The sequence below is a fragment of the Streptomyces chattanoogensis genome (genome assembly GCF_001294335.1).
GTDB classification, from domain to species: domain Bacteria; phylum Actinomycetota; class Actinomycetes; order Streptomycetales; family Streptomycetaceae; genus Streptomyces; species Streptomyces chattanoogensis.
This window is the reverse complement of record NZ_LGKG01000154.1, coordinates 1-55395: the sequence shown is the minus strand read 5'-3', so window position 1 is coordinate 55395 and position 55395 is coordinate 1. Positions and strand designations below refer to the sequence as shown.

57 protein-coding genes and 3 pseudogenes (1 of these 60 only partly in view) are annotated in these 55395 nt (G+C 71.8%); 24 read left to right on the top strand and 36 right to left on the bottom strand.

What is annotated here, in order from left to right; all coding sequences use genetic code 11:
• Both ADL29_RS27340 and ADL29_RS27335 read right to left on the bottom strand, forming a co-directional pair.
• Nucleotides 1-141, bottom strand: the beginning of a protein-coding gene (locus ADL29_RS27340) for a TOBE domain-containing protein (protein ID WP_053926246.1). Its footprint begins 279 nt before the window's first position; the window shows 141 of its 420 coding nt (coding positions 1-141); it begins with the start codon at nt 139-141; its stop codon lies beyond the left edge, outside the window.
• Nucleotides 142-150: 9 nt separating this feature from the next.
• A complete protein-coding gene (locus ADL29_RS27335) occupies nt 151-564 on the bottom strand; it encodes a tautomerase family protein (RefSeq protein ID WP_053926245.1) in 414 nt (137 codons plus the stop codon).
• 190 nt (nt 565-754) lie between these two features.
• Between ADL29_RS27335 and ADL29_RS27330 the strand changes: the two genes are divergently transcribed.
• The 6 genes from ADL29_RS27330 to ADL29_RS27305 all read left to right on the top strand — a co-directional run bounded on the left by ADL29_RS27330 (nt 755) and on the right by ADL29_RS27305 (nt 5884).
• On the top strand, nt 755-1654 hold the full coding sequence (locus ADL29_RS27330; RefSeq protein WP_053926244.1) for a LysR family transcriptional regulator: 900 nt from the start codon (nt 755-757) through the stop codon (nt 1652-1654).
• Nucleotides 1655-2026: 372 nt separating this feature from the next.
• Nucleotides 2027-2212 (top strand): hypothetical protein, encoded by a 186-nt coding sequence (locus tag ADL29_RS27325; RefSeq protein WP_046929452.1) that lies wholly within the window; start codon nt 2027-2029, stop codon nt 2210-2212.
• 114 nt (nt 2213-2326) lie between these two features.
• Complete coding sequence (locus tag ADL29_RS27320) at nt 2327-2923, top strand: hypothetical protein (protein WP_245689649.1); 597 nt, start codon at nt 2327-2329, stop codon at nt 2921-2923.
• On the top strand, nt 2920-3912 hold the full coding sequence (locus tag ADL29_RS27315; RefSeq protein WP_078971324.1) for a DUF6895 family protein: 993 nt from the start codon (nt 2920-2922) through the stop codon (nt 3910-3912). Before ADL29_RS27320 ends, ADL29_RS27315 begins: the two co-directional genes overlap by 4 nt.
• A complete protein-coding gene (locus tag ADL29_RS27310; protein ID WP_053926242.1) occupies nt 3909-4844 on the top strand; it encodes a DUF6895 family protein in 936 nt (311 codons plus the stop codon). Before ADL29_RS27315 ends, ADL29_RS27310 begins: the two co-directional genes overlap by 4 nt.
• Complete coding sequence (locus ADL29_RS27305) at nt 4841-5884, top strand: serine hydrolase domain-containing protein (protein WP_053926241.1); 1044 nt, start codon at nt 4841-4843, stop codon at nt 5882-5884. Before ADL29_RS27310 ends, ADL29_RS27305 begins: the two co-directional genes overlap by 4 nt.
• On the opposite strand, the gene ADL29_RS27300 is transcribed toward ADL29_RS27305, so the two are convergent.
• From ADL29_RS27300 to ADL29_RS27270, 7 genes are all read right to left on the bottom strand, one after another.
• A complete protein-coding gene (locus tag ADL29_RS27300; protein ID WP_053926240.1) occupies nt 5839-6468 on the bottom strand; it encodes a hypothetical protein in 630 nt (209 codons plus the stop codon). The two genes, ADL29_RS27305 and ADL29_RS27300, sit on opposite strands and share 46 nt — an antisense overlap.
• A gap of 89 nt (nt 6469-6557) precedes the next feature.
• Entirely contained in the window at nt 6558-8588 is a 2031-nt protein-coding gene (locus tag ADL29_RS27295) for an ATP-binding protein (protein WP_053926239.1), read from the bottom strand.
• 119 nt (nt 8589-8707) lie between these two features.
• Complete coding sequence (locus ADL29_RS27290; protein ID WP_053926238.1) at nt 8708-9793, bottom strand: enoyl-CoA hydratase/isomerase family protein; 1086 nt, start codon at nt 9791-9793, stop codon at nt 8708-8710.
• 114 nt (nt 9794-9907) lie between these two features.
• The gene (locus ADL29_RS27285; RefSeq protein ID WP_053926237.1) at nt 9908-11233 is read right to left on the bottom strand and encodes a condensation domain-containing protein; all 1326 of its coding nucleotides are present in this window, start codon (nt 11231-11233) and stop codon (nt 9908-9910) included.
• A gap of 63 nt (nt 11234-11296) precedes the next feature.
• A complete protein-coding gene (locus ADL29_RS27280; protein WP_053926236.1) occupies nt 11297-12019 on the bottom strand; it encodes an SDR family NAD(P)-dependent oxidoreductase in 723 nt (240 codons plus the stop codon).
• A gap of 115 nt (nt 12020-12134) precedes the next feature.
• A complete protein-coding gene (locus ADL29_RS27275; protein WP_053926235.1) occupies nt 12135-13961 on the bottom strand; it encodes an alkyl/aryl-sulfatase in 1827 nt (608 codons plus the stop codon).
• 159 nt (nt 13962-14120) lie between these two features.
• Entirely contained in the window at nt 14121-15185 is a 1065-nt protein-coding gene (locus ADL29_RS27270; RefSeq protein WP_053926234.1) for a methyltransferase, read from the bottom strand.
• Nucleotides 15186-15406: 221 nt separating this feature from the next.
• Here ADL29_RS27270 and ADL29_RS27265 point away from each other — a divergent pair, with 221 nt between their 5' ends.
• On the top strand, nt 15407-15616 hold the full coding sequence (locus ADL29_RS27265) for a hypothetical protein (RefSeq protein ID WP_053926233.1): 210 nt from the start codon (nt 15407-15409) through the stop codon (nt 15614-15616).
• Between the two features lie 45 nt (nt 15617-15661).
• Here ADL29_RS27265 and ADL29_RS27260 read toward each other — a convergent pair whose 3' ends face one another.
• Both ADL29_RS27260 and ADL29_RS27255 read right to left on the bottom strand, forming a co-directional pair.
• On the bottom strand, nt 15662-16102 hold the full coding sequence (locus tag ADL29_RS27260) for an SPW repeat protein (protein WP_053926232.1): 441 nt from the start codon (nt 16100-16102) through the stop codon (nt 15662-15664).
• A gap of 187 nt (nt 16103-16289) precedes the next feature.
• Nucleotides 16290-16853: a histidine phosphatase family protein gene (locus tag ADL29_RS27255; RefSeq protein WP_245689648.1), complete on the bottom strand. Its 564-nt coding sequence runs from the start codon at nt 16851-16853 to the stop codon at nt 16290-16292.
• 330 nt (nt 16854-17183) lie between these two features.
• Between ADL29_RS27255 and ADL29_RS27250 the strand changes: the two genes are divergently transcribed.
• Nucleotides 17184-17402 carry a CbtB domain-containing protein gene (locus tag ADL29_RS27250; RefSeq protein WP_046929440.1) on the top strand — a complete coding sequence of 73 codons (219 nt, stop codon included), beginning with the start codon at nt 17184-17186 and terminating at the stop codon, nt 17400-17402.
• A gap of 14 nt (nt 17403-17416) precedes the next feature.
• Nucleotides 17417-18169 (top strand): CbtA family protein, encoded by a 753-nt coding sequence (locus ADL29_RS27245; protein WP_053926230.1) that lies wholly within the window; start codon nt 17417-17419, stop codon nt 18167-18169.
• A gap of 217 nt (nt 18170-18386) precedes the next feature.
• Here the strand turns inward: ADL29_RS27245 and ribA are convergent.
• Nucleotides 18387-19052: pseudogene (gene ribA, locus ADL29_RS27240) on the bottom strand (GTP cyclohydrolase II RibA); the annotation flags it as partial.
• Nucleotides 19053-19328: 276 nt separating this feature from the next.
• On the opposite strand from ribA, the gene ADL29_RS27235 reads away from it, so the two are divergent.
• Nucleotides 19329-20207 (top strand): creatininase family protein, encoded by an 879-nt coding sequence (locus tag ADL29_RS27235; RefSeq protein WP_078971323.1) that lies wholly within the window; start codon nt 19329-19331, stop codon nt 20205-20207.
• On the top strand, nt 20200-21054 hold the full coding sequence (locus ADL29_RS27230) for a RibD family protein (RefSeq protein WP_053926229.1): 855 nt from the start codon (nt 20200-20202) through the stop codon (nt 21052-21054). Before ADL29_RS27235 ends, ADL29_RS27230 begins: the two co-directional genes overlap by 8 nt.
• A gap of 246 nt (nt 21055-21300) precedes the next feature.
• On the opposite strand, the gene ADL29_RS27225 is transcribed toward ADL29_RS27230, so the two are convergent.
• The 5 genes from ADL29_RS27225 to ADL29_RS27205 form a co-directional block, all read right to left on the bottom strand.
• Nucleotides 21301-22395, bottom strand: a complete 1095-nt coding sequence (locus ADL29_RS27225) for a lysylphosphatidylglycerol synthase transmembrane domain-containing protein (protein WP_078971327.1) — start codon at nt 22393-22395, stop codon at nt 21301-21303.
• Between the two features lie 100 nt (nt 22396-22495).
• Nucleotides 22496-23389, bottom strand: coding sequence for a methyltransferase domain-containing protein (locus ADL29_RS27220; protein WP_053926228.1), 894 nt, complete (start codon nt 23387-23389; stop codon nt 22496-22498).
• A complete protein-coding gene (locus ADL29_RS27215) occupies nt 23386-24537 on the bottom strand; it encodes a glycosyltransferase family 4 protein (RefSeq protein ID WP_053926227.1) in 1152 nt (383 codons plus the stop codon). The genes ADL29_RS27220 and ADL29_RS27215 overlap by 4 nt, the downstream gene beginning before the upstream one ends.
• On the bottom strand, nt 24534-24932 hold the full coding sequence (locus tag ADL29_RS27210; RefSeq protein ID WP_053926226.1) for a 6-pyruvoyl trahydropterin synthase family protein: 399 nt from the start codon (nt 24930-24932) through the stop codon (nt 24534-24536). The genes ADL29_RS27215 and ADL29_RS27210 overlap by 4 nt, the downstream gene beginning before the upstream one ends.
• Before the next feature lie 78 nt (nt 24933-25010).
• Nucleotides 25011-26003 carry a zinc-dependent alcohol dehydrogenase gene (locus ADL29_RS27205; RefSeq protein ID WP_053926225.1) on the bottom strand — a complete coding sequence of 331 codons (993 nt, stop codon included), beginning with the start codon at nt 26001-26003 and terminating at the stop codon, nt 25011-25013.
• A gap of 239 nt (nt 26004-26242) precedes the next feature.
• Here ADL29_RS27205 and ADL29_RS27200 point away from each other — a divergent pair, with 239 nt between their 5' ends.
• On the top strand, nt 26243-26920 hold the full coding sequence (locus tag ADL29_RS27200; RefSeq protein ID WP_053926260.1) for a CDP-alcohol phosphatidyltransferase family protein: 678 nt from the start codon (nt 26243-26245) through the stop codon (nt 26918-26920).
• Between the two features lie 39 nt (nt 26921-26959).
• Here ADL29_RS27200 and ADL29_RS27195 read toward each other — a convergent pair whose 3' ends face one another.
• Nucleotides 26960-27352 (bottom strand): hypothetical protein, encoded by a 393-nt coding sequence (locus tag ADL29_RS27195; RefSeq protein ID WP_053926224.1) that lies wholly within the window; start codon nt 27350-27352, stop codon nt 26960-26962.
• Between the two features lie 257 nt (nt 27353-27609).
• Nucleotides 27610-27945, bottom strand: a pseudogene (locus tag ADL29_RS42910) (ArsR/SmtB family transcription factor); the annotation flags it as partial.
• A gap of 551 nt (nt 27946-28496) precedes the next feature.
• Here ADL29_RS42910 and ADL29_RS27185 point away from each other — a divergent pair.
• On the top strand, nt 28497-29639 hold the full coding sequence (locus ADL29_RS27185; RefSeq protein WP_053926223.1) for a PP2C family protein-serine/threonine phosphatase: 1143 nt from the start codon (nt 28497-28499) through the stop codon (nt 29637-29639).
• Between the two features lie 171 nt (nt 29640-29810).
• On the opposite strand, the gene ADL29_RS27180 is transcribed toward ADL29_RS27185, so the two are convergent.
• Nucleotides 29811-30575 carry a prepilin peptidase gene (locus ADL29_RS27180; RefSeq protein WP_053926222.1) on the bottom strand — a complete coding sequence of 255 codons (765 nt, stop codon included), beginning with the start codon at nt 30573-30575 and terminating at the stop codon, nt 29811-29813.
• Nucleotides 30576-30923: 348 nt separating this feature from the next.
• Between ADL29_RS27180 and ADL29_RS27175 the strand changes: the two genes are divergently transcribed.
• Nucleotides 30924-31553, top strand: a complete 630-nt coding sequence (locus tag ADL29_RS27175) for a hypothetical protein (RefSeq protein ID WP_053926221.1) — start codon at nt 30924-30926, stop codon at nt 31551-31553.
• Nucleotides 31554-31611: 58 nt separating this feature from the next.
• Here the strand turns inward: ADL29_RS27175 and ADL29_RS27170 are convergent, their stop codons facing one another.
• The gene (locus ADL29_RS27170; RefSeq protein ID WP_053926220.1) at nt 31612-32160 is read right to left on the bottom strand and encodes a GNAT family N-acetyltransferase; all 549 of its coding nucleotides are present in this window, start codon (nt 32158-32160) and stop codon (nt 31612-31614) included.
• A gap of 303 nt (nt 32161-32463) precedes the next feature.
• On the opposite strand from ADL29_RS27170, the gene ADL29_RS27165 reads away from it, so the two are divergent.
• Nucleotides 32464-32715, top strand: coding sequence for a hypothetical protein (locus ADL29_RS27165; RefSeq protein WP_053926219.1), 252 nt, complete (start codon nt 32464-32466; stop codon nt 32713-32715).
• Nucleotides 32712-33110, top strand: coding sequence for a hypothetical protein (locus ADL29_RS27160; RefSeq protein WP_053926218.1), 399 nt, complete (start codon nt 32712-32714; stop codon nt 33108-33110). Before ADL29_RS27165 ends, ADL29_RS27160 begins: the two co-directional genes overlap by 4 nt.
• A gap of 238 nt (nt 33111-33348) precedes the next feature.
• Here the strand turns inward: ADL29_RS27160 and ADL29_RS27155 are convergent, their stop codons facing one another.
• Together ADL29_RS27155 and ADL29_RS27150 are read right to left on the bottom strand one after the other, a co-directional pair.
• Nucleotides 33349-34245, bottom strand: a complete 897-nt coding sequence (locus tag ADL29_RS27155; protein WP_053926217.1) for a siderophore-interacting protein — start codon at nt 34243-34245, stop codon at nt 33349-33351.
• Nucleotides 34246-34312: 67 nt separating this feature from the next.
• Nucleotides 34313-36682, bottom strand: coding sequence for an ATP-binding cassette domain-containing protein (locus ADL29_RS27150; protein ID WP_169795265.1), 2370 nt, complete (start codon nt 36680-36682; stop codon nt 34313-34315).
• A 74-nt stretch (nt 36683-36756) separates the two neighbouring features.
• Between ADL29_RS27150 and ADL29_RS27145 the strand changes: the two genes are divergently transcribed.
• From ADL29_RS27145 to ADL29_RS27130, 4 genes are all read left to right on the top strand, one after another.
• On the top strand, nt 36757-37554 hold the full coding sequence (locus ADL29_RS27145; protein ID WP_053926216.1) for a TetR/AcrR family transcriptional regulator: 798 nt from the start codon (nt 36757-36759) through the stop codon (nt 37552-37554).
• Nucleotides 37555-37737: 183 nt separating this feature from the next.
• Complete coding sequence (locus ADL29_RS27140; RefSeq protein WP_211274396.1) at nt 37738-39105, top strand: SGNH/GDSL hydrolase family protein; 1368 nt, start codon at nt 37738-37740, stop codon at nt 39103-39105.
• An 8-nt stretch (nt 39106-39113) separates the two neighbouring features.
• A complete protein-coding gene (locus ADL29_RS27135) occupies nt 39114-39401 on the top strand; it encodes a hypothetical protein (RefSeq protein ID WP_053926214.1) in 288 nt (95 codons plus the stop codon).
• Complete coding sequence (locus tag ADL29_RS27130) at nt 39361-39849, top strand: glutathione peroxidase (protein ID WP_046929424.1); 489 nt, start codon at nt 39361-39363, stop codon at nt 39847-39849. The genes ADL29_RS27135 and ADL29_RS27130 overlap by 41 nt, the downstream gene beginning before the upstream one ends.
• Before the next feature lie 55 nt (nt 39850-39904).
• Here the strand turns inward: ADL29_RS27130 and ADL29_RS27125 are convergent, their stop codons facing one another.
• Both ADL29_RS27125 and ADL29_RS27120 read right to left on the bottom strand, forming a co-directional pair.
• On the bottom strand, nt 39905-40285 hold the full coding sequence (locus ADL29_RS27125; RefSeq protein WP_053926213.1) for an STAS domain-containing protein: 381 nt from the start codon (nt 40283-40285) through the stop codon (nt 39905-39907).
• A gap of 330 nt (nt 40286-40615) precedes the next feature.
• The gene (locus ADL29_RS27120; protein WP_053926258.1) at nt 40616-41368 is read right to left on the bottom strand and encodes an ATP-grasp domain-containing protein; all 753 of its coding nucleotides are present in this window, start codon (nt 41366-41368) and stop codon (nt 40616-40618) included.
• Between the two features lie 153 nt (nt 41369-41521).
• Between ADL29_RS27120 and ADL29_RS27115 the strand changes: the two genes are divergently transcribed.
• From ADL29_RS27115 to lnt, 3 genes are all read left to right on the top strand, one after another.
• Nucleotides 41522-43450 carry an ABC transporter ATP-binding protein gene (locus ADL29_RS27115; protein WP_053926257.1) on the top strand — a complete coding sequence of 643 codons (1929 nt, stop codon included), beginning with the start codon at nt 41522-41524 and terminating at the stop codon, nt 43448-43450.
• A 61-nt stretch (nt 43451-43511) separates the two neighbouring features.
• Entirely contained in the window at nt 43512-43994 is a 483-nt protein-coding gene (locus tag ADL29_RS27110; RefSeq protein ID WP_053926212.1) for a nuclear transport factor 2 family protein, read from the top strand.
• Nucleotides 43995-44023: 29 nt separating this feature from the next.
• Nucleotides 44024-45556, top strand: coding sequence for an apolipoprotein N-acyltransferase (lnt, locus tag ADL29_RS27105; RefSeq protein ID WP_053926211.1), 1533 nt, complete (start codon nt 44024-44026; stop codon nt 45554-45556).
• On the opposite strand, the gene ADL29_RS27100 is transcribed toward lnt, so the two are convergent.
• The 4 genes from ADL29_RS27100 to ADL29_RS27085 all read right to left on the bottom strand — a co-directional run bounded on the left by ADL29_RS27100 (nt 45525) and on the right by ADL29_RS27085 (nt 48449).
• Complete coding sequence (locus tag ADL29_RS27100) at nt 45525-46433, bottom strand: Gfo/Idh/MocA family protein (protein WP_053926210.1); 909 nt, start codon at nt 46431-46433, stop codon at nt 45525-45527. The genes lnt and ADL29_RS27100 overlap by 32 nt on opposite strands.
• 88 nt (nt 46434-46521) lie before the next feature.
• Entirely contained in the window at nt 46522-46986 is a 465-nt protein-coding gene (locus tag ADL29_RS27095; RefSeq protein WP_107095099.1) for a hypothetical protein, read from the bottom strand.
• A gap of 190 nt (nt 46987-47176) precedes the next feature.
• A complete protein-coding gene (locus ADL29_RS27090) occupies nt 47177-47851 on the bottom strand; it encodes a uracil-DNA glycosylase (RefSeq protein WP_053926256.1) in 675 nt (224 codons plus the stop codon).
• Nucleotides 47852-47981: 130 nt separating this feature from the next.
• Complete coding sequence (locus tag ADL29_RS27085; RefSeq protein ID WP_053926208.1) at nt 47982-48449, bottom strand: MarR family winged helix-turn-helix transcriptional regulator; 468 nt, start codon at nt 48447-48449, stop codon at nt 47982-47984.
• A 57-nt stretch (nt 48450-48506) separates the two neighbouring features.
• Between ADL29_RS27085 and ADL29_RS27080 the strand changes: the two genes are divergently transcribed.
• Entirely contained in the window at nt 48507-49331 is an 825-nt protein-coding gene (locus ADL29_RS27080; RefSeq protein WP_053926207.1) for an alpha/beta fold hydrolase, read from the top strand.
• 66 nt (nt 49332-49397) lie between these two features.
• Here ADL29_RS27080 and ADL29_RS27075 read toward each other — a convergent pair whose 3' ends face one another.
• The 7 genes and pseudogenes from ADL29_RS27075 to ADL29_RS27050 form a co-directional block, all read right to left on the bottom strand.
• Entirely contained in the window at nt 49398-50168 is a 771-nt protein-coding gene (locus ADL29_RS27075; protein WP_053926206.1) for an SDR family oxidoreductase, read from the bottom strand.
• Between the two features lie 17 nt (nt 50169-50185).
• On the bottom strand, nt 50186-50947 hold the full coding sequence (gene fabG / locus ADL29_RS27070) for a 3-oxoacyl-ACP reductase FabG (RefSeq protein WP_053926205.1): 762 nt from the start codon (nt 50945-50947) through the stop codon (nt 50186-50188).
• 216 nt (nt 50948-51163) lie between these two features.
• Nucleotides 51164-51559: a DUF3037 domain-containing protein gene (locus ADL29_RS27065; RefSeq protein WP_053926255.1), complete on the bottom strand. Its 396-nt coding sequence runs from the start codon at nt 51557-51559 to the stop codon at nt 51164-51166.
• A 73-nt stretch (nt 51560-51632) separates the two neighbouring features.
• Nucleotides 51633-52457 (bottom strand): HipA family kinase, encoded by an 825-nt coding sequence (locus ADL29_RS27060; protein ID WP_053926204.1) that lies wholly within the window; start codon nt 52455-52457, stop codon nt 51633-51635.
• A 106-nt stretch (nt 52458-52563) separates the two neighbouring features.
• Complete coding sequence (locus ADL29_RS27055; protein ID WP_053926203.1) at nt 52564-53658, bottom strand: tyrosine-type recombinase/integrase; 1095 nt, start codon at nt 53656-53658, stop codon at nt 52564-52566.
• A gap of 195 nt (nt 53659-53853) precedes the next feature.
• Nucleotides 53854-54159 (bottom strand): helix-turn-helix transcriptional regulator, encoded by a 306-nt coding sequence (locus ADL29_RS41565; protein ID WP_078971325.1) that lies wholly within the window; start codon nt 54157-54159, stop codon nt 53854-53856.
• 1092 nt (nt 54160-55251) lie between these two features.
• Nucleotides 55252-55395 (bottom strand): annotated as a pseudogene (locus tag ADL29_RS27050) (IS5/IS1182 family transposase); the annotation flags it as partial.

Below are 55395 nucleotides of genomic sequence, written 5' to 3'. Positions count from 1 at the left end.
CGCGAGGCTGACGCCGTCGATCACCCGGTTCCCCGAGCCGTCCCGGTCCATCCGCAGCTGACCGCCGTCGGCCCAGCGGCGGACGGTCTCCGAACTCACTCCCAGCAGCCGGGCTGCCTGGCCAATGCTGTACGACGGCACCCCCGCACTCTAGAGGTGCCGGCCCCCGCCGCGCTCCCCGGCCCGGCGGTAGAAGTCGAACTGGGTCACGCCGTTGTAGCCGTAGCTCTCGGGGTGCAGTTCGTGCAGCGCGACGCCGGACCGGGGCAGCGGGCCGAGGACGTCCGACAGCAGCTCACCGGCCCGTGCGATGAAGGCGGCCTTCTCCGCGGCGCTGTTCGTGCCCAGGGTGATGCTGGCCTCCACGTGCGCATCGCGGGCGCCGGTCAGGGGCTTGCCGTCGATGTAGTAGCTGCCGGCCGGAACCAGGTTGATCTGGACGATGGTCCGCGCACCGGCCTTGCCCAGGACCGACACCGCCAGCCCGGTCAGCCCGTCGGCAAGGGCGCGCTGGACGTCGGTGGGGAGGTCGGGGTCGGTGACGGTGACCCGGAAGTACGGCATGGCTCTCCTCGGTACGTGTCGTGCTGCGAGCTCGGTGTGCGTCCGCCGGATCCGGCGGCACGGAACCAGCGTTCACCGGCCTGGCACCATAGATCCAACGCATAGCCGTCATGGAGCTATGAGGCGGACGCATAAGGGCCGGTGAGGCCACGCATGGGGGCCGGTGAGGCCGACGTTCAGAGGGGGGCGCATGGCCGTGAATCTTCCGCAGCTGAGGGCTTTTCTCGCCGTCGTCGACGCGGGCGGGTTCAGCGCGGCCGCCGCCGAACTGGGCATGAGCCAGTCGGCGGTCTCGCACGCCGTCGCGTCCCTGGAGCGCGAGCTGGCCGCCCCGCTGCTGGTCCGCGCCACACCCGCCCGGACCACGGCGCTCGGCGAACGGGTCCTGCCGCACGCCCGCATCGCGCTGTCGGCGGCCCGGTCCGTGGAGCAGATCGCGGCGGACGCCGCCGGAGCCATGACCGGCACCGTGCGGCTGGCCGCCACCCCGACCGTCTGCCAGGGGCTGGTCCCCGGCCTGCTCCGGCACTGGCGCGGCGACCAGCCGGGGATCACGGTGCGGGTCTTCGAAGGGGACAGCGCCGAGGTTTCGGCCTGGCTGGAGAACGGGACGGCCGACGCCGCCGTCCTGATCGACCCTCCCCCGGCCCCCGCCGGCGGATGCCCCCGCCCCGGCGTCGAGCTCGCCGTGGACGGCTACCGGGCCCTGCTGCCCCGGGACCACCCGCTGGCGGGCGAACCGGCCGTCGACATCCGCGACCTCGAGGACGACCCGTTCCTGATCTCACCCAACGGCTGCGAAGCCCGCATCCGTACGATCCACCGCCTGGCCGGGCTGCGCTTCTCCCCCACGCACCGGGTACGGGACCTGGCGACCCTGATCAGCATGGTGCAGGCCGGTATCGGCGTGACCGTCCTGTCCGAGGTCTCGCGCTCCCTGATCCCCCCGGACCTGGTTCTGCTGCCGCTGGAGCCGGGGACCTCGCGCCGCCTCGTCCTGACCGGGCCTCCTGCCCGCCCCTGGCACCCCGCGGTCCGCACGCTGGCGGAGTCCGCCGCCGGTCATCTGGCCCGGACCGGGGTTTTCTGACGGCACGTCAGACGTACAGGCCGACCGGAGTGGTCGCCCGCCTTCGCGGGGCGGATCCGCCGAGCACCCCCTCGACGACACCGCCCACCTTCCGTACTTGCCGGTAGTACACCCGAACAGAGCACTGCAAAAGGGTGCCGGACGGGGCGGGGCGGGCCACTCCGCACACCGTTCAGCCGCACCTGACCACCCGTCACCATCCCTCTGCCGCCGGTAAGTCGGGACGGGCCGCGACAGGAATTCCCTGCGGTGCACCCGCCCGACCGGACCTGTGACCGGGCAGCAGAACCCACAGTCCGATTCCTCCGGATTGCGGGCGTTTTGGGCCGATGCAAAGGTGGATCACGTCCGCCGCACAAAGGAGGAAAACCCATGGTTACGGATCGCACAGCACCGACCGAAACGACCATCCTGGCCGCGGAAGTCGAAGGCCTGCTGGACTCCGCCGAACCCCACGGTGTGTTCCGCGACACCCGCGAATGCGGAGCAGGCCTGCTGCTTCTGGCGCTCCTGCTGATCTCTCCGCCCACTCCCCGTCCGAAGACGGACGAGCGGTAAAAGGGGTCTGCGTTGGCTGAACAGGCGCAGGGCGCAGTCCCGCTGAGCGCTGTGATTGCCGATGCCGCAACCGGGGTCGCCCTCGCCCTCCGGGGCGAGGGCGACCCTTACGCCGTGTCGCGCATTCTGCGGCAGGGCGATGCGGCATCGCTCGCGGCGCTGCGGGTACTGGGCGCCGATGCGCTCGCACCGTATGCACTGGACCACCGGGTATGCCCCGGTGGCGATGACGAAATGGTGGTACGCCAGGCACTTACCGCGTACCCGCCGGGAACGGATGCCTCGGAGGTGTCGGTGTGGAGTTACCGGGGCCTGGTCGAGGCGTCGCACTCGTATCTGTCCGGCGGCGCGGAGCCCTGGCCACAGCCGCCACAGGCCGCAGCCGGCTGGGTGACGGCCGACCCATGGCCCAAGCTCGCCCACCGGGTGTCGCAGCTGGCCGCGCTCGCCCTCCCCGGGCTCGCGCCGGGCCTCGCCGATGATCTGGCCACCCGTACCGACGACCTGGCGCGCGGCTTCGTGCGCGCGGTCCGCCGCCGGGACTGGCTGCAGGCGGCCGGCGTGGGCCGCTGGCTGTCCCGGCTGCCCAAGGTGCCACAGACCCTGGGGCTGGACGCCGGGCTCGCCTTCGTACGGCAGATGAGCGACGGCGAACCCCGGGTGGCGGTCCATGTGGCGGCGGCCCACCGGTTCTACGGGCGGGGTTGGTGACCGGCGGCCGGGGCGACCCGGGGCTGCTGGACCGGATGGTCGGCAACAGCCTCGGGTGGCTCGACGGGGCGCGGCCGTTCTTCCGGCTGCCCCCGAACGTGACCACGGACGCCGATCCGAACCTGACGCTCAAACCGCTCGGCGAACTGGCCGAGTTGACGCAGGTGATCGCCTCGTTGCACCCGTGTGCCGGAATCCGGGAGACGGCGGGCGGGCTCTTCGCGTTCGCCTGGGGCGAGACCCGCGACGGGGAGCTGTTCGCCGAGCTGGTCCGCGGTGAGCCGTTTGCGACGTACCCGGTGGAGATCTACGGGGCCTTCGCCCGGGCCGGCCGGCGCAACGCGGCCGTCGAGGAGCTGCTGTCGACGACGGCCCGGCTGCGGGGCTGGCGGGTGGCGCGCGACGACCACACCCGTACGCTCGGTGTGCTCAATGCCGAACGGCGGATCGGACTGCCCCAGCACGCCGATTTCGACGCCGTGTTGGGGCACACCGTGCTGGGCCGGCTGCCGGAGCCCTGGGCGCTGGACCGCAGGGCGGCCTACGGCGTGACCCATGACGTTTTCCACCTCACGGACTGGGGGCGCACACCGCGGCGGCTGACTCCGGACCTCGCCGGTTATCTGCGGCTCTGGCTGCCCTCCTGGCTGGAGAGCTGGCTCGAGGAACAACTGTGGGACCTGGCAGGCGAGTTGCTGGCCGTGAGCGCCTGCCTGCCTGATGCACCGTACGACTCCGCCGCCTGGCAGCGGCTGGCCGGTGCACAGGCGGCCGACGGCAGCGTGCCGGAGACCGGCACCGCGCCCTGCCCGGACGATCCCGCCGAGGCCTTCACGGCCTGCTATCACTCCACCCTGGTGACCGCGTTCGCCGGCACCCTCGCCCGGATCGCCGCCGGCCCTTCCGCGGAAGGGTCCGGGGCGGCGGCGACGGACCGGCGGGCTCCTTCCGCACACCCCCTACGCTGCGAAAGCGAGGCAATCCCGTGACGGTGACGGCCGCACCCGCTCCTCCGGCGCTGCTGCACGGCGTCGGCGACCGGGCCCTGACCTGGCTCGACAAGCACCGCGACTTCTTCCGGCTGACCGACGAGGACCGCGCCACCGGTGCCGCCCTGATCGAACGGCTCAAGCCGATCGGCGAGCTGGCGATCAATATGCAGGTGCTGTTCCGGGAGGGCGTGGCCGGTTCCCGGCAGCACGCCCGCGCCGGGCAGCTGCTGGACTTCACCTGGCGGGAGCTGCTGGACGGCGGCAATGTGCTGGCGGCGCTGCAGCACCAGGAGCCGCTCTCCCCCGTTCCCCTGGAGGTCTATGCGACCTTCCACGAACTGGGCCACCGCCATCCCGCGCTGGAGGCGGCCCTGGAGGTCCCCCGGCGCACCGCCACCTGGACGGCGCTGGAGATGGTGCCCAACCGGCGGCTCGGCGTCCTCAACGCCGAGCGGAAGATGCGGCTGCCGCCGAGCGCCGACTTCGACCAGGCACTGGCGGCCACCTGGCTGGGCCGGATGCCGGAGCCGTGGACGGTGCAGCACCACATCGCCTACGACCTCACGCACACCGTCTTCCACATCACCAACTGGGGGGAGGCGCCGGAGCGTATCCCGCCGGCGCTGGCCGACTACCTCGCGCGGTATCTGCCCGCCTGGATGGAGGACTGGGCGGACCTCGAGCACTGGGATCTGCTGGGCGAGCTGCTCGTCGTCGACGCCTGTCTGCCACGGCCCACCCTGGACGGTGCGATGTGGGAGCGGTACGCGGCGGCACAGTCCGACAGCGGGGCGATGCCCATTCAGCGCGGGATGCCGGCCGGGGACCCCGAGGTGGTCTTCGACCTCGTCCATCACCCCACCCTGGTGGCCGCGTTCGCCTCGGCGATGGCCACCTCGCGGTCGCTCTCCGCCGACGCGGCCGGATGAGCCGCGACCGCCCCGGTGGCGCCCTCGGTGACCGTCTCGCGGAGGCGGTCACCCTCATCGACGCCCCGGACATCGTGCTGGCCGTCACCCACCGGAAGCGGCGGACGGTCATCACGGGCGGCAGCGCGCTCGCGCCGCCCACGCCCCGCCATGCGCTGCGCTACGAACTCGGCTCGCTGTCCAAGTCGTTCGCCGTGCTGCTGCTCGCCGAACTGGCCCGGTCCGGCGTGCTGTCCCTCGACGACCGGCTGGCCGACCATCTGCCGGGTCTGCGCCTCCCGCACGCCGCCTCGCGCCGGATCACCCTGCTCCACCTGGCCACCCACACCTCCGGGCTGCCCCGTATCCCCGCCGACCTGATCGCCGGCGCGCTGCTGCACCCGTACCGCAACGGCTACGCCCGCTACGACACCGACCGCCTCCTGGACACCTTCGCCCGGACCCGGCTCCGGTACCGGCCGGGCACCCGCTGGCGGTACTCCAACTTCGGACTGGCGCTGCTCGGTCCGGCCATGGAGGGCGCCACGGGCACCGACTACGCGGCCCTGCTCACCGAACGGGTGCTGCGGCCGCTCGCCCTGACCGGCACCACCCTGGGCGCCGGCACCACCGGCACCGACGCCGTCGGCCACCGTACGAACGGCAGAACCCCGGTGCCCGGCAGCGACATGGGCGGCTTCCGCGCCGCCGGGGCGGTGCACTCACCCCCGGACGACCTGCTCACCTATCTGGAGGCCCAGCTCTTCCCCGGGAACACCCCGCTGGCCGGGGCACTGCGCGACGTCCAGATCCCGCTGCTGCGCCGCGGCTGGCGGCACCGCCACACCCACACCCTGGCGTGGTTCCAGCACCCCGCCCCGCGCGGCCGGCTGCTCTTCCACGTGGGGGCGACCTTCGGCCAGCAGGCGTTCCTCGGCTTCCACCCCGTGTCCGGCACGGGTGTGGTGGCCGTCGCCACCCGGCGCGGCCGCACCTGCCACATGATCGACACCGCTTACGAGCTGCTGTACGAGCTGGCCGGCGAGCCGGTGGACCAGTGACGGGGGCGCACCTCGATGCCTATCCAGTCCTCCACCGAGTAGTGGAAGAGGTTCTCGCCCAGGAAGAGGGTGACCAGGCTCTTGCCGCGCTCCCAGGTGATCTGGCGATCCGCGTCGGGGTCCAGCAGCAGCAGCCGCGCACGGGGCAGCGGATCGCCGAGGCGGGTGCGGAGCAGGCGTGCGGCTTCGTCATAGAAAGCCGTGAAGTCCTCCTCCCGGGCGTCCTCGTCGAGGACGACCCGAGCGGGAAGCGCACCCCATGATTCCCCCTCCGCGAAGTAGGCCAGCGGAAGGGCGAGGAAGGACTCCTCGTGGCACCGCGGTTCGTCGCAGGCCACGCCCGGGTCGTCGGTGTCCGCACAGCCCGGGTATGCGCCCAGGACGAGATGCCAGGCCTCGTCCGCCGGGTCGCCGAGCGGCCAGGGCCCCATCCAGCCGACGGCGGGCCCGCCGTCCTCGCGAGGGGCGGCCCAGCCGTGGCGCACGAAGACCTCGTCGAAGGCGTCGCAGCACCATGGGGTGTCGGCGAATTCCTGCACGTGGTCGAGCCATTGGCCGGTCAGCGGAAAGGAAATCATCGACATGGTGCGAAGCTACCGGCCGCCACTGACAACGCGCCCCGCAGGCGGCGGCCCTCGCCGTCGGCCCGCCGCAGCCGTTCGCCCCCGCCCGGTCAGAGATCACCCGCCAGCACCCGGGCCAGGGAGGCCTCGGGGCGCGCCTCCGTGCCCCGGCGGAAGGCGTCCGCGTACGCCTCGTCGCCGATCGCCGCGCGCGCCCGCTGCTCGCACTGCTCGCGTACGGCGCGCAGCTCGGGCGTGCCGCGCTGCGGGTGCCCGACGGTGCGCCAGTATGCCTGGCCGGTGCCGTAGACCACGGCGGCGCTCTCGCCGTTGCCCTGTGCCGCCACCGCGGCCGCCAGCAGGTCGAGGCCGAGCGCGATACCGAAGTTGTCGCCGATGCCCTGTTTGGCGACGAGCATGGCGCGGGCGTGGTCCGCGGAGTCCTCGGGGCGGCCCTGGAGGAGCGCGATCAGGGAGAGCTGGTAGTCGGCGTAGGAGCGGGCCCAGTATTCGCCGTGCGCCACACAGTCGCGGCGTAGTTCGGCCGCCTCGGCGCGGGCCTCGGTGAGTTTGCCCAGGGGGGTGAGGGCGAAGATCCGGACGATGTGGCAGCGCAGCCGGGCGGCGGAGTCGAAGGGGGCGTCCGGCATCGGGCCGAGGACGTGGTCGGCGACGGTGTACGCGGCGAGCGGGCGGGCGGCCATCAGGTGGGTGAGACCGACGAGATAGCCGGCCGCGAGCATCGCCTCCGCGTCGCCCTCCTCGCGGGCCGCGCGCGAGCACTGGCGGCCCAGTTCGTCGGCCGTGTCCAGATCGCCCTGGAACAGCAGGGCGACACCGAGCATCCACAGCGCCCGGGTGCGGGCCGGGCTCGGGGCCAGGCGGGCGGCGAGGGCGCGTTCCAGATAGCCGCGGGCCTCGTGCAGATGGCGGCAGCAGCTCCAGAAGAAGCCGATACAGGCGCTGAGTTCCTGGGCGCGTTCGGGGTCGGCGACCAGGAGGTGGTCGAGGGCGGTGCACAGGTCCACATGGGCCTCGGCGACCCGTCCGTACCATCTGACCTGGTCGGGGCCCAGCCAGCCGACGTCGGCCCGGCGGCCGAAGCCGAGGAAGTGCTGGGCGTGCCGGTCGGCGAGCGCCGTCGCCTCGCCCAGTTCCTCCAGCCACATCCGGCCGTACTCGCGCACCGTGTCGAGCATCCGGAAACGCTGCCCCTCGCGCCGGATCACCGATTTGGCGGCCAGACCGGCCAGTGCGGTGCGGACGCCCCCCGCGGTCAGCGGGCCGCCGGCGCACACGGACCGGGCGGACTCCTCGTCGAAGGTGCCGCGGAAGACCGACAGCCGCGCCCACAGCAGCCGCTCCAGGGGTTCGCACAGTTCGTGGCTCCAGCCGATGGCGGTGCGCAGGGTGCGGTGCCGCGGGGGGCGGGCCGCGTCGTCTCCGTCGAGGGTGTCGAAGCGGGAGTTGAGGCGTTCGGCGACCCGCTGGGCGGAGCTGTGGGCCAGCTGGGCGCCGGCCAGTTCCAGGGCGAGGGGGATGCCTTCGAGGCGGCGGCAGATGGCGGCCGCGGCCGCGGCGTTCGCCGGGTCGGTGAGCCGGAGGCCGGGCGCCGCGGCCCGGGCCCGCTCGCGGAACAGGGCCAGGGCGTCGTTGTCGCCCTCGACCGGCAGCGGCTCGATCTCGGTGATCCACTCGCCGACGACGTCCAGCGGCTGCCGGCTGGTGATCAGTACGGTGACCAGCGGGGCGGCCGTCAGCAGATCGCCGATCAGATCCCGGCAGGCGGCGACCAGGTGCTCACAGGAGTCCAGCACCAGCAGCATCCGCTTGTCGGAGAGCCAGTCGCACAGCGCGGCGGCCGGCATCCGGGCCGTGTGGTCGGACAGCCCCACGGCGTCGCAGACGGTGGCCGACAGCAGCCGGTCACCCTGCAGGGGCCACAGGTCGGCCCAGCGCACCCCGTCCGGATGACGCGGCAGTGCGGCACTCGCGGCGCGCATCGCGATCCGGGTCTTGCCGACGCCACCGGGGCCGGTAAGGGTGATCAGCCGGTGCTGCGCCAACTCGATGTTCACTCTGCGCAGTTCGTCCCTACGCCCGACGAAACTGGTGGAGTCTTCGGGAATATTGCTCGCCACCGGCCCAGTTTGCCCCACGCGGCCGCAAGAAGGGGGCGGTGACGGACCCGTTCGCCCATCGGCGTCACCAGGAGCCCGCGGAGTCAGGGCCCGGCCGTCGGTGCCGCTGGGGCAGGGCATCACCCGATGGTTTGCTGTGACGAGGTTGACGTCCGCCCCGCGGCCAGACCGAGCTCCTCGTTCCCCAACGGCAGGAAGTGGCGGGCGACTTCGGCATCGGACACCTCGCGCAGCAGCGCCGGGGACCAGCGCGGGTTGCGGTCCTTGTCGATGATCCGGGCGCGGACGCCCTCGACGAGATCGGGGCCGCCGAGCGCCGCGCACGAGACGCGGTACTCCTGGTCCATGACCTCCTCCAGCGACCCGAGCGTCCGGGCCCTGCGCAGTGCGGCGAGGGTGACCTTCAGGGCCGTGGGCGACCGGCTCAGCAGGGTTCCCGCCGCCTGCTTCGCGGCCTGTTCGCCGCTGTCCTCCAGGCGCGCGACGATCTCCTCGACCGAGTCGGCGGCGTAGCAGGCGTCGATCCAGGAACGGTGCCCGGCCAGTTCGCCGTCGGGTACGGGGGCGGCGTGACGGCGCAGTGCCTCGGTCACGTCGGCACCGGAGAGCGCCGTGGCGAACTCCGGGAGCCGCGCGGCGGGCACGAAGTGGTCGGCGAGGCCGCAGAGCAGGGCGTCGGCGGCGCCGGCCGGGTCTCCGGTGAGCGCGAGATGGGTGCCCAGCTCGCCGGGTGCACGGGAGAGCAGGAACGTCCCGCCCACGTCGGGGACGAAGCCGATCCCGGTCTCCGGCATGGCGACCCGCGAACGTTCGGTGACGATCCGTACGTCGCCGTGCGCCGAGACCCCGACGCCGCCGCCCATCACGATGCCGTCCATCAGGGCGACACAGGTCTTCGGGTAGCGGGCGATCCGTACGTTGAGCCGGTACTCGTCGCGCCAGAACGCCCGGGACGCGGCCCCGCCGCCCGCGCGGACGTCGTCATGGATGGCGCGGATGTCACCGCCGGCACACAGCCCGCGCCCACCGGCCCCGCCGATCACCACGGTGGTCACCGCCGGGTCCCGCTCCCAGTCGTCGAGGGCCGCGGCGATGCGGCGCACCATGGTGTGGTCGAGGGCGTTGAGGGCGTGCGGCCGGTTGAGGGTGAGGCGGCCGGCGCGGCCGTCGGTGTGCAGGAGTACGCAGTCGTCGCGGTCGGGCATGGGCTGAGGGGTCCTTCCGGCGTGCCGGGCGGGGGCGGTGTTGTCCGGCGTCAGTTCATCAGACGGCCCGGGGCCGCGGGGCGGCGCGGTCCGGGGTGCCCCGGCAGCCGGGTCTCAGTGCTCCACGAGACGCCCCGGGGCAGCCGCCGCATGCGGGTCCGCGTCCGCGACACGGCCGAGCAGGTCCAGGAAACGGTCCTGGTGGGCGGCGAGTTCCTGTTCCCCGTACACGGTGGGGTTGGCGTCGTGGTCGATCCGCAGGCCGGGGTCGCCGGTGCGGCGGTGGAGGGTGAGGGTGAGATCGTCGACGGCGCCGGCGGAGAGCTGGTGGATGTCGGACGGTGCGCCGGCGAAGGCGGGGGCGTCGTCGCAGAGCATGAGGTGGATGCCTGGTCCGGTCAGGGGGCGTCCCGTGGCGGGCAGGCCGAGGTCGCGGCGGATGTCCTCGTGGCGGTAGCGCTGGTGGCGGCGGGCGGCGCGGATGCCGAGGACCACCTGGCGGGTGAGGTCGGCGAAGGTCGCCTCCGGGGGTACGGACAGCCGCAGCGGCAGGACATTGCCGACGGTGCCGGGGACGCGGAGCGCCGTGGCGCCCATCCGGCCGCGCATCGGGAGGCCGAGGACGACCTCGGGGCTGCGGGTGACCTCGGCGACGTAGCGCGCCTGGGTGGCGATGAGGACGTCGGGCCAGGTGGCGCGGACGGCCCCGGCCAGGGCGTCGATCCGCTCGGTGAGTTCGGTGCCGAGCCAGGCGGTGGTGCGCAGCGCGGTGCGCACGGCGGGGGCGGTGCGTCCGGCGAGGGTGGGGGCCTGGGGGCGGTCGGCGAAGGCGTGGCGCCAGTGGGCGCGGTCGGTGTCGTATGCCGCGCTCGCCCGGTACGCGGCTTCCTCGGCGGCCAGGTCCGCGAGCCGCCCGAAGGGGCTGGGGCCGGGCTCCTCCCCCGCGGCGAGAGTGGTGTAGAGGGCGGCGACGCGGCGTACGACGAGCCCGAAGCCGTAGGTGTCGAGGGCGAGGTGATGGACGCGCTGGTACCACAGCCAGCGGCGCTCGCCGACCTGGAAGAGGGCGTTGCGGAAGAGCGGGCCGCCGGCGAGATCGAAGGGGCGGGCGAGGTCGTCGCGCATCCAGGCGTGGGCCACCGCGTCCGGGTCTCCCAGGTCGAGCAGGCCGGCGGCGTGCAGCGCGAAGCCGTGTCCGGGCGCCTCGATCTCGAGCGGGAACTGCCGTGGCCCGTCGGGCGTTTCCTCGATGCGGACGCGCAGCGCGTCGGTCTCGCCGACGGTCCGGTGCAGCGCCTCGGCGAAGCGCACGGGGTCGAGCGGGCCGTGGATCTCGACGCAGGCCGCGAGGGTGTGGGCGGGGCTGTCCGGGTCGCGGGCCTGTGCGTGCCAGAGGGCGAGCTGGGCGGCGGTGAGCGGAACGGAGAGGGGGCGCACCATCGAGGGGCCTTTCGCCGGTAGGGGGAGCGAGGAGATGCGGTGGGGTACGGGGACGACGCCCGGTCAGGCGTACTGCGTCGCGCCGCCGTCGACGTAGAGGTCGTGCATGGTGATGTGGCGGGCGCGGTCGGAGACGAGAAAGGCGACGGCCTCGGCGATGTCGAGGGGTTCGGCGATCCGGCCGAGGGGGGTGTCGAGGTGCGGGGCCTGGTGGTCCCCGTAAGTGCAGCCGGGGGACACCACGTTGCAGCGCACTCCGCTGCCCGCCAGTTCCAGGCCGAGGGATTTGGTGAAGAGGGTCGCGGCGGCCTTGGACGCGGCGTACGCGGCCAGCCCGGCCCGTGGTACGCCCACCGCGTGGGAGCCCACGGTGATGATGCTGCCGGACCGGCGGGCGGTCATTCTGCGGGCCACGGCGCGGGAGATCCGGAAGACGCCGGTGGTGTTGACGGCGAAGGTGTCGTCCCAGTCCTGGTCGGTGAGGTCGACGACGGACGCGGTCCGCAGCACACCGGCCACGTTGACGAGGATGTCCAGCGGGCCGACGGTGCGTTCGGCGTCGTCCACCAGGGCGTCGACGGCCGTGCGGTCGGTGATGTCGACGGCGCGGGCGGTGATCCGCGCGCGCCCGTACCCGGCCTCCAGGGCGGCTATGCCGTGCGCGTCCCGGTCCACGGCGATCACCCGCGCGCCCTCCTCGGCCAGCAGTCGCGCCACGGCCTCACCGATGCCCCGCCCGGCGCCGGTGACCAGCGCCGTCCGCCCGGACAGCTCGGAATCCCACACGCCGCATCCCCTCGCCTCGAATAAACTTAGGCAAGCCTAACCTAAGACGCGAGGGCGGTCTCCTCCCCTTCGGCGTCCGCTGCCGGCCGGTTCCTGATGCACCGGGGCATGCCCGTCACGGCGTCACGATCGGGAAGTCGGGGACGGCATCGCCGAGCAGCCCGAGCAGCTCGTTCAGCGCGCCCGCCTCGCCCTCCTGTCCGACGCCGGCCGCACCCCGGCCCGCGAGGAGGTCCAGCAGCTGGGGCTTGGTGAGGGTGAGGGTCAGATCCGGGCGGCGCTCCGGGGCGGCGTTCGGCGGGCCCGGCGAACTGAGGTGGGTGAGCGCCCCGTTGGAGAGGGTCAGATGCCAGGTGCGGTCCTCGTCGGCCAGGTACCAGTCGAAGGTGCGGGCGGCCGTCCAGGCCCGGGGGCCGTCGATGCGGATGGCGAGCGAATCGAGGAGCTGGTCGACGGTCAGCGCCCCGGCCATCTCCGGGTGGGTGGTGTCCACCCGTACGGCGGCGGGGGTGCCGCGCAGTTCCATGGCACCGGTCAGATAGAAGTTGCGCCAGGTGCCGTTCTCGCAGCCGTGGCCCAGCCGGTCGTAGACGGCGGCGAGCTCCTGGCGGGCGGCGACGTGCCCCGGCTCGGCGAACACCGCGTGGTTGAGCAGGGTGGCCGCGAAACGGAGGTCGCCGCCGTCCGCGTACCGCTTCCCGGCCTCGACGGTGGCGTCCACGCCGCCCAGGGCATCGACGTACCGCCGGGCCAGCTCGGCCGGCGGATGCTCCCACAGATGCGCCGGATTCCCGTCGAACCAGCCCATGTAACGCTGATAGATCGCCTTGACGTTATGGCTGAGCGAGCCGTAGTAGCCGTGCCCGGCCCAGGACCGCTCCAGGCCCGGCGGCAGCCGCAGCTCCTCGGCGATCTCGGTGCCGGTCAGACCCTGGTTGAGCAGCCGGAGCGTCTGGTCGTGCAGATACGCGTACAGATCGCGCTGGTTCGCCAGCAGACGGCGGATCCGCTCGTTGCCCCAGGTCGGCCAGTGGTGCGAGGCGAAGGCGATCTCCGCGTCGGTGCCGAACAGCGCCAACGCCTCGTTGAGATAGCGGGACCAGTTCCGGGCGTCGCGGACGGCCGCGCCGCGCAGGGTCAGGATGTTGTGCATGGTGTGGGTGGCGTTCTCGGCCATGCACAGCGCCTGGTGGGCCGGGAAGAAGAAGTTCATCTCCGCGGGCGCCTCGGTGCCCGGGGTGAGCTGGAAGACGATCTGCACCCCGTCGACGATCTCCTCCTGGCCGGTACGGGTGACGTCCACGGTCGGCGGGATGAGGGTGACGGTACCGGTGGACATGGCGGCACCGAGACCGCAGCCGATCTGGCCGGCCGGGCCGCTGGGGAGCCCCGAGCCGTACATGTAGACGGCGCGCCGGGACATCGCCGTCCCCGCGTACACGGTGTCGCTGACGGCGTGCTCCAGGAAACCGGCGGGCGCGAGGACCGGCGCGGTGCCGTGGCCGTGCGGCAGGACGCCCCGGCCGCCGCCGAAGTGGTCCGGGTGCGAGTGGGTGTAGATCAGGCCGGTGACCGGACGGTCCCCGCGGTGTTTGCGGTAGAGCTCCAGCGCGGCGGCCGCGGTCTCGGCGGAGGCGAGCGGGTCGATGACGAGAACGCCGTGATCGCCCTCGACCAGCGTCATATTGGACAGGTCCAGACCACGCACCTGATAGATGCCGTCCGTCACCTCGTACAGGCCCTGCCGGCTGACCAGCCGGCCCTGCCGCCACAGGCTCTCGTGCGCTGTGTCGGGGCAGTTTCCGGCCAGGAAGCTGTATGCCTCGGCGTCCCAGACCACCCGTCCGTCCGCCGTCACGACCTCGGGCGGGTGGAGGGGTGCGATAAAGCCGCGGTCGGCATCGTCGAAGTCTTCGTGATCGTCGACGTGCGGAACGGTCACCGGGCACTCCCTCCCGGGGCGGGCGGTCCGGCGGGCCGGTCGTCCGGCGGGCCACTGCCCACAGAATCGATTTAACCCAATGTGCGACCCTTCCGCACGCCCCGCCCGCCCCGTCGGCCCCGCCCGCCGCGCCTCACAGCGGCCCGGCGCCGGTCGGCATCACACCGGCTCGGCCTCGATCAGGGAGAAGCGGCTGGGGCCGGGCAGCGGCGTCACGGACCGCAGCGCGAAGCCCGCACCCCTGCACAGCCGCTCGAAGTCGTCCCGGGTGCGCTCCCGGCCCCCGACGTTGACCAGCATGTTGAGGTCGACGATATAGGCGAGGCCGTCGGCCGCGGGGTCCACGACGGGCGGCAGCACCGGCTCGATGATCAGCAGCCCGCCGTGGTCCGGGACGGCCCGCCGGCAGTGCCGGAGGATGTCCGTGCACTGCTCGTCGTTCCAGTCGTGGATCACGCTCTTGAGGAGATACAGGTCGGCGCCCTCGGGAGCCGTGGTGAAGAAGTCCCCGCTCACCAGGGACGTACGGCCCTCGACCCCGTGCCGCGCCAGGTTGTCCGGGGCCTGGGCGAGCCCCTCCCTGAGGTCGAAGACGATGCCGTGCAGCGACGGATGCGCCGTCAGGATCGCGGCGAGGAGCGTGCCGTCGCCCCCTCCGATGTCGGCCACCGTCGTGAAGCGGCCGAAGTCGAAGGCCCCCGGCACCAGCGCCGCCGTATCGCGGGTGGCCTGGCCCATCGCGGCATTGAACTCGGCGGAGAGTTCCGGATCCTCGGCGAGATAGCCGAAGAAGTCCTTGCCGAAGACCGCGTCGAAGGCCGGCTCGCCGGTCCGCAGGCTGTCATCCAGGTGCTCCCAGGCTCTGAGCATGGCGGGGTCGGTGAACATCCGTATGAAGGAGTGCAGCGACTCCGGCCCGTCACTGCGCAGCAGGGCCCCGGCCGGGGTGAGCGCGAACCGCCCCGGGGTGTTCTCGGCCAGCAGCCCCAGCCCGGCCAGCGCTCTCAGTAAGCGGCCCATGGCCTCGGACCGGACCACGCAGTCCGCCGCCAGTTCGTCCGCCGTACGCTCACCGTCGCCGATCAGGTCGGCGATCCGGAAACGGGCGGCGGCGCCCACCGCCTGCGCCGCCATGGCTCCGTAGGCGATCCGGGTCAGCACCCCGCGGGCCTGGTCCGGCGACTGGCTCTCAGGGGACGGGAAGGACCGGTTCTCAGGGGACATCGGGGAACACCTCTCTGCTCAACGGCCTTACGGGCAGGGCTTGCTGGGTTACGGGCGGGGCTGCACAGGGCACAACAACGCCTGTGGCGTCGCGGTCGTTCTGATACCGCACGCACCCTTTATTAGGGAACCCTAAGTTCTCTGGATCACCCGGGCAATGGCCCCCGGAATCCGCCCGTACGACACGGCCGCCGGGCCGCTCCAGGAGGGAGGAACGCCCCGTGTCCTGCGACGACGACCGCCAACTCGGCGACCGCGCCGGGCAGTTGAGGCGGGGCACCGCCTGGCTGCTGCTGACCGCGGCACTCGGCGGCCTGGGTGCCGGCATCGCGCTGGGGCAGGGCCTGCTGGTGGCGGGCGGCCTGGTGCTGGCCGGAGTCTCCGGGCATCTCCTGGCCCCGGACGGCGGCCGGCCCACCCACCCTCGGTAAGGGCGAGCGGGCCGGCCGTCTGTCACCTGCTCCTGCAGGTATGCCTCATGTCTCGCGGCGGCTCTTCGCAGCCACACCGATGCACATCGCCCCCAGCAGGAACGTAAGGGCCCCGATCACGATGTTGTTCCAGATCACCCCCGCGTCCGGGCCGGTGCCGACGATCCACGGCGACACGATCATCCACACGCCCATCGCACACATCGCGCCGCTCAGGCCGTACATCCGGGCCGGCGCGACGGTGAACCCGACCGCCAGCAGCGCGATGGCGATGCCGAGGATCAGGTTGTGCATCAGCAGAGCGGGCTGCGTGGCCGCGAAGTGGACGATGAATGGTGATACGGCGCAGTACAGGCCGACCAGGAACACCGGCCCGTCCACGAGGATCACATCACGCCCGCCGAGAACACGCTCGTAGCGCTCCCTCATCTCAGTAACGTCGGGGTGACCCGCGAGAGTGCCCCTTTGGTGCGAGAGGTCGGCCATCCGACTCGCCTCCTTCGTTCACAAGCCTGGCCGAATCGCGGCATGGGAACCGCTCTCTTTATTCTGCGCTTATGTCGCCTTTATGTGTAGATGGAGGGACGGGTTTCCGTGGAGACGACGGGCCGAGCGGGGCGAGCGGGCCCGGCAGTCAGCCCTGACGCCTGACGCAAGGGCCGGCCCGGCCCGGTCAGCCCAGGCGCGGCGCCCGCCCCAGCCCCAGGTTCCAGCGCCCGCCCCGGCCGCTGAGCTCGGTCACGGTGAGCGGCGGAACATCCAGGCGCCAGAAGGTCTCCGCCGGTACCCCCAGGGCGGCCACCACGGCGGCGCGCACCACATCCACCTCCACCACCGCCAGGACACGCCCGGACGTGGCGGCCAGACCCGCGAGCCAGGCCTCGGTCCGTACGCACAGCTCACGCAGCGACTCCCCGCCGTGCCCCGCAAAACCGGGGTCCGACAGCCAGGCGGACACCGCCTCCGCCTCGGCGCCGGCCACCTCGGCCAGCGTCCGCCCCCGCCAGCGGCCCATCGCACAGCCCGGCGGCCCCGGCTCGGGCGCGGGGTCCGCCGGCAGTCCGAGCTCCTCGGCGGTACGACGGCACCGGACGGAGGGCGAGATCACGATCCGGTCCGCGGCCGGCCAGGTCCCGGCCGTGGCGCGGGCCCGCCGCACACCGGCCTCGCCCAGCGGCCCGTCGTCGTCGAAACGGACCTCGCGCTGCGCCAAACCCGCGGCCGGTGAGATCAACATCACCCGAGTTGTCATGACCTCTGCTTTCACATCGCCTTTATCACGCCAACAGCCTTGCGCCAAAAGGAAGTTGGCCGGATCGCGCGCCCCCTCCTGCGACCCTCCGCCCCCTGTGTGACCTTGGCCCGCCGGTCGGTTCGCGGTACCTTCCCGATGATATTGACGACGACATGACGGAAGCCGGTGGGATCCCGGCGCGGTCGCGCCACTGTATGTCCGGTTTTGACGCAGCCCCAAGGGGGCCGGGACCGGGCGAGCCAGACCCGGCATGTCGCTTCGGCACTCCAACGACTAGGGACGCGAGTTCCCCCTAACAGGAGGTCCCCTGCCATGGCTCAGACCATCGCCGCTCCGGCCGCCGGCACCGAAGCCCCGGCCCCGCTCCCCCTCAAGGCGATCGCCCCGTGGGCGCTGTTCGTCGGCGTCCTGATGCTGGTTCTGCTGTACTTCATCGGCGCCGAGCAGGGCGCCACCTCACTCCTCTCCGGTACGGACGTCCACGAGTGGGTCCACGACGGACGCCACCTGCTCGGCTTCCCCTGCCACTGAGCGGGCGCCGTTCCATGAACTCCCTCACCATCAGAAATCTCCTCGTACGCGGCATGCTCGCCGGTCTGGCAGCGGGCGTCCTCGCCTTCGTCGTCGCCTACTTCCTGGGCGAACCGCGGGTGGACGCCGCCATCGCGTTCGAGGAAGGCCACAGCCACGACCACGGGCACGAGGTGGAGGTCGTCAGCCGCGCCATGCAGTCCACGGCGGGACTGGCGACCGGTGTGCTGGTCTACGGCGTGGCACTGGGCGGTATCGCCGCTCTGGTCTTCTGCTTCGCACTGGGCCGGATCGGCCGCTTCGGCGCCCGGACCACCGCTGTCCTGCTGTCCGGCGCGGCGCTGGTGGTCTACCTCGTACCGTTCCTGAAGTACCCGGCCAACCCGCCGGCCGTCGGTGACCCGGACACCATCGGCCAGCGCACCGCCCTGTACTTCCTGATGATGCTGCTGGGCATCCTGCTGGCCGTCGGCGCAACGCTCCTCGGCCGGCGCCTGGCTCCCAAGCTGGGCAATTGGTACGCCACGGTGGCGGCCGGCGCCGCATTCGTGGTCGCCGTCGGGATCGCCTACGCCTTCCTGCCGTCGTTCGACAATGTGCCGCACGGGTTCTCCGGCACGCTGCTCTGGCAGTTCCGGCTGTCGACGCTCGGCATCCAGCTGGTGCTGTGGACCGCCTTCGGGCTGCTCTTCGGTCATCTCGCGGAGCGCGTCGTCACACCGGCGCGACAGGCCGTGGCCGCCGAACCGGCACCCGTGGCGTCCTGACGCTCACCGAGCAGGGTCCCACTGGCAGGGCCCGCGACGCTTTCCGCGTCGCGGGCCCTTGCGCTTTCCCGTCCCCTCACATCTGCCACATCCGCCACAGCCCGCCTTACGCGTTGCCCGCCCGGCTTTACGCGTTACCCGCCCGGCTTCCGGAGGGCCCAGAAAGCCCGGGAGAGCCGGGAGGCCGGGGAAGGTCAGGAGGCCCGGGAATGGCATCGAGATGCGGAATACCGTCCAGATGCGGCAGGTCGTGATCGAGCCGTTCCCGTTTCGCCCGCAGATAGCGGATGTTCTCCACGCCGGGCGGCATCAGCAGCGGCACCTGTTCGGCGACGGCGATACCGTGCCGCAGCAGCGCCGCCCGCTTCCGCGGATTGTTCGACAGCAGCCTTACGGAACGCACGCCGAGGTCCCGCAGAATTCCGGCCGCTACACCGTATTCACGGGCATCGACCGGCAGGCCGAGCGCGATATTCGCGTCGACCGTGTCCAGCCCAGCCTCCTGCAGTTTCATCGCCCGGAGCTTGGCCAGCAGCCCTATCCCCCGGCCCTCGTGCCCCTGCAGATAAACCAGAATTCCGCGCCCGGCCGCCACGATCGCCTCCATCGCCGCGGACAACTGGTCACCGCATTCGCAGTGCGTGGACGCGAAGGCATCACCGGTCAGACACTCCGAATGGACCCGGGTCAGCACCCGCTCCCCCGCCGCGTCCCCCGGCACATCGCCGTGGACCAGGGCCACTTGCTCGATCCCGCTGCGGAGGTCGAGATAGCCGACGGCGAGGAATTCGCCGTGCGCCGTGGGGAGACGGACCTCCACCACCCGCTCGACCCGCTCGTTTCGCCCGTGCTGTTCCGCTGAAATGCCGTCATCGGCGGCGATTCCGGCACCGGTATCAATTCCGGCACCGGCCCGGATACCGTCACCGGTACCGGGGGTGGCGGTACCGACAGCCGTATCGGCACCAACAGGGCCGTCAACAAGGCCGTCAACAAAGGCATCAACAGGGGCATCAACAGGGGCTTCGGCAGCAGTATCCGGCTCCGTCATGGCGCGATGGTACCGGCGGGGGCGGCCAGTTGGCATGATCTTCCGTGATGCCTATGCTGCGACATCCCGGCGAGGGCGAGTGAGCGCGAGGAAAGGCCGCAACCCACCATGACCGCATCGATATCCAGGAATTCGGGCCGTGGCCTGCTGCCGGCCGACACCACCGAGGACGTACGGGCCCGGCGGCCGCAATGGGCCCTTTTGCCCATCGGCAGCTTCGAACAGCACGGCCCCTTCCTGCCATTGACCACCGATACGGTCATCGCCTGCACCATCGCCGAAGAGATCGCCGCCGTCCATCCCGTCCATCTCCTTCCGCCGCTCACCATCTCCTGCTCCCACGAACACGCCGCATGGCCGGGCACGGTCAGCATCTCGGCCCGTACCCTGCACGCCGTTGTGACGGACATCGCCGATTCCCTCCGTGCCTCCGGCATCCACACCCTGATTCTCATCAACGGCCACGGCGGAAATTACGTACTGCGCAACGTCGTTCAGGAATCTGGCGGGACGGGGACCCGTATGGCACACTTCCCCGGCTCGGCCGACTGGGACGCGGCACGCAAGCGGGCGGGAGCACAGACCACCGCCCACACCGATATGCACGCGGGCGAAGTGGAAACCTCCATCCTCCTCCACGCCCACCCCGAATTGGTCCGCCCCGGTTACACATCGACGGAACCGGCGGAATCGGCGGACTGCATCGCCGACGACCGAAAGCATCTGCTCACCCTCGGCATGGCGGCCTATACGGACTCCGGCATCATCGGCCGGCCGTCCCTCGCCTCCGCGCAGAAGGGCGAGAAACTGCTGGCCGGCCTGGTCGACGCATTCGCCGAATACGCCGCTCTCTTCCACACCGAAGCACGGGCCCACGCCGGTATGCGTGCCGGTACGGCCAGCGGTACGGATGCCGGTGCCCATGTCGGTTCAGATGCCGGTACAGATGCCGCCGATGCCGCCACGGAAGCGCAGGCCCATGACTGAGACGCTCGACAAGACCACGGCGACTGAGGCATTCGACGAGAGCACGGCGTGGGACCGGCTGCGCCGCATCCGCACCGCGGAAGATGCCGAGGCCGCCGGGCTGGTGCCGGGCCGCTGGGCGCAGCATGCCTCGCCCGAGGCGGCGCAGCTGGCCGACCGCTATCTGCCGCTCTGCCTGGCCGGCCCCCGTATCGCCTTCGCCCAGCTCGGCCAGAGCCTGGACGGCTTCATCGCGACCCGCACCGGCGACGCGGACTATGTCACCGGCGAGGAGGACCGCCGCCATCTGCACCGGCTGCGCGCACTGGCCGACGCGGTGATCGTCGGCGCCGGGACCGCCACGGCGGACGATCCCCGGCTGACGGTGCGCGCCTGCACCGGCGACAACCCCGTACGCGTCGTGCTCGACCCGCACGGCCGGGTGCCACGCGGGCACCAGCTGTTCACCGATGGTGCCGCGCCCACGGTGTGGGTGGTGGGTCCGGAGGGTGCCGGGCATGCGCCCGGCAGCAGCGTGGACGTCCTCGCGCTGCCCGACGCCGCCGCCTTCGCGCCGCGTCGCCTCCTCGCGGCGCTGGCACGGCGTGGGCTGGGCCGGGTGCTGGTCGAAGGCGGGGGCGTCACCGTCTCCCGCTTCCTGCAGGATGGGGCGCTGGACCGGCTCTATCTCACCGTCGCCCCGGTGCTGCTCGGCGACGGCGTCCCCGGCCTGCGCTTTCCCGGAACCCCGGTGATGCGCGACGCACTCCGCCCTGCGCTGCGGCGCACCCTGCTCGGCGAGGACACTCTTTTCGAACTCGAGCTACGGGGGCCCGGCACGTGTCCTGAGGGTGGCGCACCGGCTTGAGCAGACGCATCCGGCTTGCCCCTGCGGCCCCGGCTTGCCCCTGCGGCCGGTGCCCGGCCTTGTGCCGTGTGCCTTGCGCCGCCTCCTCCTCTCCTTATTTCGGCAACGAATTACGGAGAGTGATTGGTTCCCTGCGGTGCGGTACGTTCCGGAGGTGGTGAAAGCTTGAGGAGTCCTTGTGGGCTTCTTGAGACTTCATGAGGCTTCATGGGGTCCCCTTGGGGTTTCTTGGGGGTTGAGGGCTCCTCAGGGCGTGGTCTGTACCTCACCGGCTTCATTCGCCGCGCCCTTCCGGCCCTTCCCGCCCGTCGCACCCTGTGCAGCCTGCGCAGGCTGCACAGCCAAGTCTCCTTCCCCCTCCCTCTCTTCCTCTTCGGCCTCCCGCCTCGCGTTCCTCGCGCCTCCGGCCCGTATCCCGGCGACCCAGCGCACCACCAGCACGGCGGCACCCGGCAAGCTCGCGACAAACGCAAGGGCGCCGTAGACAACGGACGCGGTGAGCCCCTGCGCCGCGCCCAGCCCGGCCGCGCCGAAGGCCCATGCCGCGACGCCTTCCCGCGGGCCCCACCCGCCCACGTTCAGCGGCACGGCCATCGCCAGCAGCGCGAGCACAACCAGCGGGACCAGCTCGGCGAGCGGTGCGCCGACTCCCGACACGCGGGCGGCGAGCACGAACATCCCGAGATATCCCGCGAGAACCACCGCGGACGAGAAGGCCACGCCCGGCCAAGTGGCGCGGGCGAAGAGGGCCTGGCGGGCCTCGGTCAGCGTGGTGCGGAGGGCGCGTCCGGCGCGGGAGGCGCCTCGGGTCCAGTAGGCAACGGCGATCGCCAGTACGGTGACCGCGGCCGCCGCGAGTGCCGCGCCGGGTGTGCTCAGCACGCGGCCCACCTGCGCGAGGGCCGGCGACGGCCGGACCAGCAGCACCGCCGCGCCGGCGACCAGCAGCACGAGCTGGCCCGCGGTGCGTTCCAGGACGACGGCGCGGACGGCGCGTCCGAGGTCGCGGGCGCTCCGGCCGTGCCGTACCGCGCGGTGGACGTCACCGACCACACCGCCGGGGAGCGCGGCATTGAGGAACAGGGCGCGGTAGTAGTCGGCGACGGCCCGGCCGAGTGGCAGCCGCAGGCCGAGGCCGCGGGCCACCAGGCACCAGCGCCAGGCGCTGAACACTGTGGTCAGCAGGCCGATTCCGAGGGCGGACAGCAGCGTGGGGACGTCGATTCTGCCCAGGCCGTCGAGGAAGGCGTCGGAGCCCAGGTGCCACACCAGCACCGCGAGGATGCACAGTCCGCCCACCGTCCGCAGCCGCGCCCACCCGGACCCGGATCGCCTCCTCATGCGGATCGCCCGGAGCGTACGGATCATGCGGTTCGCGATCGTGCAGTTTCCGTTTGTGCGGTTCGCGTCCGCGCGGTTCGCGATCATGCGGACGGTTTCCTCAGCCGGTCGCCGGGCGTGGCCCGGGCAGCGCCAGCAGATCCGTGTGGTGCACGGTGACCCGCAACTCCCCCGCCGCGCAGGCCTCCAGCCGCCGTCGTAGATACGCGTCCGCGCGGGCCGCCAACTCCGGCCGCTGCTCGCACGCGGCGCCCACCCAGCCGCGCAGCCATTCGGCGGTGAGCGCGGCCTCCTTGCCGCCGAGCCGCCAGGGGCTGGGCCGCGTCATGACCGCGGCGCCACACCGCTCGAACGCCGCCGTGGCCGCGGCGGCCGCATCCGGGCCGAGCAGCCGCCGGCCGCCGGCCGTGCGGCGCTGATGGTCGTTGAAGGCGGCGGTGAGGTCCGCGTCGAACGGTTCGTACGGGGTGAGTTCGACGCGGCCCGCCACGGAGAGCGCGAACAGGGCGGGGCAGCCGGCGTCCACGCACGCCTCGGCGAGCGCGGCCACCTCGTCATGGGTGAGGAGATCGAGCAGGGCCGAGGCGGTGACCAGTGAGGTGCCGGCGAGCTCGGCGGCGGTCAGCCGGGCGAGGTCACCCCGTTCCGTGGTGGCCGTTACGGCACCGGCGTCGGCGGCGGCCGGGGGCATGCCGTGCGCGGCGCGGGCGAGCAGCGCGGGGTCATGGTCGTACAGGATCCAGTGCTGCGGGCCGGGCAGCCGGACGGCGAGCCAGCGGCCCATGGAGCCGGTGCCGCAGCCCAGATCGCGGATCACCGTCGGGCGTGGGCTCCCGGCGCGGGCGGCCAGTGCGGCGCGCAGCGGCCGGAGGAGTTCGGGTGTGCGGGCTGCCGCATCGGCGGGCTCGCGCAACTCCAGCCATTCCGGGGCGAATCGCGGCCGTGAGCCCTCGCCCTCCGCCGGGTCGGCCGCGGCGCCCCCGGAGGCGTTCACCCGGCCGTCCCGGGCTCGTGCCGGACGGGTTTGGGCCGAACGGGCTCGTGCCGAAGCCGTTCCAGTGCCGCCGCCAGGTTGTGCGCCGTCATCTCCCACCCTTCCAGCGTGGCACGCCGCCCGCGCGCCAGAATCTTGAGGCGTTGCCGCAGTTCCGGGTCCCCGAGCCAGCCGCGCAGCGCGCCGGAGAGCGCCGCCGGGTCGTCGGACGGTACGAGGAGGCCCGGCACCCTGCCGTCCGGGGCGCTTCCGACGGCCTCCGGGACGCCGCCGACGGCCGTGGCCAGTACGGGAATTCCGCGCGCCAGGGCCTCGGTGACGACCATCCCGTAGGTCTCGGCGTACGAGGTGAGCACCAGGAGATCGGCCGCCGCGTAATACGCCTCGAGCTCCGCACCCGCCCGCGGCCCGGCGAACCGCACCCGGTCGTCGAGTCCGAGTTGCTTTACTTTTGAGGCGAGTTGGGTCATATAGGGGGAATCCCCTCGGGCCCCTCCCACGCATGCGCAGGTCCAGGGCAGTTCGGGGACGGTGGCGAGGGCCTCCACCAGGCGGTGCTGTCCCTTGCGCGGGGTGACCGCGGCGACGCACAGCAGTTGTGGCCGGGTGGCGCCGTCCGTGCCGGGCGCGAGGGGCGCGGGGTCGACTCCCGGCGCGGCGACATGGACCCGGTCGGCGGCCAGCCCGTGCTGCGCCACGAGCCGTCGCGCGGCCCACCGGCTCGTGGCCACCACCGCCCCTACGGCGTGCAGGGTGCGGCGCTCCCGGGCGGCCAGCTCCCGGGCCGTGGCGGGGGCGAGCCCGGTCTCGTCGGCCAGCGGCAGGTGCACCAGTACGGCCATCCGCAGCCGTCCGGCCTCGGGGGCGGTGATCTCGGGGACTCCGCAGGCCACCAGGCCGTCCAGGAGGACGAGGGCGCCGTCCGGCAATGCGGCCAGGCACCGCGCCAGTTCCCTGCGGGCTTCCGGGCCCGGCTCCGGCCCGCTCCCGGGCACGGTGTACGGGCGCACCTGCCATCCGGCCGCCGGGAGTTCACGGCACAGCCGCCGGTCGTAGGTGTTCCCGCCGCTGGGTGCGGCGGGGTCGTCCACCTCCCCGGGCAGGACGAAGTGCAGCAGGCGCTCCCCGGCCTTCCCGGTGGCTGTCACAGAGTGCGCTCGTAGGTCGCCCAGGCGATGTGCGACTCGTGCAAGGTGACCGATATGCCGGCCAGCTCGCGGGCGCTCTCGCCCAGGTTTCCGGCGTGTATGCGGTCGGCAAGTCGGTCGGCGATCACTTTGGCCAGTGCCTCCGTCGAAGTGTTGATGCCGGCGAAGGCCGGCTCGTCGTCGAGGTTCCGGTAGTTCAACTCCCCGACCACCCCGCCGAGTTCCTGAGTGGCCAGACCGATGTCGACGACGATGTTGTCGGCGTCGAGTTCGGCGCGGCGGAAGGTGGCGTCCACGACGAAGGTCGCGCCGTGCAGGCGCTGCGCCGGGCCGAAGACCGCGCCGCGGAAGCTGTGGGCGACCATGAGGTGGTCGCGGACGGTGATGCTGAACACGGTGGTCCTCCAGTGTGGTGACGGAGTGGGGGTGGCGGGCTACGGGCGGGGAGGGACTGGCCCCGCGGTCCGGAGCGGCTACCCGAGGGCCGCCGCGTCCCCGTACCGGATGCGGTGGCACAGCGCCGGAAGCTCGCCCGAGGCGATCCGGGGCAGCACCTGCGGCAGGTCCTCGAAGGCGGATTCGCCGGTGATCAGCGCGTCGAAGGCGGGGTCGGCGAGCAGTTCGAGGGCGAGCGCGAGCCGGTCGGCGTGGGTGCGGCGGCCGCGCACGGTGGGGGAGACGGCGCCCACCTGGCTGCTGCGGACGGTCAGGCGGCGGGAGTGGAAGGCCTCTCCCAGGGGGAGGCTGACCGGCCGGTCGCCGTACCAGCTGAGCTCGATGACCGTGCCCTCCGGGGCGAGCAGTTCGAGCGAGCGGGCGAGCCCGGCCTCGGTGGCGCTGGCGTGGACGACGAGGTCGCAGTCGCCCAGCGCGTCCGCGGGCAGCGCGAAGGGGACGCCCAGCGCCCGGGCGGTTCCGGCCCGTTGGGGGTCGGCGTCGACCAGCTGCACCCGGACGGCGGGATAGCGGGCGAGCACGGCGGCGACGCCGCATCCGACCATCCCCGCGCCGACCACCGCGATCCGGTCCCCGACCAGCGGCGCCGCGTCCCAGAGGGCGTTCACCGCGGTCTCCACCGTCCCGGCCAGTACGGCCCGTCGGGCGGGGACGGTATCCGGTACGGGGATCACGGCGCTCGCCGGGACGACATAGCGGGTCTGATGCGGATGGAGGCAGAAGACCGTACGGCCGAGGAGCGCGGCGGGCCCCTCCTCCACGACGCCGACGCTGAGGTAGCCGTACTTGACCGGGCCGGGGAACTCGCCGTCCTGGAACGGCGCCCGCATCGCGCCGTACTGGCTCGCGGGCACCCCGCCGCGGAGGACCAGGCTCTCCGTCCCCCGGCTCACACCGGAGCACACCGCCCGCACCAGCACCTCGTCGTCGCGGGGCCGCGGCAGCGCGACCTCCCGGATCTCACCCCGGCCCGGCGAGCTGACCCAGAAGGCATGGGCGACGCGCGACATCGGAACCCTCCTGGACGCTGCGGCGTTGGTTCGTAAATGCTGGCGTCACACATGCTGGTGATCATGATGACGCCGTCACGATACGCGGCGGCCCTCGTCTCCGCCATACATCGCCCCAAGTCCTGGGAGGTCCGGTGACCGCACAAGACCTGTACGACATAAGGCCGTACGGCATCACGCCGTACGGCATCACGCCGTACGGCACGAGGTGGAGCGGCACAAGGCGGTACGACCGGGACATGACGGCCGGTATCGGCGCACAGCTGCTGGTGCTGGAGGTGCTGTGCCGGGCGGCCGGTCTGGGGACCGCGGGGTGGGTGACCGGCTCCACGTTCGCGGTGGTCACCTGGGCGCTGCTGGTCATGGCGCTGCGCCGGTCCTGGACGGGCCCGTTCGGCCCGGCCAACCGCGTCACGCTCGCCCGCACGGTCCTCGTCGGCGGGGTGACGGCCCTGGTGGCGGACTCCTTCGGCCACCGGGTGCCGGTCCCGGTGCTGGCCGCGCTGGCCACCGTGGCGCTGGTCCTGGACGCGGTCGACGGGCAGGTGGCGCGGCGTACGGGAACGGCGACAGCGCTGGGGGCCCGCTTCGACATGGAGGTCGACGCGTTCCTCATTCTGGTGCTGTCCGTCTATGTCGCGATGCCGCTGGGCTCCTGGGTGCTGGCCATCGGCCTCATGCGGTACGCGTTCGTCGCGGCGTCCTGGGTACTGCCGTGGCTGCGCGGCGCCTTGCCGCACAGCATGGCCCGCAAGACGGTGGCCGCGCTCCAGGGGATGGTCCTGGTGGTGGCCGGCGCCGGGATCATGCCGCGGTGGTGGGCGGGCATCGCCGTGGCGGTGGCGCTGGCGCTGCTGGTGTGGTCGTTCGGGCGGGATGTCGGATGGCTGTGGCGGACCCGGGGCTCCGCCGCGTGACGGCTCACCGGGCGGATGCGGCGCGGTGCGCCGCGGCCGCTAGGTCCCCGCGTGCCGCCCCAGATAGACCACCAGCGCCAGGAAGAGGATCAGCAGCTGGCTGACGAGGATGGCGAGCATCGCCCGTTGCCATACGCTGCGTTGGACCGTGTGGTGCGGGACATGGAGCGCGCCGGGCAGCCGCGCCAGCTGGCGGCCGGGGCGGACGGCGGTGGTCGAGCCGCGCCGGGAGCCGCAGCGCGGAGACGTCCGGTGGCGGGCGGCGAACTCCGGGCAGCCGCGGCCGTGTCCGCGTGCGGTCCTCAGCGGTCCCCGTCCGTGGTGGCCGCCGCGGCACGCGCGGGCGGCGCCCGGACCGGTGGCCGGCGGTATGCAGGTACGGGAGCGGACCGCCCGCCAGGGCGGCGGCCCTTTACGCCTCGCTGCGGCCATGCGCCATCACCCCTCGGGGCGGAGCACGTACATCACGAGCCCGCCCCCACACTGTCGGCCGCCGCTGCGCCTTCGGGCCGCGTCACGGCTTCGGTCCGTGCTCCCCCTTCGGTCCGTGCCCCGGCCCCGGCTCGCGCTCCGGCCTTGGTCCGCGCCCCCGCTTTCGTTCCTGCTCCGGCCTTCGCCCCCGCTCCGGCCTTGGTCCCTGCTCCCTCCGTGGTCCCCGCTCCCGCTCCGGTCCGTGCCACGGCGACGGGTTCGGCCGCCCGCAGCTCGGCAAGGAGCGCATCCCGGCCGGTGAGCACATCGGTCAGCACCCGGCGGGCGGCGCCCAGCAGCTCCGCGACATCGCCGCCGGCGAGCTCGTAGACGACGGTGGAGCCGCTGCGGGTGGCCGTCACGATGCCCGAGCGGCGCAGGACCGCCAGCTGCTGGGAGAGCGCGGACGGCTCCACCTCGATCGCGGTCAGCAGGCTGCGCACCGGCAGCGGCCCGTCCTGGAGCAGTTCCAGGACCCGGATACGGACCGGATGACCGAGCATCCGGAAGAATTCGGCCTTCGCCTGATAGAGGGGGACCCATGCACCGTTCATGGCGCTGCCCCTCGCACCCGTTGCCGTACCGACCCGGCGAAACCGCCCACGCATGCCCTCCGCGTCCAGGCCGACCGGCCGTCGCGTCATCTGTTGAATTGCGGAATTCTGCAACTGTAGACGACGAGGGCGGGCGGGCCCTATGGGTGGGACGGTCAAGAGTGCGTTCAAGGGCGACAAAGCGGCGCCGGGTACCTCGGCGAGGCGGGGGAACCGGCCCCGGCGGGTGCGATCGCGCCCTGCGAGCGAGCCGGAAGGGCCGCTCCGCTTCACCTGCCGCCCGCTGCTCGTGCATCTGGGGCAGTTGGTCCGCGTCGGCTCTCACGCCGGCAGAGCAGCCACGGGCGTGAACGCCGTCTCGCCGACCGCCGGCGCCCGCGTGGTCGCCGTGCCCGGCTGCCTCCACGACCAGGCGCCATGCCGGCCTGTGCAGCGACAGGGCACAGAGCGCTACGGCACGTACCCGTACGGCCGCTCCACGACTGGCAGCCGTAATCCGGCCCGGGGATGCTGGAGCGTGTGGTCCGGCACGACAGAGCGGGAGCGGCTACGTGAGGGCACCGAGCGCGGGGCGCACCACCGTCAGACGCTGGTGCCTGCGCCACCTGCAGCTGCTGCCCCTCGTCCTGCTCGTCACAGGTGCCCTCCTGGACTACAACACCTCTCCCCACTTCAGTGCGGAAGCCTTCTACACCGCCGCGCCGATGACGGCCGCCGCGCTGCTGTCGCTGCGCGCGACGATCCTGGCGGGCATCGGCGCCTGTGCCGCCGATGTCGCGCTGCTCATCCACTTCGGCTTCATGGACGACTCCGGTGGGCGGAGCGAGCTGGCGGCGGTCGCGACCGTCTCGGCCTTCGCCATCGTCGTCAACCGCCTCATGTACTACAGCAACGTCCGGCTGCAGTCCGCACGCAGAATCGCCCTGGCCGTGCAGCGCGCCGTACTGCCGCAGCTGCCGGCCTGTGTCGGGCCTCTGCGGATCGCCGTGCGCTATCAGGCCGCCGTGAAGGACGCACAGATCGGGGGTGACCTGTACGGCGCGCAGGACACGCCGTACGGCGTACGGTGCCTGGTCGGCGACGTTCGGGGCAAGGGCATGGGCGCGGTCAAGGTGGTGGCGGTGGCCATGGGGGTGTTCCGGGAGGCCGCCGAGGAGGAATCCACGCTCGTCGGGGTCGCGGCCAGACTGGAGCGGGCACTGCTACGGGAACGGGAGCGGCGGACGGGACCCGAGCGGACCGAGGGTTTCGTCACCGCCGTGCTCGTCGAGGTCCCGCACGGCGGTGACGAACTGCGGCTGGTCAACCGCGGCCATCCGGCGCCTCTGCTGCTGCATGCCGGCCAGGTGCGCAGGACGGAACCGTCCGAGCCGGCCCTCCCTCTGGGGCTGGCGGAGCTGGGCACCGGCCAGGAGCGGACCGACACGGTGCCCTTCCCCTCAGGGGCGACTCTCCTGCTGTACACCGATGGCCTGACCGAAGCGCGGAACCGCGCCGGGGACTTCTACGACCCCGCAGCCGGGCTGGCCGGACGCGACCTTCCCGGACCGGATGCGCTGCTCGACACCCTTCTCACAGAGGTCAGCCGCCATGCCGGTGGCCGCATCACCGATGACATGGCGCTGCTGGCCCTCACCCGGGGAGAGGGCGCACCCGGGAACGAGCGCAGCTTCGACGAACCGCCTCGGCACTGACCTCCGGCAGCGGACCGTTGCGGGCGGCGGGGAGGAGGGTGGGCTGGACCTGGGGCTGGGGGCCGGACCTGGAGCGGGATGGCCCAACTCGCCACCAGCACACGGCGACTTCGACGATGACGCCGGGGACTGTCGGAGGGGGGTGTGGCGAGAGCCGTCAGCAACTGGCACCTACAGCCCTCCGAACAGAACCCCTACCAGGGCGCCGAGCAGCATGAACGGGCCGAAAGCCATGGCTGACCTGCGGTTCGCGCGTCGCAGAACCAGCAGTGCCCCTGCGTACAGCGCCCCGCATCCGAACGCCAGCAAGGTGCCGAGCGCGAGGACGGGCCAGCCGTACCAGCCCAGAACCGCGCCGAGGGAGAGCGCCAGTTTGACGTCGCCGAGGCCCATTCCGGACGGGCTGATGAGGAACAGGACGAAATACACGGCCGTGAGCGCCAAGCTGCCGGCCACCGCGGTGGTCCAGCTCCCGTGACTGCCGGGCAGCAAAGCGGCCGCACCCAGCAGCCCCACCATGACGCCTGCCAGCGGAAGCGTCAGCACGTCCGGCAGCCGGTGCACCGTGAGATCGACGAGCGCCAGCAAGATCGCCGGCGGCGTCAGCACCAGCCACACCACCAGTTCCGGGCGCGCGCCGGTGGTGGCGGCGAGCGCCGCGCAGACCAGCGCGCCTACCACTGGTGCGGCCAGCCGCCCGGGGCCGTAGCGACAAGGGCCGCTGCCCGACGCCCCGCCATCAGCCGGCGGCGTGTTTCCGTCGCAACGGGCAAGCCCCAGCCAGCCGCCCGCCGGGCCTGCTATTTCATGCCCCCGGGGGCAGTGATCCCGGCGCGACTCCGCCGCCTCAACGGAAAGCCGGTATGCCGGCCGCGGCAGAAACAGACCGGCCAACCCGCCATAGGCGGCACCGAAGAAGATCAATACCAGATCCACGTCGGCACCCTAGCCGACGTCCGCCGGCACGCCACGCCCGTCCTACCCACACCGCTCGGTGCAGGGGCCGACTGCGGCGAGGCGTACGGTGCGCCGCCCGGGAGGACGGTGCCGCTGCGTGCCGTCGGGCCCCCCTCAATGCGACCTACCGGACGGACCGTAGCCCTTCGGGCTCCCGCGCATCGGCCCGGCGTACCGTCCCTGCGTCCGCCGTACGGGGGAGGCGCACCGGCCTGTGGTGCGATGTGGTGCTGCGGGCGCGGACGGCACCGTGGTGAGCGGCCGGGAACCTCCCGGCCGACGGACCCGATGGCGGTCCACTCGATGCCACTTCCTTGGGAGGAAGCAATGTTCCGCACCCGCGCCCGTGCCCGCGTTCGGCACCCTTTTCTCGTCGCCGCCACGGCACTGACCGTCGGTGCGGCGACTGCGCTGACCCTCGGCACCACGGGCGCGGCCACCGCGGCCGAGTCCGCTGCCGGAGCCCCCGCCGCGACCGGGGCGCATGCCGCCCGGCACACCGTCGACGAACCGCTGCTCAAGGGGTCGGCCAAGCTCAAGCGCCAGCCGGGCGACAATGTCCACTTCACCTTTGACGCCCATGGACTGGGTGACAAGGCACGCGGCACCTTCTACGTCAGCCACCACATCGGCAAGCAGTGGGGCGGCTACTTCAAGGGCCGTATCGACTGCCTGCTGACCGGCGGCCCGGTGGCCGTTGCCACCGGCATCGTGGAGGAGTCGCATTTCCAGGGCGCACCGGGCATGCCGGACGTCGGTGATCTGAAGGGCAAGCGATTCGGCTTCACCGTGCTGGACAACGGCAGGAAGGACCGGCTGGGCTACAGCTGGGCCCTCGACGGCCTGCCGGAGAAGAGCGTCGGCAAGTGCCTGGGCTCCGCCCCCATCGAGACCCTGGCGAAGGGCAACTACACGGTCCACCACTGGATGCCGCCGCGCACGCCCGCCAAGCACTGAGCAGGGATGTCTCGTACCCGATCGGTGGCCTGGTGGGTCCGCGCTGTCGAGTACGAGCTCAACCGGACGGCGTGACCGGGGACCACACGCCGAACCACTGCTCTGCGCCGTACTCCTCGAACCGCTGCACCTCGGTGAACCCCAGCTTCGCCGCGAGGCGCATCGAGCGGTCGTTGGCGGTCTGGGTGCAGAGCACCACCGGCTCGGTGGGTAGCGCGCCGGCGAACCAGTCGAGTGCCGCTGCGCACGCCTCGGCGGCGTAGCCGCATCCCCACGCCTCCGGCAGGAACATGTAGCCGAGTTCGGCCTCCCCGGCATCCGGACGGACGTGACCCGGACGCTCTGCGTCGCGCCGATCGAGTGTGATCATGCCGATCATCGCTCCGTCGAGATCGATCACGAAAAGTCCAGGGCGCTGCCCGGGGACCTCAGGCACCGCGCGCTCGAGCTCATCACGCGGTCGAGGGCCACCGGTGTAGGTGCCCACCTCCGGCGAGGCGAACAGCTCGATGAACGCCGCGCGGTCCCGAGCCTCGGGCTCGCGGAGCACGAGCCGCTCGGTCCTGATCGGGGCAGGCGGCCAGGCAACGGGGCCGAACGCAGTCATGCCGACCAACCCAACCAGCAGGCCCGGCAGCGATCAAGGCTCGGGAACCGGTCAACCCACCGGGCCGGGGCCCCTTGATGCCCTTCGCCCAGACCTGGGCCGGCAGCAGTAGGGGGCTGGGAGCCCGGACGTCCCCGGTCGAGCGGAGCCTCCTCCGAAGGCGTTGCCGCTTCTGCGTTCGTCGTGGTCGCCGGATCCGTCGGGCGGCCGGTCCGAGTCGGCTCTGCTCCCGGTCCTGAGCGGGAGGTTGGGTCCAAGAACTCCTAACGGAATGACTTCAGGTGTCTTTAGTAGGCTCCCGCCATGGCGCTCGGGTACTGGGAACGGCACCGCTTCGATGACCCGGCGGTGGCGGCCGACCGGGACGAACTGCTCAAGTCGGCGGACCAGGAACCGGACCCGTACGCCGCTTTTCTCAGGCTGCTGCGCTCCGGGCGGCGGGACGCGGTGTGCACGGCGCTGGAGTACTTCCACTACGAGGACCGGCAAGCCCGATGGGGTTTTGGCAACCCTCTGGATGAGTACGCCTCGGAGGTGCTGGACCGCGCCCGGTGATCATCGCCGCGCTGCGCGCCGTGGACGGCGACGTTGTCGACGATGGCGCCATGTCCGCTGCCGGGCAGTGCCTCTGCGCCTGCGATGTCCCTGAGGACCCCGAACTTGTGGCCCAGCTCGGCGTGATGGCCCTGGACGAGGACCGCCCTCTGCGAGTCCGTGCGGCGTGCGCAAGGGCGCCGGCCTCGGCGGAGTCTGACCAGGCCGCCGAACTCGCGGTACGGCTGACCGGCCTCGCGGAACTTGAGCTCCAGCTGGCCGGCGCCCTTGTCCTCACCGCCCATCTCGACACGCATCGCCCCCTCCTTGAACGCCTGGTGGCTACCTGGCCCCCCAACACCCTTGGGGCGAACGACATCCGCGATGCCTTGGAGGAGGACGAGGATGACGTGTGACGGGCTCATGGAACTCCCGACGAAATGATCTTCGAGGTGGTTGGATCACTCCAGGATTGGTGATCTGGGGGTGCGGGGTGGCGCGGCCGAAGCCGTGGGAAGTCCATGACGAGCTGTGGGTGGTGATCGAGCCGCTGCTGCCCAAGGTTGAGCGACGCGACGACATCCACGAAGCCTTCCTCACTCTGGGATGCGCACTCATCTGCTGGCGACGCCTGAAGTCATTCCGTTAGGAGTTCTAAGGCCGGGTTTCGGCCTGGGCCGCCGCCATCCTCTCCTGTGCCTCGGCCAGGTCCTCCTCCGTAGGTGCGTCGTCCTGGGTGAGCTTGCAGCGCCAGTAGCCGGTGAAGTCGACGGCCGTTTTGGCCAGGCCCCGCTCCTCGACGAGATGGCGCCGCAGGGCGCGTACGGCGCCTGCCTCACCGGCCAGCCAGGCGAAGACCGGGCCGGCGGGGAATGCGGCATCGCGTACGGCGCTCAGCAGCGCATCGCTGTGCCCGGGCGGGGCGCCGTTGCGATGGACCCAGTGGACGGTGAGGTCGGCCCGCGTCACGAAGGGCTGTTCCTCCGCGGCGTCGGCCACCTCGATGTATGCCACCGCGCGGGCGCCTGCCGGCAGCGCTTCCACCAGTGAGCCGATGGCCGGCAGCGCCGTTTCGTCGCCGGCCAGCAGCAGCCGGTCGGCGCCGTCGAGCGGCAGCGGTCTGGCGTATACCGCCGATGGGCCGTAGCGGGCGAGGGTGTCGCCCACCTGGGCGTTGGCCGCCCATCGGGTGGCCGGTCCGGCGGTCGCGGCGTCCTCCGGCGTGGCCGCCGCGCCGTGCAGCACGAAGTCGACGGCTATCCGGTGCCGTTCGGCGTCGTAGGACCGCACCGTATAGCTGCGCATCCAGGGCCGTTCGTGCTCCGGGATGGTGAGGAAGGCCTGGTACCAGCGCATCGCATCGCCGTCTGCCCCCTCCTTGGGAAGGCGGGGTCCGGTCTGGCCCGGCTTGGGGAAGAGGAGTTTGAGCTGCTGGTCGGGCCAGGTGGGAAAGTCGTCGAGGCCGTCTCCGGCGAAGGTGACCCGGACCATGCGCGGGGTGATCCGCCGGACGTCGGTGACCTGGATGAGTGCGACGGGCACGTCCGTCATCAGATGCTCCATGGGGGTGGCGAGGGGGCGTCGTCGGTGTGCTGAAGAAGAAGACGGCAGACGGTCTTCAGGCGGCGGGGGGTTCGGATGGCCGGAGGTATGCCCTCAGGTGACGGGCCGTCAGGGAGTCGCCGTGGGCCACGAGGTCGGCCGGGGTGCCGGTGAACACCACCCGGCCGCCGTCGTGACCGGCGCCGGGGCCGAGGTCTATCAGCCAGTCGGCGTGCGCCATCACCGCCTGGTGGTGCTCGATGACGATGACGGAGTTGCCGTCGTCGACCAGCCGGTCGAGGAGGCCCAGGAGCTGGTCCACATCGGCGAGATGGAGGCCGGTGGTCGGCTCGTCCAGGACATAGACGGCGGCTTTTTCCGCCATGTGGATGGCGAGTTTGAGGCGCTGGCGCTCTCCTCCGGAGAGGGTGGTGAGCGGCTGGCCGAGGCCGAGGTAGCCCAGGCCGACATCGCTCAGGCGGTCGAGGACGGCCCGGGCCTGCCCGGTCGGGAAGAACTCGCGGCCCTCGGCCACGGACATGGCCAGGACCTCGCTGATGTTCTTGCCGCGCAGGGTGTAGGTGAGCACCTTCGGGGTGAACCGCCTGCCCTCGCACTCCTCGCAGACCGAGGCCACGCCGGCCATCATCGCGAGGTCGGTGTAGACCAGCCCGATGCCCTTGCAGTGCGGGCAGGCCCCCTCCGAATTGGCGCTGAACAGCGCGGCCTTGACGCCGTTGGCCTTGGCGAAGGCCGTGCGGACCGGGGCGAGCAGACCGGTGTAGGTGGCGGGATTGCTGCGCCGGGAGCCGCGGATGGGTGACTGGTCGGCGACGATCACGCCGTCCCGCCGGGGCAGCGAGCCATGGATGAGGGAGCTCTTGCCCGATCCCGCGACTCCGGTGACGACGGTCAGCACCCCGAGCGGGATGTCGACGCTGACGTCCCGGAGATTGTGCTGGTTCGCTCCCGTGACGGAGAGCTTTCCGCTGGGGCGCCGGACCGGCTCGCGCAGCCGGGCGCGGTGGTCGAGATGACGGCCCGTCAGGGTGCCGGAGCGGCGCAGCCCGGCGACATCGCCGGTGAAGCAGATCCGGCCGCCGGCGGATCCGGCGCCGGGGCCGAGGTCGACGACATGGTCGGCGATGCCGATGGTCTCGGGTTTGTGCTCGACGACCAGGACGGTGTTGCCCTTGTCGCGCAGCCGGAGCAGGAGGTCGTTCATCCGCTGGATGTCGTGCGGATGGAGGCCGACGGTCGGCTCGTCGAAGACATAGGTGACATCGGTCAGGCTGGAGCCGAGATGGCGGACCATCTTCACCCGCTGGGCCTCGCCGCCGGAGAGGGTGCCGGATTCGCGGTCCAGGCTGAGATAGCCCAGTCCGATCTCGACCAGCGAATCGAGGGTGTGGGAGAGGGTGTTGCGGAGCGGGGCCACTGAAGGGTCGTCGATGCTCCGTACGAAGGCGGCCAGGTCGCTGATCTGCAGGGCGGAGCATTCGGCGATGTTGCGGCCGGCGATTCGGGAGCCGAGGGCGGCGGGGTTGAGCCGGGTGCCGCCGCAGTCGCCGCAGTCGGTGAAGGTCACCGCGCGGTCGACGAAGGCCCGGATGTGGGGCTGCATGGATTCGCGGTCCTTGGCGAGATACAGCCGCTGCACCTTCACCAGGAGGCCTTCGCAGGTGATGTTGTACGAGCCCTGCCGGGTCTTGGTGGCGGGCTTGTGCAGGAACTCGTCCCACTTCTCGGGGGCGTAGTCCTTGAGCTTGACGTCGGGGTCGAAGAATCCGGAGTGGGCGAGAGTCCCCCAGTGGAACGAGCCGACGGCGAAGCCTGGTGCGGTGATGGCGCCTTCGTTGAGGGAGAGTCCGGTGTCCACCAGCTCGTCGACGTCGATCGCCGAGACCCGCCCCAGGCCCTCGCAGGCCGGGCACATCCCCTCGGCGCTGTTGAAGCTGAAGGCGCTCGAGGTGCCGATGTGCGGGGTGCCGAGGCGGCTGAAGATGATGCGCAGCATGGTGTGGGCATCGGTCGCGGTGCCGACCGTGGAGCGGGAGTTGGCGCCCAGCCGTTCCTGGTCGACGACGATCGCGGCGCTCAGATTGCGCAGCGCGTCGACATCGGGCCGTCCCCGGCTCGGCATGAAGGACTGGATGAAGGCCGTGTAGGTCTCGTTGATCAGCCGCTGCGACTCGGCCGCGACCGTGCCGAAGACCAGGGAGGACTTCCCCGATCCGGAGACGCCGGTGAAGACCGTGAGGCGGCGCTTGGGGATGTCGAGGGAGACGTCCGCGAGGTTGTTCTCCCGCGCGCCGCGGACCTCGATGACGTCATGACTGTCGGCGGCGGAGCGGATGAGCCGCCCGTCCGGCCCCTCGCCGGATCCCTCGTCCGCCGCTCCCTGCACCCCTGCGTCCGCTCCCCCGGTGGACCCCTGGAACCGCATCCCCGCCCCCTGATATCTTTACGCCGTAAAGAGTTCTCTCGACGAGATTACTTTATGCCGTAAGGAGTTCGCAAGTGGTTCTCTTCGCCGGGCAGGGCGACGCCCGCCGTTCGATGTCCCTGCTGTGGCGCGCCAAGGTTCCGGCCGGCAAGCGGTCGGCGCCGGGCCCCAAGCCGGCGCTGAGCGTGGACGCGATCGTGGACGCCGGAATCGCGCTCGCGGACGCCGAGGGCCTGGCCGCACTGTCCATGCGCGCGGTCGGCGAGCGCCTGGGGCGGACGGCGATGGCGCTGTACACCTACGTCCCCGGCAAGAGCGAGCTGGTGGACCTGATGTACGACCGGGCACTCGCCGAACTGCCCACCGACTACGACCTCGCACCCGGCTGGCGGTCCGCCGTGACGTCCTGGGCCGAGGACACCTGGGAGTTCTATCTGCGCCATCCCTGGGTGCTCCAGGTCTCCCAGGCCCGCCCGGTGCTGGGGCCGAACGAATATGTCGCGCTGGAGACGCTGGTGCGGCTGCTGTACGCCACCGAGCTGGAGTCCGCGGTGCTGCGCCGCATCGTCGGTGCCCTGTTCCATTTCGTCCGCGGCGCCGCGCAAACCGTCACCGAATCGCGGCTGGCCGCGGCGGCGACCGGCGTCTCCGACGAGGAGTGGTGGCAGTCCCGCTCCGCCGTGCTCGGTGAGGTCGCCCCCGATTTCCAGGACCGCTTCCCGCTCCTGGTCCGGCTCGAGACCGAGGGCGCCGCACCGCACACCGGCGGTGCGGAGCCGTACCTGGAGCGCGAGGCGAGGACCACCTTCGAGGTCGGTCTGGCCGTCATCCTGGACGGAATCGTGGCCACCATGGAGAAAGCCTCTCCCTGACGCCTCCGTGACACCGCTCCGGCGCCGCGCGGGGCCGCCCATCCCGTTCCGCTACCGGCCACCCGGGTGCCGCCAGAAGGGCGAGAACGGCGTGTACGAAGCCGACCGGGACCGCGGCAGCGGTGTCGTCCGTGGATCATGACCGAGCGCTGACGGTGCGGTGACGGACGACAGGAGGCACCCGTGCGTGGACGACCCTTGCCCCGCAGATCCCTCCTGGCCGGCGGGGCGTCGCTCGGCTTCCTGCGGGCGGCCCCGGCGTTCGCGGCGGCGGATCCGGCGGCCCCCACGGCCGGAGCCCGCCACTGGGTCGGCGGCTGGGCCGCGGCCCTCACCCCGCCCGCCCGCAGGGGCCGGTCCGTCCACGGATTCGCCCGCCGCACCCTCCGCCTGGTGGTGCATCTCTCGGTCGGCGGCGACCGGATCCGGCTGCGCCTGTCCAACCTGTACGGCACCCGGCCGCTGGACCTGGGCGCGGTGACGGTCGCGCGGCGCGGCAAGGGGGCGGCCACCGAGCCGGGAACCGGGCGCAGGGTGACGTTCGCCGGGCGGCGGTCGGCCACCGTTCCCGTGGGCGCGGAGGTCGTCAGCGATCCCGTACACCTGACCGTCCACGCCGACGGCGACCTGGTGGTGAGCATCCATCTGCCGACCGCGACCGGGCCCACCACCTGGCACGGCGGGGCGAAGCAGACCAGTTACCTCTCCACACGGGGCGACCACACCGCCGACGAGAGCGGCTCGGCCTTCCACCGGCGGCTCCTGTCGTGGTTCTTCCTGGAGGGTGTGGACGTCGCCACGACGGACGCGGACCGTACGGTGGTGGCCTTCGGCGACTCGCTCACCGAGGGCGGCGCCATTCCCGACAACGTCAATCTGCGCTGGCCGGACGTGCTGGCCCGGAGGCTGGCGCGCGCCGGGCGGCGCGGCCCCGGCCTGTCCGTCGTCAATACGGGCATCGGCGGCAACCGGCTGCTGAGCGACGTCGGGACCGGTGCCGACGGGCGGATCCATCTCGGGGTCAACGCCCAGGCCCGGTTCGCCCGTGATGTGCTGCAGCAGACCGCGGTGTCCGACGCGATCGTGCTCATCGGGACCAACGACCTGGGGGCGGGCGCCGGCGTGCACCGGGGCGCCCGGCTGACGTCCGGCCAGGTGATCGCGGGGCTGGCCGCGCTGGCCCACCGCGCACACGCCGCCAGGATCGCACTGCACGCGGGCACCATCATCCCCAACGCCCTGCTGCACCCGGCGAGGGAACGGATGCGGGCGCACGTCAACCACTGGATCCGCAGCGGTGGCGCCTTCGACAGCGTCGTCGACTTCGATGCGGCGCTGCGCGACCCGGAGGCGCCCCGGCAGCTGCGGCCCCGCTACGACAGCGGCGACGGGGTGCACCCGAACACCGCCGGGATGCACGCCATGGCACAGGCGGTGGACCTGTCGGTGCTGGGCCGCGCGGGAACGTATCTTCTGCCCGTCACCGGCTCAGGCGCATCTGACGGCCGTCGGGCGCCGGCACCGCAACCAGGGCAGCACTCGCCAGGTTGAGTCCGGACATGGACGTCAAAAAGACCACCGGTCATGTTTTCCAGCGCCTCTCCCTCTCGCCCCCGTATGCCCGCCGGCCCCCCGAGGAGCCGACGCCGATCTTCGACCAGCTGCTCAGGGAGTGGCGTGCGGGGGCGCTGCGGCCGGTGGTCTCATGGCCGGTGGACGATGCCGGGAAGACCAGGACGGGCACCGGTGTTGGCACCGACGAAGGCCGTCTCTATCCGCGCAACCGCATCATCGAGGAGCATGACCGTGAGCCTGTACGACATTCCGCTGCGCACCCTGACCGGTGAGCCCGCCTCGCTCGCCGACTACCGCGGCCGCGCGCTGCTGGTGGTCAATGTGGCGTCCAAGTGCGGGCTGACCCCGCAGTACTCGGGCCTGGAGCGGCTCCAGGAGCGCTATGCCGACCGCGGCTTCAGTGTGCTGGGCTTCCCCAGCAACCAGTTCGCGGGCCAGGAGCCGGGCAGCGCCGAGGAGATCGCCGCGTTCTGCTCGACGACCTACGGGGTCAGCTTCCCGCTGTTCGAGAAGACCGAGGTCAACGGGGAGGACCGGCATCCGCTGTACGCCGAGCTGACCGGCACCCAGGACGCCGAGGGTGCGGCCGGCGACGTCCAGTGGAACTTCGAGAAGTTCCTGATCGATCATCAGGGCAAGGTCGTGGGCCGCTTCCGGCCGCGTACCGAGCCGGAGGCCGACGAGCTGGTCGCGGCCATCGAGGCGGCCCTGCCGGCCTGATCCGCCGCGGTCCCGGTCGCGCGGCCGGCCACCGGCCGCGCGCCGGTGGCCGCCGTCAGACGGCCACGCAGTCGGCCAGGCAGGTGGCTCCGGTGATCTCTTCGGCCGCGATCTCGAACTCACCGGTCAGCGCGGCCATCCGCAGCAGCCGCGCGACCCACCCGTCGTCCGTGACCCCGGTCAGCCGCAGCCGTCCGCCCCGCTTCCGGGCCCGGCGCCGGGCGCGGCACAGCAGGCCGAGCCCGGCGGCGTCCATGAAGGTCACCGCGCGCACGTCGAGGACGAGATCGGGGCGCCGGCTGCCGGTCAGTGCGTCCAGCCGGCCGGAGACCACCGACGCGGCGAGGATGTCCCATTCCCCGCGGAGTTCGAGCACGATCGTGCTGCCCGCCTCGCGGATGTGGCCGATGAATTCCTGGTGGTGGCCCTCGACCATCAGCCCGGCCCCTTTCCTGTTCAGGGAGCGAGACGGCGCCACGCAGGTGGCGAAGGTGTACGGGGAGACAAGGGGAGCGTCCGACGCCTTCCGGGCGGATGATCCGTATCGTGTTGCTGCCGTGCGTTACGTTCTACGGCATACCCGGCTGTCATAGCGTCAAGCCCTGGTGAGAGCCGTGTAACCAGGTTGGCTCAATCGCGGCGCGCCGTCGCCCTCGGGGCCATGCGGCCCGGTCCCGGGCTCACACCTTGCGCGGGCAACCGAGGCGGGTGACCAAGGAGAGTGCCCCTGGAGCGAGTTCGAAGCCGAGCCCGGCGGAGCCCTCAGTCACCGCCCCGTCGCCCGGACGAACGGCAGATCCCGTGCCGTCACCCGCTCCACCGGCCCCGCGGCGCGCAGCACCGTGTCCAGCGCCAGGTCCGGGTCGCTGGTGTAACGGCCGCTCGCCCAGGCCGCGTTGGCCTCGATGACCGCCCAGTGGCCGTCGAGCCGGCCGACGTCGACGACGATCGCGGAGGGCAGGGTGGCGCCGCAGCGGTCGAGGAGTTCGGCGCCGAAGGCGGCCGCGTCCCGGGAGAGCGGGCCGAGGCTGAGCCTGCCGTCCTCGGCATAGCGGCTGCCGGTGCGCACCTCGCCGTCCAGCAGATAGAGCCGGTGTTCGGCGGCGAAGGACACGACGTCGGAGATCAGCACCAGGGTGTCGGGGTCCACTGCGTCGGTGCCGGGCAGCCGGGAGCCGTCGGCGTAGACCATGGCCCGGATGCTCTTGTCGTTGGGTGACTTGACGAAGACCGGCCGGCGCAGGGCGTAGGCCTCGCGGAGCGGGAGCGCGCGGATCTCGCGCCGTACGAGGTCGCGGGGCAGACCGGTGAGCCAGCGCGCCGGGGCCTCGAGCGGGGCGATCCCGAGCGGGCCCGCCACCGCGTCGGCGAACGACGGTCCGGCGTGCAGATGGGCGGCGCGCAGTCCGTCGGGGAGGGCGAAGGTGGGCAGCTGGACGGTGCGCAGTCCGCGCCGGCGGGCGGTGTCGCGCAGGGTGGCGGCCGAGCCGGTGAGGCGCGGCGGCAGGAGGAGAGTCACGGTCACCCGATGATTTTCCGGCCCGGCCGACGTCCTTGAGGCGGCCGTACGGGAATCTCTTGACCTCAATGTTGGTTGAGGTCCTAGGTTCCTTTTATGTCGCCGGTCGCACACGGCGATCCCGTGACGGCCCCGGCAGAACAGGAGTCCACCATGGACATGGAAGTCACCGCCTGGCATTCCCTGCACAGCACGATGACCGCCCAGCAGGGCAGCAGACGCTTCTCCCGCGCAACCCTGCGCCGGATCGCGGCCTTCGCCCGGCCGCACCGGCGGCGGCTGGTGTTCTTCCTGGCGCTGAGCACCCTCACCGCGATGCTCGCGGTGGCCACCCCGCTGCTCGCCGGGCGGGTGGTCGACGCGATCGTGGGCGGCGATTCGTCCGGCGTCGTCCTGGGACTGTCCGGGCTGATCGCCGTGATCGCGGTCGCCGAGGCGGGCCTGGGGCTGCTGACCCGGTGGCTGTCGGCGAGCATCGGCGAGGGGCTGATCCTGGACCTGCGGACGACCGTCTACGACCACGTCCAGCGGATGCCGGTCGCCTTTTTCACCCGGACCCGCACCGGAGCGCTGGTCAGCCGCCTCAACAACGATGTGATCGGCGCCCAGCGGGCGTTCAGCGACACCCTCTCCGGGGTCGTCAGCAACATCGTGACACTGCTGCTGACCCTCGTGGTGATGCTGAGCCTGTCCTGGCAGATCACCCTGATCGCGCTCGTCCTGCTGCCGGTGTTCGTACTGCCCGCCCGGCGGGTCGGGCGGCGGCTGGCGGCGCTGCGGCGGGAGGGCGCCGATCACAACGCCGCGATGGGCACCCAGATGACCGAACGGTTCTCCGCGCCCGGCGCCACCCTCGTCAAGCTGATGGGCCGGCCGGCCCGTGAGTCCGCGGAATTCGCCGCCCGTGCCCGCCGGGTACGGGACATCGGCGTCCGCTCGGCGATGGTGCAGACGTACTTCGTCACGGCGCTCACCCTGGTCTCCGCGCTGGCGCTGGCCGTCGTCTACGGGCTCGGCGGCTTCCTCGCCCTGCGCGGCCACCTGGAGCCCGGCGCGATCGTCTCGCTCGCTCTGCTGCTCACCCGGCTCTACGCCCCGCTGACCGCCCTGTCCGGCGCGCATATCGAGGTGATGAGCGCGCTGGTCAGCTTCGAGCGGGTCTTCGAGGTGCTGGACCTGGAGCCGCTGATCGCCGAGAAGCCGGACGCCCGCGCGGTGCCCGAGGGCCCGGTGTCGGTGGAGTTCGACTCCGTGCGCTTCGGTTACCCGTCCGCCGACAAGGTCTCCCTCGCCTCCCTGGAGGAGGTCGCCACCCTCGACACCAGGGGCGGCGAACAGGTCCTGCACGACATCTCCTTCCGCGCCGAGCCCGGCCAGATGGTCGCCCTGGTGGGGTCCTCGGGCGCGGGGAAGTCGACCATCGCGCAGCTGCTGCCGCGGCTGTACGACGCCGATGGCGGTGCGGTGCGGCTGGCCGGGGTGGACGTCCGCGATCTGACCGCCGCCTCACTGCGCGAGGCGCTCGGCATGGTCACCCAGGACGGGCACCTCTTCCACGACACGATCCGCGAGAATCTGCTCCTGGCCAGGCCGGAGGCGGCCGAGGCGGAGCTGTGGGACGCGCTGCGCCGGGCCCGCCTGGAGGAGCTGATCGCCGGTTTGCCCGACGGCCTGGACACCGTCGTCGGCGAGCGCGGCTACCGCCTCTCCGGCGGCGAACGCCAGCGGCTGACCATCGCCCGGCTGCTGCTCGCCCACCCCCGGGTGGTGATCCTGGACGAGGCCACCGCCCATCTGGACAACACCTCCGAGGCCGCCGTCCAGGAGGCGCTCACCGAGGCCCTCGACGGCCGGACCGCGCTGGTGATCGCCCACCGGCTGTCGACCGTACGGGCCGCCGACCTGATCCTCGTCGTCGAGGGCGGCCGGATCGTCGAGCGCGGCACCCACGAGACGCTGCTGGCGGTGGAGGGGCGGTACGCGGAGCTGTACCGGACGCAGTTCGCCTCGGAGACGGGGCGGGCGGATTCCGGCCAGGAGGAGGGGCCGGAGTTCGCCGCAGCGGCGGCCTTGGTGCCCTGACGCCCCGCCGCTTGGCCCCCGCTCTCTTGGCGGGGGCCTCCGTATGCCGAAAACTGAGGCAATGACGCAGCGCGCGGAACACTCGACTGTCATGGACCGCCTCGCCATCGACGATCTGGTCACCGGCTACGCCATCGCCCTGGACGACGGGGACTGGCCCGCGTACCGGGCCCTTTTCACCGACGACGGCCGGGCGGACTACCGGTCCGCGGGCGGCATCGAGGGCACCACCGCGGAGATCGCGGCGTGGCTCACCGAGGTGCTGGGCCACTTCTCGATACGGCAGCATCTGATCGTCAACCGCCGGATCACCCTGGCCCGGCGGGACGGCGCCCCGGGCGATACGGCCACCGTCCAGGCCGACTACCTCAACCCGATGCGGCTCGACGGTATGCCGGCGGAACCCGGTGACGACCCCGCCGCACCCAACTACACCTGTGCCGGCCGCTACGCCTTCACCGCCCGCCGCACCCCCGACGGCTGGCGGCTGAGCGAGGTCGTCGTGCACGAGAAATGGCGCGAGGTGGTGCCGGCCGGGGAATGATCCATTCAGGTGCTGCGGAGGGAGACGGTATGCGCGGACCGCTCGGTGACCGGGCACGTTGGCTCGGCTCCCCCTGGTGGCGGGGCCTGGCGGCGGCGCTGGCCGGGGCGCTGCCGGTGCTCGTCTTCCCCGCGCCGTCCTGGTGGTGGCTGGCGTATGCCGTGCTCGTCCCCTGGCTGCTGCTGGTGCGTACGGCGCCGACCGTACGGCGGGCGGCGGTGGACGGCTGGCTGGGCGGCGCCGGATTCATGCTGGCCGTCCATCAGTGGCTGCTGCCGAGCCTGCACGTCTTCATTCTGGTGCTGGCGTTGCTGCTCGGTGCGCTGTGGGCCCCCTGGGGGATCCTGGTGCGCGCGCTGCTGGGGGGCACGCCCGGGGCGGGCCGGGCCGCCGCCGCGCTGGTGCTGGTGCCGTCGGGCTGGCTGATGGTGGAACTGGTCCGCTCCTGGCAGTACTTGGGCGGGCCCTGGGGCCTGCTCGGCGCCAGCCAGTGGCAGCTGCCGCCCGCGCTACGGCTGGCGTCGATCGGCGGGGTGTGGCTGCTGAGCCTGCTGATCGTGGCGGTGAACACCGCGCTGGCCGAGCTGATCGCCCGTCCGGCGGCATGGCGGCCGGCCGTCACCGGGCTGGTGGTGTGCGCCCTGGCCGGCACCGCGGCCTGGTTCTGGGCCCCGGTCCCGCGCCCCGCGGGGACCGTGCGCATCGCCGTCGTCCAGCCGGGCCTCACCGGCACCCCCACGGAGCGGCTGGCCCGCGGCGAGGCGCTGACCCGGTCGCTGGCGGGCCGCGGCGTACGCCTCGTCGTCTGGGGCGAGAGCAGCCTCTACCAGGACCCGGCCGACCACCCCGCGCTCGCCGCCCGGCTCACCCGGCTCTCCCGGCAGACCGGCACGGACCTGCTGGTCAACACCGACGCGCGGCGCGACGGCCGGCCGGGCATCGAGAAGAGCGCGCTGCTGATCGGGCCGCACGGACCGGTCGGCGAGCGCTACTCCAAGATGCGGCTGGTGCCCTTCGGCGAATACATACCGGCCAGGGCCGTCCTCGGCTGGGCCACCCAGGTGGGCAGGGCCGCGACCACCGACCGGATCCGCGGCACCCACCAGGTGGTGATGCGGGTGCCCGACGCGGACGGACTCCGCGCCGGACCGCTCGTCTGCTTCGAGACCGCCTTCCCCGACATGAGCCGCCACCTGGCGCGCGACGGCGCCCAGGTGCTCGTCGCCCAGTCCTCCACCTCGACGTTCCAGGAGAGCTGGGCACCGGCCCAGCACGCCTCGCTGGCCGCACTGCGCGCCGCGGAGAACTGGCGCCCCATGGTGCACGCCACGCTCACCGGCATCAGCGCGGTGTACGGCCCCCGGGGCGGGCCGGTCGGCGAGCGGTTGGGCACCGGCCGCAGCGCGGCCGCCGTCTACGATCTGCCACTGGCGAAGGGCACCAGCCCGTACACCCGGTTCGGTGACTGGGCGGTGTACGGGGCGATGGGCGCGCTGGTGATCGCCGGCGGGTACGCGGGCGTCCGGGCGCTCAGGCGGCGGCCTGGGCCAGCGCCTCGGTGATCACCCGTTCACACAGCTCATGGGTGCGCAGCGCGTCCTGCGCCGAGGGCTGCCGCCCGGCCCGCACGTCGTCCAGGAACGCCAGCACGATCTGCTCGATGCCACGCTGCCGGGCGACCGGCACCCAGTCGCCGCGCCGCCGCACGCTCGGCTGGCCCTTGTGGTCGATGACCTCGGCGAGGTTCACCACCTGGCGCTTGGTGTCCTGCCCGGAGACCTCCAGGATCTCCTCGGCGGAGCCGCTGAGCCGGTTCATGGTGCCCAGGGCCGTGAAGCCGTCGCCGGAGAGCTGGAGCACGACATGCTCCATCAGCCCTTCGCGGATCCGCGCCCGGACGTCGATGTGGTCGATCTCCCCGGGGACCAGGAACCTCAGGGTGTCGACGACATGGATGAAGTCGTCGAGGACCAGTGTGCGCGGGTCCTCGGGCAGACCGATGCGGTTCTTCTGCATCAGGATCAGATCCCGGGCGTGCTCCCGGCACTGGGCGTAGGCGGGCGCGTAGCGGCGGTTGAAGCCGACGGCCAGCCCGACTCCCCGGTCCTCGGCGAGCCGCACGATGCGCTCCGACTCGGCGAGTTCATACGCGATCGGCTTGTCGACATAGGTCGGTACGCCCGCCTCGACGAGCCGGGTGACGAGCTCGGGGTGTACGGCGGTCGGCGCATGCACGAAGGCGGCGTCCAGGCCGGCGGCGAGCAGCGACTCCACATCCGTGTGCAGCTGCCGTCCGGTCAGCCGGTAGGTGTCACCGACCCGTTGGAGGGTGGCCGGGGTGCGGGTCTGCAGATGCAGCTCGATGCCGGGCTGCGCGCCCAGTACGGGGAGATACGCCTTCTGGGCGATGTCTCCGAGTCCGATGCAGCCGACCTTCACTCGTACTCCTTGTCCTTGGGGCGTCGCGGTGCCGCGGTCCGGGGTGGCCCGCGCCCCGGAAGCTTACGGGGAGCGGCCCCGCCGCAGGTCAGCCGCGGGGCCGCTCCCCGTTCCCGTTCAGCCGCACCGCCAGCCGGTCGATGGCCTCCCGCAGGCCCTGGCGGTATTCCCCGTCGGCCAGCCCGTCGGCCGAGGCGCGGGCCCGCAGCAGCTGGGCTCGGGCGTCGGCCGGGCGGTCGAGGGCGACGTAGTCGGCGGCGAGATTGAGATGGAGGGAGGGGAAGAAGGCGCGCAGGGCCTCGGCGTTGGCGCCCTCGGCCGGTTCGGTGACACGGCGCTCGGCGCAGCGCCCGCCGCCGCGCTCGCCGGAACCTTCGGCCGCCTCCAGGGCGCGCAGGTCCCACGCGAGCTCGTCCCGCGGGTCGTCCTGGGTGTCGGCCATGTAGTGGGCGAGCGCACACCGGTGGAAGGCGTCCCCCTCGGGCCCGATCTCCTGCCACAGCCCGGCGAGGCGGTTGCGTGCCTCTTCGCGGTCGCCGGCGCGATGCAGCATGATCGCCTGGCCGATCCTGGTGAGCACGCCGTCCGGGTGCGCCTGCGCCCGCCACTCCTCCGTCACCGCACTCACCCCGCGCTCGCTCGCCGCCCCAGGGCAGGTCCGCCCCGGACCGTTGGCCCTTCCCCCGACGCTAACCGCCGGGGGAAGCCTCCGCGCGGTGTGGGCGGCGCACGGACCGTGCGGCTCAGCCCTGCTTCAGGTCGGGGATCCGCCAGTCGATGGGGGCGTGGCCCTGGGCGGCGATCGCCTCGTTGATCTGGGTGAAGGGGCGGGAGCCGAAGAACTTCTTGGCCGACAGCGGGGAGGGGTGCGCGCCCTGGACCACGGCATGCCGGTCCTGGTCGATCAGCGGCAGCTTCTTCTTGGCATAGTTCCCCCACAGCACGAAGACGGCCGGGTCGGGCCGGGCGGCCACGGCGCGGATCACCGCGTCGGTGACCTTCTCCCAGCCCTTGCCCTTGTGGGAATTGGCCTCGCCCTCGCGGACCGTGAGAACGGCGTTCAGCAGCAGCACGCCCTGCTTGGCCCACGGCATCAGATAGCCGTTGTCCGGAACGGCGTGGCCCAGCTCCTCCTTCATCTCCTTGTAGATGTTGCGCAGCGACGGCGGCGTCTTGACGCCGGGCTGCACCGAGAAGCACAGGCCGTGGCCCTGGCCGGCGCCGTGGTACGGGTCCTGCCCGAGGACGAGCACCTTCACCTGGTCGTACGGCGTGGCCTCCAGCGCCGCGAAGACCTCTTCACGAGGCGGGTACACCGGCCCCTTGGCCCGCTCCTCCTCGACGAAGTCGGTCAGCTCCTTGAAATAGGGCTTTGCCAACTCCTCGCCGAGGACCCCGCGCCAGGACTCGGGCAGCATCTCCGTCACCACGTCACAACCTCCGGTGTACGTTCCGTTCTCATCATCAGAACTTACCGGCGACCACTGACAACGCGGTCCGCGGGCACCCGCTCACCGGCACCGCCGGGCGCCCGGACATCATGGCGCGTCAGTTCACATCCACGTGGTCGAAGAGCTCGAGCATCTCCGTGAGGACCCGTACACAGGCCCTGACGTCGGCATCGGTCAGGTCGCCGCCGACCTGCCGCAGCAGGGCGTGTTCGCGGGTGGTCACCGCGGTGATGGCCGCTCTCCCCGCATCGGTCAGCCGGATCAGCGAGGAGCGCCGGTGCGCGGGGTTGGGGATGATCTCGACGAGCTGCTGTGCTGCCGCGTCGTTGACCATCCGCTGCACGAACTGCCGGCTCAGCGCCTGCTCGCGGCCCATCTGCGGGACGGTCATGGGCCCGTGTTCGCGGAGCAGGTCGAGCACCGCGCGCACACCGACGGAGAGTCCCTCGATCGGCGCGGCCTGCTCCACCTTGCGCTGCACCCGTCGGTACAGCGGGCCCACCAGGGCGAACACCTCCGTGAGCCGGAGGGCGAGGTCATCGGGTTCGAGTGGCTTGTCGGTCACCGCACCATGATGACACCTTGGTTGCCAAGCTTGCACGAAGATGGCACCTTGGTTGTCATGACTGATGCCTCTGACATGTACGCGTTGGAGCTCCCGGCCGGCCGGCTCGCGTACCGCGACGTCGGCACCGGACAGCCACTGGTCCTGCTGCACGGCGGTTTCCTCGACCACCGCATGTGGGACGGCCAGGTGGCGGCCCTCGCGTCGCACTACCGCGTGATCGCACCCGACGCCCGCGGTCACGGCGGGTCCGCCAATGCGAGCAGGCCGTTCCGTAACGCCGACGACCTGGGCGGGCTGCTGCGCCATCTCGGCACCGGGCCCGCCGTCCTCGTCGGCGTGTCGATGGGCGGGGCCCTCGCGGTCGACACCGCGCTCGAACACCCCGAGCTGGTACGGGCGTTGGTGGTCAGTGGTGTCGGGACCAGCGAGCCCGACTGGCGGGACCCCTGGATCACGGAGATCCAGGCCGAGCAGGCCCGCGCCCTGGCCGCCGGTGACGCCAAGGCCTACGTCGACGCGTTCATGCTCCTGGCCCCCGGGCCGCACCGCGTCCTCGACGACCTCGATCCCCGCGTCGTACGGCTCCTGCGCGACATGACCGAGCGCACGGTCGCCAAGCACACCGGCGACGGACGGGACTGGCGGGTGCCCGTGACCGACACCTGGGAGCGCGCCGCGAAGATCACGGTCCCGCTCCTCGCGATCAACGGCGCCCTCGACGCGGACGACCACCTCCGCATGGCCGAGCGCCTCGTACGCACCGTCGCGAACGGCCGCGCGACGCGCATCGAGGGCACCGCGCACTACCCCAACATGGAACGGCCGGAGGCCTTCAACGCGATCCTTGGGGACTTCCTTCGCGCGGTGTCCGCCGGCTGACGCGGCCCTGCCGGAGAACGGGTCCCCCGCCCACCCCTGTCGAGGGGTGGGCGGGCACCACAGGCATCAGACCCCGGCGTTGAGGAACAGCCCGCCGTCCACGACCAGCGTCTGCCCGGTGATCCACCCGGAGGCGTCGGACAGCAGGAAGGCCGCGGCCCCGCCGATGTCCTCCGGGACACCGAGCCGCGCCATCGGGTAGGCGGCCGTCGCTTCCTCCTCGCGGTTCTCGTACAGCGCGGCCGCGAACTTGGTCTTGATCACCGCGGGCGCGATGGAGTTGACCCGGGCCACCGGCGCGAACTCGTGGGCGAGCTGCTGCGTCAGGTTGATCATGGCGGCCTTGCTCACGCCGTACGCGCCGACGAAGGGCGAGGCGTTGAGGCCGGCGACGGACGCGATGTTGACGATCGCGCCGCCGTTGTCCTTCTGCCAGGCGTGCCAGGTGCGCTGCGCAAAGCCCAGCGCCGAGATCACGTTGGTCTCGAACACTTTGCGCGCGACACCGAGGTCGAGGTCGGCGATGGGGCCGAACACCGGGTTCGTGCCGGCGTTGTTGACGAGGTAGTCGATGCGCCCGAAGGCCTCCATCGCCCGCTCGACGGCGACGGCCTGGTGGGCCTCGTCGTGCGCCTTGCCGGCGACGCCGATCACCCGGTCCGCGCCCAGCGCCTCGGCGGCCTCCTTGAGCGCGTCCTCGTTGCGGCCGGTGATGACGACCCGGTCGCCACGGGCCACCAGGGCCTGCGCGATGCCGTAGCCGATGCCGCGGCTGGCACCGGTGACCAGCGCCACCTTGCCGGAGAGCTCGGGGAGCCCGTTGTTCTGCTCGGTCATGTCCTGGACTCCTGGGGTCAGTTGAGCGGGCCGCCGGCGACGTACATGACCTGGCCGGAGACGAATCCGGCCGCCTCGCCCGTGAAGAAGGCGATGGCGTTGGCGATGTCCTCGGGCCTGCCGACCCGCTGGACCGGGATCTGGGTGGCGGCCGCGGCCTGGAAGTCCTCGAAGCCCATGCCGACGCGCTCGGCGGTGGCCGCCGTCATGTCGGTGACGATGAAGCCGGGGGCGACGGCGTTGGCGGTGACGCCGAACTTGCCGAGCTCGATGGCGAGGGTCTTGGTGAAGCCCTGCAGACCGGCCTTGGCGGCGGAGTAGTTGACCTGACCGCGGTTGCCGAGCGCCGAACTGGAGGAGAGGTTGACGATCCGGCCGAACTTGGCGTCGACCATGTGCTTCTGACAGGCCCGCGACATCAGGAACGCGCCCCGCAGATGCACGCTCATGACCGTGTCCCAGTCGGCGGCGCTCATCTTGAAGAGCAGGTTGTCACGGAGCACGCCCGCGTTGTTGACCAGCACGGTCGGCGCACCGAGCTCCTCGGCGACGCGCGCGACGGCCGCCTCGACCTGGGCCTCGTCGGAGACGTCGCACCCGACGGCGATGGCCTTGCCGCCCGCCGCGGTGATCTTCTCGACGGTGTCCTTGCAGGCCGCCTCGTCGAGGTCGAGTACGGCGACGGCACGGCCCTCGGCGGCCAGGCGTACGGCGGTGGCCGCGCCGATGCCGCGGGCCGCGCCCGTCACGATGGCGACGCGCTGCTCGGTGGTGGACATGCGGGTTCTCCTCACCTCGAAACCTCGAAAGCGACTCGCCGCACCGGCCGAACAGGTGAGCAACCGCTTAGTAGGGCTGACGCTAGAAGCCCGGCCACCCGCTGTCAACGCCCCGCAGCCGCGCCGTAACCCACCTCACCCGGCGCCCCGACCGGCACAAAGGCGCCGGCTCCGTCCGGGGACGGAACCGGCGCCCTTGCGCGGTGTTCCTGCGGCTCAGCGCACCAGCAGCTCCAGCAGCCGCTTCGCCTCCGCGGAGGGGTCGCCGGTCAGGCCGGTGTGGACCGGGCCCGGCTGGACGATCGTGCTGCGCGGCGCGATCAGCCAGCGGAAGCGGCGCCCCGCGTCGTCCCCCGCGGCCTGGCCGGCCGCCGCCCCGCCGTGGCAGACGCCCTCGACGGCGGCGAGCGCGGCCCGTACGCCCTCGACGTCGCACGAGGGGTCCAGGGCCAGCAGCCGGGCCTCGTCCAGATGGGTACGGGCCTCGACGAAGCGCCGGGCGCGGCAGTACACGATCACGCCGGCGTTGATCATCTCGCCCCGCTCGACCCTCGGCACGACCCTGATCAGGGCGTACTCGAAAACATCGCGCCCGTTGTGCAGACCACTCATGCCGAATCCCCGCTCCGCCCGGCCCCGCACGCCCGAGGCGCGCCCCTCCTCATGGCTCGCTCGCTCAGCTTGCTCACGTCACTACCTTCCGCGGGAGCCTGCCCGCCAGCCATTCCGGTGCCTGCGAGGGGGCGTCCTCGGTGCGGTCCCCGAGGGTGATGTGGTCGCTGATCACCTCGGCGCGGGACAGCAGGGCCCTGACATAGGCCCGGCGCACCTCGTCCGGCGAGTCGAAGCCGGGCTCGTCCGTCAGCCATTCGTCGGGGACCTGGGCCGTGATCTCGGTGAGGAGTTCCTCGGTGATACAGGGTGCGAACTCGGCGGCCGCGGAGGACACGTCCGGGGCGAAGGTGGCCAGCACATGGTCGGAGGCGTTGAAGGGCTTGACGGCGGCCTTCTCGGCGCTGGGCCAGTTGTGGTGCCAGATCATCGTGGCGCCGTGGTCGATCAGCCACAGCTCGCCGTGCCAGACCAGCATGTTGGGGTTGCGCCAGGACCGGTCGACGTTGTTGATCAGCGCGTCGAACCACACCACGCGGCCCGCCTCACGGGAGCTCACCTCGAAGGCGAGCGGATCGAAGCCGAGCGACCCGGGAAGGTAGTCCATCCCGAGGTTCAGCCCGCCGCTGGCCTTGAGGAGCTCCTGCACCTCCTGGTCCGGCTCGCTCAGCCCGATCACGGGGTCGAGCTGCATCTGGACCAGATCCGGCACCCGCAGCCCCAGCCGGCGCCCCAGCAGCCCGCAGATGATCTCCGCCACCAGGGTCTTGCGGCCCTGACCTGCGCCGGTGAACTTCATGATGTACGTACCGAGATCGTCGGCCTCGACGATCCCCGGGAGCGATCCGCCCTCACGCAAGGGCGTGACATAGCGGGTCGCTGTGACTTCGGTCAGCATTTTCCCAGGCTATCCGACCAAGCGGCCTTACAATCCACAATTAAATCCAGGCGCACACAAGCGGGGAATCCGCCGCGATCAGCCCTGGGGAGAATCTGGGGAGTTTCTACTGGCACGGTGGATCCCCCGTCCTCTCGAGCAGTCCGTCAATGGCGGTGCGCCCCTTGCTTCCGGCCTCCGGCATGAAGTGAGCGTAGTAACCGAGCGTGATGGCTGGCGAGGAGTGCCCGAGCCACCGCGCCACAGTCACCACGGACTCCCCCGCTTCCAGCATCATCGAGGCGTAGGTGTGCCGCAGCACGTGGAAGCCTTCCTTCGGTGCCGCCTCCCACTGCCATGGCTTCGCCCCTTTGGGCCGCGGCGGGATGATGCCGGCCTTGGCCAGCGCGGGTTTCCACGTGTAGGTGTTCCACGTGTTCACCGCCACGGCATTGCCGAATCGCGTGGTGAGCAGCAGCGAGAACTTCCTTCCTTGCCCCTCCGGCTTCCCCCACGGAAGCTCCACTTCCACCGGTGGGAACGCTTCGACGTGGCGCTTGAGCTCCTCGGCAACCGAGGAGGGCATGTCGACGACACGGGTCTTCTTCCCCTTCGGCAAGGTGAAATACAGCCTCCCCTTGATCGCCTGGACTTGGCGACGGACATGAAGCACGCCTCTCGCGTAGTCGATGTCCTCCGGGCTCAATCCGAATACCTCGCCCTGACGAAGCCCGCACCCCAGACCGAGAACGACGGTTATCCGGTTGCGCGGGTTGATGGCGTCGCGGACTCGCAGCGCCGTTTCCAACCGCCAAGCCTCGCGGCGCTCCTGTGGCGCCTTGGGCCACCGAACGGACTTCGCGTGCATGGGGTTCCCGGCGAGCCGCTTGTCATCAACGGCCGCCTCCAGGATGGCGGAGAGCTCGGACAGGATGCCGCGCTGGTAGTCGACCGAGGAGACGGTTGACTCCAATTTGGCTACGTACGCGCGCAGATCCGCTGCCGTGATGTTCCTGAGGGGCAGTTGGCCCAGGTGCGGAATGATGTGAAGGCGCGCTCTCCGCTCCTGGTTATCCTGGGTCTTCGGAACACCGCCGCTGCCCGGCGCCCAATGCATCGCGATGTAGTCGGCCAGCGTGATGGATCCGTCACGCGGGTCCACGAACTCGCCGCGTTCCTCGTCCGTGGCTGCCCGACGAAGCCACGCCTTGGCATCCTCCAAGGTGTCGAAGGAACAGTCCCGGACTCCAGGTATGCCAGCGACCTTGTATCGCTTCCCCTTGCCGTAGCGAGCGGTCTTCTCCCTTTTCCCTGTGACCGGGTCCTTCTTCTTCTTGATCCAACGGTCTTCTATGTAGCCGGCCAGGAGAGGCTCCTTTCGAGAGGGGGCAAACGGCGCGCGACGACGTACGGAATGTCAGGCACTGCGGCGGCTTCGCTGCTGGGGAGCTGCGCTCAGCGGGTTCAGCGCCGGGTTGGAGCGGGAGTCAGCCCGCTCCTGCTCACGAATCCAGGCGTCAAGGACTTCCCGCCGGTACATGACGCGGCCGCGGGGGCCCATTCGGAAGCTCGGCGGGCCCTGCCGTCGGTGGCGCCAGACGTAAAGCGTGTGCGGTGAGAGGCCGAGGTACGCGGCCGCGTCCTTAACGTTGAGGAATGCGGCGCGTAGAGCGCTCGTGGGGGCAGGTGCGGTCGAAGAGACAAACAGCGGTCGTACAGGCATGGAGGGTTTTCTGTGGATGAGGGAGGGGGTCGGGCCGGATGGGCTCAGGGCGGGGCGGCTCATTTCCTCCTCTGAGCCTTTGCGGCGCTTTCTACTGTGTCCGCAGCCAAGCGCAGCCGGGTGCGAACACCATCAATGCTCTGCCGCGATCCCCGGTTTCGGTAACCGGGGATCGTCTGCTATGTATCGCGCTGCCCCACGGGGCTTTGCCTGTAGCCCCGCGCATTGGCCTCGGTCAGGAAGCCAGCCGGTACGACCGGGGAGTGGGAGTCGCGCCGTCCGTGACGAGCACCAGGAGCCCGCCGTCGGTGAGTCAGTCGAGGCTGCCGGCCACGACGAGTTCAGAAGCACCAACGCCTCGGGCAATGTGCCGGGTTGGCGACTTCGGGAAGCATCACGATGTGCGCGAGGACCGCTCGATCGCGACGGTAGCCGCGTTGCAGTAGGTCCTCGCCGAGCCCGGCCGCGCAGACACAGAGACACAGTGCCGTGGCGAGGGCGCCGTAGTCGTCTGTGCGCGGTCCACGCGTTCAGGGCGCCGAGCGCCAGAAAGACGGGGGGCAGTGAAGCGGGCGGATCGGAGAGCGGCATTCGACAGGTGGGGCTCCTTGGGTCGGGGCCTCGGCGACGAGACCGACCAGCGCTGGGGTACCGGCTGCCGTCATGGCCGACCTGTCTGTTGGTCGACCAGGAACCCCTCATCGCTCGCTGACCTGGTGTTTTCCGGGACGTTGTACGTTGACATGGTCCCGGAGGAGGTTCCAGTCCCTTGGGGCTCTTTCTCGTCTGCCGTGGGCGAATGCTGCATCCAATCGAGTCGTTTGACAGCTAACCCAGCCGTTTCGGCTTCTTTGACGGCGAACCTAGTCGTGCGGGGTGAGCGGGCTGGGGGTGTTGTACGGCCGCGAGACGGCTGAGCTGCGCCACGGTCAGGGCTCGTGGCATGACTGGGTCGGGTAGGCATGCCATCGGGGTGACCCCTCCCAACACCTCGCAACGGGTGCTCAGTTCTGCACGTCGGCCGTCCGGCGCGGCAGGCGTATGCGGCATGGGTGGCGTGCCTGGCGTGCGACTTAGGGGCTTTCGTTTGGATCATCGGGCGGACCAGAGGAAGATGCCCGCGATGTGGAGTCCGGTCAGGTAGATGGTGGCGGTCTTCTCGTAGCGGGTGGCGATTCCTCGCCACTGTTTGAGGCGGTTGATGCACCGCTCGACGGTGTTGCGCTGCTTGTAGGT

Bases quoted from the DNA above. Each gene is read 5' to 3' on its own strand.
- fabG (WP_053926205.1), bottom strand. From the start codon at position 50,947: ATGTCCACCACCGAGCAGCGCGTCGCCATCGTGACGGGCGCGGCCCGC.
- ADL29_RS27305 (WP_053926241.1), top strand. From the start codon at position 4,841: ATGAGCCGCGACCGCCCCGGTGGCGCCCTCGGTGACCGTCTCGCGGAG.
- ADL29_RS27255 (WP_245689648.1), bottom strand. From the start codon at position 16,853: ATGTTGATCTCACCGGCCGCGGGTTTGGCGCAGCGCGAGGTCCGTTTC.
- ADL29_RS27235 (WP_078971323.1), top strand. From the start codon at position 19,329: ATGACCGCATCGATATCCAGGAATTCGGGCCGTGGCCTGCTGCCGGCC.
- ADL29_RS27330 (WP_053926244.1), top strand. From the start codon at position 755: ATGGCCGTGAATCTTCCGCAGCTGAGGGCTTTTCTCGCCGTCGTCGAC.
- ADL29_RS27165 (WP_053926219.1), top strand. From the start codon at position 32,464: ATGGCGCTCGGGTACTGGGAACGGCACCGCTTCGATGACCCGGCGGTG.
- ADL29_RS27285 (WP_053926237.1), bottom strand. From the start codon at position 11,233: ATGGTGCGCCCCCTCTCCGTTCCGCTCACCGCCGCCCAGCTCGCCCTC.
- ADL29_RS27250 (WP_046929440.1), top strand. From the start codon at position 17,184: ATGGCTCAGACCATCGCCGCTCCGGCCGCCGGCACCGAAGCCCCGGCC.
- ADL29_RS27175 (WP_053926221.1), top strand. From the start codon at position 30,924: ATGTTCCGCACCCGCGCCCGTGCCCGCGTTCGGCACCCTTTTCTCGTC.
- ADL29_RS27200 (WP_053926260.1), top strand. From the start codon at position 26,243: ATGACGGCCGGTATCGGCGCACAGCTGCTGGTGCTGGAGGTGCTGTGC.
- ADL29_RS27195 (WP_053926224.1), bottom strand. From the start codon at position 27,352: ATGGCCGCAGCGAGGCGTAAAGGGCCGCCGCCCTGGCGGGCGGTCCGC.
- ADL29_RS27245 (WP_053926230.1), top strand. From the start codon at position 17,417: ATGAACTCCCTCACCATCAGAAATCTCCTCGTACGCGGCATGCTCGCC.
- ADL29_RS27205 (WP_053926225.1), bottom strand. From the start codon at position 26,003: ATGTCGCGCGTCGCCCATGCCTTCTGGGTCAGCTCGCCGGGCCGGGGT.
- ADL29_RS27325 (WP_046929452.1), top strand. From the start codon at position 2,027: ATGGTTACGGATCGCACAGCACCGACCGAAACGACCATCCTGGCCGCG.
- ADL29_RS27065 (WP_053926255.1), bottom strand. From the start codon at position 51,559: ATGAGTGGTCTGCACAACGGGCGCGATGTTTTCGAGTACGCCCTGATC.
- ADL29_RS27260 (WP_053926232.1), bottom strand. From the start codon at position 16,102: ATGGCCGACCTCTCGCACCAAAGGGGCACTCTCGCGGGTCACCCCGAC.
- ADL29_RS27230 (WP_053926229.1), top strand. From the start codon at position 20,200: ATGACTGAGACGCTCGACAAGACCACGGCGACTGAGGCATTCGACGAG.
- lnt (WP_053926211.1), top strand. From the start codon at position 44,024: ATGCGCGGACCGCTCGGTGACCGGGCACGTTGGCTCGGCTCCCCCTGG.
- ADL29_RS27125 (WP_053926213.1), bottom strand. From the start codon at position 40,285: ATGGTCGAGGGCCACCACCAGGAATTCATCGGCCACATCCGCGAGGCG.
- ADL29_RS27150 (WP_169795265.1), bottom strand. From the start codon at position 36,682: ATGCGGTTCCAGGGGTCCACCGGGGGAGCGGACGCAGGGGTGCAGGGA.
- ADL29_RS27155 (WP_053926217.1), bottom strand. From the start codon at position 34,245: ATGACGGACGTGCCCGTCGCACTCATCCAGGTCACCGACGTCCGGCGG.
- ADL29_RS27095 (WP_107095099.1), bottom strand. From the start codon at position 46,986: ATGCTGCATCGCGCCGGCGACCGCGAAGAGGCACGCAACCGCCTCGCC.
- ADL29_RS27115 (WP_053926257.1), top strand. From the start codon at position 41,522: ATGGACATGGAAGTCACCGCCTGGCATTCCCTGCACAGCACGATGACC.
- ADL29_RS27060 (WP_053926204.1), bottom strand. From the start codon at position 52,457: ATGCTGACCGAAGTCACAGCGACCCGCTATGTCACGCCCTTGCGTGAG.
- ADL29_RS27270 (WP_053926234.1), bottom strand. From the start codon at position 15,185: ATGTCCCCTGAGAACCGGTCCTTCCCGTCCCCTGAGAGCCAGTCGCCG.
- ADL29_RS27090 (WP_053926256.1), bottom strand. From the start codon at position 47,851: ATGCTGCCCGAGTCCTGGCGCGGGGTCCTCGGCGAGGAGTTGGCAAAG.
- ADL29_RS27335 (WP_053926245.1), bottom strand. From the start codon at position 564: ATGCCGTACTTCCGGGTCACCGTCACCGACCCCGACCTCCCCACCGAC.
- ADL29_RS27225 (WP_078971327.1), bottom strand. From the start codon at position 22,395: ATGAGGAGGCGATCCGGGTCCGGGTGGGCGCGGCTGCGGACGGTGGGC.
- ADL29_RS27110 (WP_053926212.1), top strand. From the start codon at position 43,512: ATGACGCAGCGCGCGGAACACTCGACTGTCATGGACCGCCTCGCCATC.
- ADL29_RS27075 (WP_053926206.1), bottom strand. From the start codon at position 50,168: ATGACCGAGCAGAACAACGGGCTCCCCGAGCTCTCCGGCAAGGTGGCG.
- ADL29_RS27135 (WP_053926214.1), top strand. From the start codon at position 39,114: ATGGACGTCAAAAAGACCACCGGTCATGTTTTCCAGCGCCTCTCCCTC.
- ADL29_RS27170 (WP_053926220.1), bottom strand. From the start codon at position 32,160: ATGACTGCGTTCGGCCCCGTTGCCTGGCCGCCTGCCCCGATCAGGACC.
- ADL29_RS27080 (WP_053926207.1), top strand. From the start codon at position 48,507: ATGACTGATGCCTCTGACATGTACGCGTTGGAGCTCCCGGCCGGCCGG.
- ADL29_RS27300 (WP_053926240.1), bottom strand. From the start codon at position 6,468: ATGTCGATGATTTCCTTTCCGCTGACCGGCCAATGGCTCGACCACGTG.
- ADL29_RS41565 (WP_078971325.1), bottom strand. From the start codon at position 54,159: ATGCCTGTACGACCGCTGTTTGTCTCTTCGACCGCACCTGCCCCCACG.
- ADL29_RS27290 (WP_053926238.1), bottom strand. From the start codon at position 9,793: ATGCCCGACCGCGACGACTGCGTACTCCTGCACACCGACGGCCGCGCC.